Annotated in this window: 51 protein-coding genes (2 of these 51 only partly in view); 20 read left to right on the forward strand and 31 right to left on the reverse strand. The window is 37.0% G+C overall.

Translation table 11 applies throughout. From position 1 onward, the window contains the following. The 10 genes from JM84_RS14330 to rlmB form a co-directional block, all read left to right on the forward strand. Positions 1-744: the end of a SusC/RagA family TonB-linked outer membrane protein gene (locus JM84_RS14330; protein WP_013751316.1), read on the forward strand. It extends 2286 nt beyond the left edge of the window; only the last 744 of its 3030 coding nucleotides appear in the window; the start codon falls outside the window, past its left edge; the stop codon is at positions 742-744. 13 nt (positions 745-757) lie between these two features. Further along, a complete protein-coding gene (locus JM84_RS14335) occupies positions 758-2191 on the forward strand; it encodes a RagB/SusD family nutrient uptake outer membrane protein (RefSeq protein WP_013751315.1) in 1434 nt (477 codons plus the stop codon). 18 nt (positions 2192-2209) lie between these two features. Then, positions 2210-3064, forward strand: a complete 855-nt coding sequence (locus JM84_RS14340) for a hypothetical protein (protein ID WP_144784893.1) — start codon at positions 2210-2212, stop codon at positions 3062-3064. Positions 3065-3524: 460 nt separating this feature from the next. Then, positions 3525-6728 carry a SusC/RagA family TonB-linked outer membrane protein gene (locus JM84_RS14345; protein WP_144784895.1) on the forward strand — a complete coding sequence of 1068 codons (3204 nt, stop codon included), beginning with the start codon at positions 3525-3527 and terminating at the stop codon, positions 6726-6728. 4 nt (positions 6729-6732) lie between these two features. Continuing rightward, positions 6733-8331 (forward strand): SusD/RagB family nutrient-binding outer membrane lipoprotein, encoded by a 1599-nt coding sequence (locus JM84_RS14350; protein WP_144784897.1) that lies wholly within the window; start codon positions 6733-6735, stop codon positions 8329-8331. A 333-nt stretch (positions 8332-8664) separates the two neighbouring features. Further along, positions 8665-11844: a SusC/RagA family TonB-linked outer membrane protein gene (locus tag JM84_RS14355; protein WP_144784899.1), complete on the forward strand. Its 3180-nt coding sequence runs from the start codon at positions 8665-8667 to the stop codon at positions 11842-11844. Between the two features lie 10 nt (positions 11845-11854). After that, positions 11855-13612, forward strand: coding sequence for a SusD/RagB family nutrient-binding outer membrane lipoprotein (locus tag JM84_RS14360; RefSeq protein ID WP_144784902.1), 1758 nt, complete (start codon positions 11855-11857; stop codon positions 13610-13612). A gap of 17 nt (positions 13613-13629) precedes the next feature. Beyond that, complete coding sequence (locus JM84_RS14365) at positions 13630-14523, forward strand: hypothetical protein (protein WP_144784904.1); 894 nt, start codon at positions 13630-13632, stop codon at positions 14521-14523. 12 nt (positions 14524-14535) lie between these two features. Further along, positions 14536-15390, forward strand: coding sequence for a hypothetical protein (locus tag JM84_RS14370; RefSeq protein ID WP_144784906.1), 855 nt, complete (start codon positions 14536-14538; stop codon positions 15388-15390). Between the two features lie 115 nt (positions 15391-15505). After that, positions 15506-16240 (forward strand): 23S rRNA (guanosine(2251)-2'-O)-methyltransferase RlmB, encoded by a 735-nt coding sequence (gene rlmB / locus JM84_RS14375; protein WP_108876884.1) that lies wholly within the window; start codon positions 15506-15508, stop codon positions 16238-16240. Here rlmB and JM84_RS14380 read toward each other — a convergent pair. Beyond that, complete coding sequence (locus tag JM84_RS14380; RefSeq protein ID WP_144784908.1) at positions 16235-16990, reverse strand: rhomboid family intramembrane serine protease; 756 nt, start codon at positions 16988-16990, stop codon at positions 16235-16237. The genes rlmB and JM84_RS14380 overlap by 6 nt on opposite strands. A gap of 99 nt (positions 16991-17089) precedes the next feature. On the opposite strand from JM84_RS14380, the gene JM84_RS14385 reads away from it, so the two are divergent. Next, the gene (locus tag JM84_RS14385) at positions 17090-18367 is read left to right on the forward strand and encodes a replication-associated recombination protein A (protein ID WP_144784910.1); all 1278 of its coding nucleotides are present in this window, start codon (positions 17090-17092) and stop codon (positions 18365-18367) included. 7 nt (positions 18368-18374) lie between these two features. Here JM84_RS14385 and JM84_RS14390 read toward each other — a convergent pair whose 3' ends face one another. The 6 genes from JM84_RS14390 to radC form a co-directional block, all read right to left on the reverse strand. Continuing rightward, positions 18375-19205 (reverse strand): hypothetical protein, encoded by an 831-nt coding sequence (locus JM84_RS14390; protein WP_144784912.1) that lies wholly within the window; start codon positions 19203-19205, stop codon positions 18375-18377. Positions 19206-19212: 7 nt separating this feature from the next. Next, positions 19213-20619, reverse strand: coding sequence for a DUF5723 family protein (locus JM84_RS14395; RefSeq protein WP_144784914.1), 1407 nt, complete (start codon positions 20617-20619; stop codon positions 19213-19215). A gap of 1 nt (position 20620) precedes the next feature. Continuing rightward, on the reverse strand, positions 20621-21142 hold the full coding sequence (locus JM84_RS14400; RefSeq protein ID WP_144784916.1) for a hypothetical protein: 522 nt from the start codon (positions 21140-21142) through the stop codon (positions 20621-20623). A gap of 95 nt (positions 21143-21237) precedes the next feature. Next, entirely contained in the window at positions 21238-21921 is a 684-nt protein-coding gene (locus JM84_RS14405) for a YjjG family noncanonical pyrimidine nucleotidase (protein WP_144784918.1), read from the reverse strand. Continuing rightward, positions 21914-23197 carry a polysaccharide deacetylase family protein gene (locus JM84_RS14410; RefSeq protein WP_144784920.1) on the reverse strand — a complete coding sequence of 428 codons (1284 nt, stop codon included), beginning with the start codon at positions 23195-23197 and terminating at the stop codon, positions 21914-21916. Before JM84_RS14410 ends, JM84_RS14405 begins: the two co-directional genes overlap by 8 nt. 14 nt (positions 23198-23211) lie before the next feature. Next, a complete protein-coding gene (gene radC, locus JM84_RS14415; RefSeq protein WP_013751299.1) occupies positions 23212-23925 on the reverse strand; it encodes a RadC family protein in 714 nt (237 codons plus the stop codon). A gap of 196 nt (positions 23926-24121) precedes the next feature. Between radC and JM84_RS14420 the strand changes: the two genes are divergently transcribed. The 3 genes from JM84_RS14420 (at position 24122) to JM84_RS14430 (ending at position 27124) form a co-directional block, all read left to right on the forward strand. Continuing rightward, the gene (locus JM84_RS14420; protein ID WP_144784922.1) at positions 24122-24739 is read left to right on the forward strand and encodes a MarC family protein; all 618 of its coding nucleotides are present in this window, start codon (positions 24122-24124) and stop codon (positions 24737-24739) included. Positions 24740-24773: 34 nt separating this feature from the next. Next, the gene (locus JM84_RS14425) at positions 24774-25937 is read left to right on the forward strand and encodes an ATP-grasp domain-containing protein (protein ID WP_144784924.1); all 1164 of its coding nucleotides are present in this window, start codon (positions 24774-24776) and stop codon (positions 25935-25937) included. Between the two features lie 116 nt (positions 25938-26053). Continuing rightward, positions 26054-27124: an L-dopachrome tautomerase-related protein gene (locus JM84_RS14430; RefSeq protein ID WP_144784926.1), complete on the forward strand. Its 1071-nt coding sequence runs from the start codon at positions 26054-26056 to the stop codon at positions 27122-27124. A gap of 85 nt (positions 27125-27209) precedes the next feature. Here the strand turns inward: JM84_RS14430 and asnB are convergent, their stop codons facing one another. Then, positions 27210-28877 (reverse strand): asparagine synthase B, encoded by a 1668-nt coding sequence (asnB, locus tag JM84_RS14435; protein ID WP_144784928.1) that lies wholly within the window; start codon positions 28875-28877, stop codon positions 27210-27212. 257 nt (positions 28878-29134) lie between these two features. On the opposite strand from asnB, the gene JM84_RS14440 reads away from it, so the two are divergent. Next, positions 29135-29671 (forward strand): DUF2911 domain-containing protein, encoded by a 537-nt coding sequence (locus tag JM84_RS14440; protein ID WP_013751294.1) that lies wholly within the window; start codon positions 29135-29137, stop codon positions 29669-29671. A gap of 92 nt (positions 29672-29763) precedes the next feature. On the opposite strand, the gene JM84_RS14445 is transcribed toward JM84_RS14440, so the two are convergent. The 14 genes from JM84_RS14445 to JM84_RS14510 all read right to left on the reverse strand — a co-directional run bounded on the left by JM84_RS14445 (position 29764) and on the right by JM84_RS14510 (position 44235). Then, entirely contained in the window at positions 29764-30294 is a 531-nt protein-coding gene (locus tag JM84_RS14445; protein ID WP_144784930.1) for a hypothetical protein, read from the reverse strand. Positions 30295-30299: 5 nt separating this feature from the next. Continuing rightward, on the reverse strand, positions 30300-31559 hold the full coding sequence (locus JM84_RS14450) for an asparagine synthetase B (RefSeq protein ID WP_144784932.1): 1260 nt from the start codon (positions 31557-31559) through the stop codon (positions 30300-30302). A 93-nt stretch (positions 31560-31652) separates the two neighbouring features. Next, positions 31653-33395, reverse strand: a complete 1743-nt coding sequence (locus tag JM84_RS14455) for an alkaline phosphatase D family protein (protein WP_144784934.1) — start codon at positions 33393-33395, stop codon at positions 31653-31655. Between the two features lie 398 nt (positions 33396-33793). Beyond that, a complete protein-coding gene (gene dnaB, locus JM84_RS14460; protein WP_013751290.1) occupies positions 33794-35350 on the reverse strand; it encodes a replicative DNA helicase in 1557 nt (518 codons plus the stop codon). 167 nt (positions 35351-35517) lie between these two features. Continuing rightward, a complete protein-coding gene (locus JM84_RS14465) occupies positions 35518-36471 on the reverse strand; it encodes an acetyl-CoA carboxylase carboxyltransferase subunit alpha (RefSeq protein WP_013751289.1) in 954 nt (317 codons plus the stop codon). An 80-nt stretch (positions 36472-36551) separates the two neighbouring features. Continuing rightward, entirely contained in the window at positions 36552-37457 is a 906-nt protein-coding gene (locus JM84_RS14470; protein ID WP_144784936.1) for a DMT family transporter, read from the reverse strand. Then, the gene (locus JM84_RS14475) at positions 37444-38520 is read right to left on the reverse strand and encodes an LptF/LptG family permease (RefSeq protein ID WP_013751287.1); all 1077 of its coding nucleotides are present in this window, start codon (positions 38518-38520) and stop codon (positions 37444-37446) included. The genes JM84_RS14470 and JM84_RS14475 overlap by 14 nt, the downstream gene beginning before the upstream one ends. Then, positions 38521-39651 (reverse strand): tRNA guanosine(34) transglycosylase Tgt, encoded by a 1131-nt coding sequence (tgt, locus tag JM84_RS14480; RefSeq protein WP_144784938.1) that lies wholly within the window; start codon positions 39649-39651, stop codon positions 38521-38523. A 78-nt stretch (positions 39652-39729) separates the two neighbouring features. Then, on the reverse strand, positions 39730-40965 hold the full coding sequence (locus tag JM84_RS14485) for an Nramp family divalent metal transporter (RefSeq protein WP_144784940.1): 1236 nt from the start codon (positions 40963-40965) through the stop codon (positions 39730-39732). Then, the gene (locus JM84_RS14490; protein WP_144784942.1) at positions 40962-41531 is read right to left on the reverse strand and encodes an RNA polymerase sigma factor; all 570 of its coding nucleotides are present in this window, start codon (positions 41529-41531) and stop codon (positions 40962-40964) included. The genes JM84_RS14485 and JM84_RS14490 overlap by 4 nt, the downstream gene beginning before the upstream one ends. Further along, on the reverse strand, positions 41522-42637 hold the full coding sequence (locus JM84_RS14495; protein WP_144784944.1) for a glycosyltransferase: 1116 nt from the start codon (positions 42635-42637) through the stop codon (positions 41522-41524). The genes JM84_RS14490 and JM84_RS14495 overlap by 10 nt, the downstream gene beginning before the upstream one ends. 12 nt (positions 42638-42649) lie before the next feature. After that, complete coding sequence (locus JM84_RS14500) at positions 42650-42847, reverse strand: hypothetical protein (protein ID WP_013751282.1); 198 nt, start codon at positions 42845-42847, stop codon at positions 42650-42652. Between the two features lie 69 nt (positions 42848-42916). Continuing rightward, positions 42917-43684, reverse strand: coding sequence for an anti-sigma factor domain-containing protein (locus JM84_RS14505; protein WP_013751281.1), 768 nt, complete (start codon positions 43682-43684; stop codon positions 42917-42919). Beyond that, positions 43681-44235: an RNA polymerase sigma factor gene (locus JM84_RS14510; protein WP_013751280.1), complete on the reverse strand. Its 555-nt coding sequence runs from the start codon at positions 44233-44235 to the stop codon at positions 43681-43683. Before JM84_RS14510 ends, JM84_RS14505 begins: the two co-directional genes overlap by 4 nt. A 123-nt stretch (positions 44236-44358) precedes the next feature. On the opposite strand from JM84_RS14510, the gene JM84_RS14515 reads away from it, so the two are divergent. Then, a complete protein-coding gene (locus JM84_RS14515; protein ID WP_144784946.1) occupies positions 44359-44871 on the forward strand; it encodes a fasciclin domain-containing protein in 513 nt (170 codons plus the stop codon). A 168-nt stretch (positions 44872-45039) separates the two neighbouring features. Here the strand turns inward: JM84_RS14515 and murB are convergent, their stop codons facing one another. The 3 genes from murB to JM84_RS14530 form a co-directional block, all read right to left on the reverse strand. Beyond that, positions 45040-46059: a UDP-N-acetylmuramate dehydrogenase gene (murB, locus tag JM84_RS14520; RefSeq protein WP_144784948.1), complete on the reverse strand. Its 1020-nt coding sequence runs from the start codon at positions 46057-46059 to the stop codon at positions 45040-45042. Then, a complete protein-coding gene (locus JM84_RS14525; RefSeq protein ID WP_041295873.1) occupies positions 46059-47249 on the reverse strand; it encodes a pyridoxal phosphate-dependent aminotransferase in 1191 nt (396 codons plus the stop codon). The genes murB and JM84_RS14525 overlap by 1 nt, the downstream gene beginning before the upstream one ends. A gap of 136 nt (positions 47250-47385) precedes the next feature. Next, positions 47386-47772, reverse strand: a complete 387-nt coding sequence (locus JM84_RS14530; RefSeq protein WP_041295666.1) for a DUF1573 domain-containing protein — start codon at positions 47770-47772, stop codon at positions 47386-47388. A gap of 179 nt (positions 47773-47951) precedes the next feature. On the opposite strand from JM84_RS14530, the gene JM84_RS14535 reads away from it, so the two are divergent. After that, the gene (locus tag JM84_RS14535) at positions 47952-50585 is read left to right on the forward strand and encodes a valine--tRNA ligase (protein WP_144784950.1); all 2634 of its coding nucleotides are present in this window, start codon (positions 47952-47954) and stop codon (positions 50583-50585) included. An 80-nt stretch (positions 50586-50665) separates the two neighbouring features. Here JM84_RS14535 and JM84_RS14540 read toward each other — a convergent pair whose 3' ends face one another. The 6 genes from JM84_RS14540 to rsfS all read right to left on the reverse strand — a co-directional run bounded on the left by JM84_RS14540 (position 50666) and on the right by rsfS (position 55458). Continuing rightward, positions 50666-50926, reverse strand: coding sequence for an acyl-CoA-binding protein (locus JM84_RS14540; RefSeq protein WP_013751274.1), 261 nt, complete (start codon positions 50924-50926; stop codon positions 50666-50668). Continuing rightward, positions 50926-51576 (reverse strand): phosphatidylserine decarboxylase family protein, encoded by a 651-nt coding sequence (locus tag JM84_RS14545; RefSeq protein WP_013751273.1) that lies wholly within the window; start codon positions 51574-51576, stop codon positions 50926-50928. Before JM84_RS14545 ends, JM84_RS14540 begins: the two co-directional genes overlap by 1 nt. After that, positions 51566-52369 (reverse strand): phosphatidate cytidylyltransferase, encoded by an 804-nt coding sequence (locus JM84_RS14550; protein WP_013751272.1) that lies wholly within the window; start codon positions 52367-52369, stop codon positions 51566-51568. Before JM84_RS14550 ends, JM84_RS14545 begins: the two co-directional genes overlap by 11 nt. Position 52370: 1 nt before the next feature. Further along, positions 52371-52985, reverse strand: a complete 615-nt coding sequence (locus JM84_RS14555) for an LUD domain-containing protein (protein WP_144784952.1) — start codon at positions 52983-52985, stop codon at positions 52371-52373. A gap of 112 nt (positions 52986-53097) precedes the next feature. After that, complete coding sequence (gene ftsH / locus JM84_RS14560) at positions 53098-55074, reverse strand: ATP-dependent zinc metalloprotease FtsH (protein ID WP_013751270.1); 1977 nt, start codon at positions 55072-55074, stop codon at positions 53098-53100. 12 nt (positions 55075-55086) lie between these two features. Then, positions 55087-55458, reverse strand: a complete 372-nt coding sequence (rsfS, locus tag JM84_RS14565) for a ribosome silencing factor (protein WP_013751269.1) — start codon at positions 55456-55458, stop codon at positions 55087-55089. A gap of 83 nt (positions 55459-55541) precedes the next feature. Between rsfS and JM84_RS14570 the strand changes: the two genes are divergently transcribed. The 3 genes from JM84_RS14570 to gap form a co-directional block, all read left to right on the forward strand. After that, positions 55542-56273: a biotin--[acetyl-CoA-carboxylase] ligase gene (locus JM84_RS14570; RefSeq protein ID WP_013751268.1), complete on the forward strand. Its 732-nt coding sequence runs from the start codon at positions 55542-55544 to the stop codon at positions 56271-56273. 73 nt (positions 56274-56346) lie between these two features. Next, entirely contained in the window at positions 56347-57222 is an 876-nt protein-coding gene (gene lipA, locus JM84_RS14575) for a lipoyl synthase (protein ID WP_013751267.1), read from the forward strand. A gap of 4 nt (positions 57223-57226) precedes the next feature. Further along, positions 57227-57671, forward strand: partial view of a type I glyceraldehyde-3-phosphate dehydrogenase gene (gene gap, locus JM84_RS14580; protein ID WP_013751266.1) — the start only. The gene runs 557 nt beyond the window's last position; 445 of the gene's 1002 nt are visible here — the first part of the coding sequence; the start codon lies at positions 57227-57229; its stop codon lies off the right edge, out of view.

A 57671-nucleotide genomic window follows, 5' to 3' on the forward strand; every position in this document is an offset into this window, starting at 1 on the left:
GTTGCTTTCCTTGATAACGAAGTTAAAGAACTTGTAGATGGAGAAGACATCAACAATGGGAATACAATATTACGTGTAGGCGAGGAAATCAACACTTTCTTTTTAGTTGAGTATGCTGGAGTTAATCCTGCAAATGGTGAGCCGCTTTATCTTACTGCTGATGGAGATGTAACAAATCAATACAGTGCAGATTTTGCTAAGACATTAGAAGGTAAGTCACCACTTGCAAACATTGAAGGTGGATTTTATGGAAATATTCGTTACAAAGGTTTTGGTTTACGTGGTGATTTCGTATTCAAAGCTGGAAACTACATACAAAACTTCCAAAGATCTGCAGGTGTAAGCATCGCTAATATTGACGCTAACCAAAGAGTAGAGGCATTTAATTACTGGCAACAACCAGGAGATCAAAATGTTCTTCCAAACCCTCTATATCAAGCAACAGCTGATCAGACTTCTACAAGATTTTTAGAAAAAGGTGATTATGTGAGACTAAGAACGTTAACTCTTTCTTATGATATCCCTAGCCAACTTCTTGACAAAACAGGACTTTCTTCTGTAAGAATTTATGGAACTGGACAAAACTTACTAACGTTCACTGACTATGAAGGAGATCCAGAAATCGGTATTGGTTCTGCTGAAAATAGCGCACCTGGTAACGCTGGATTCGTTGCTGGACAGTTTTCTCTTTTTAGCTACCCACAAACTAAGTCACTTACATTTGGTGTTGACATCGGATTTTAAAATAAAATAAAATATGAAAACAATAAAAACGATACTTACAATTTTCATCATGACTCTAGGACTTACGTCTTGTGATGATGAATTAGATATCGCACCCTTTACTCAAGGAGATGCAGATACTTTTTACAATAGTGTAAATAATTTTGAGATTGCTCTTAATGGAATGTATAGTTCATTCTTTGGGTACTATTCAAATGGATCTGGAGTTCAAGGACTTCCAGACATTCTTTCGGATAACGCAATTATAGCTAGAACTGGAAGAGGATCAAATCAAGTTTATTCTGACTTCACTTACGGAGCAAATAATGGTGGTTACATCACAAACGTTTTCAACGGTGCATATACTACTATTCGTAGAGCAAACTTGATGATTACTCAAATTGAGAATATTGATGGAGAGGCTGAAAGAGATAATATTCTTGGACAAGCCCTAGCTGGTAGAGCTTTTGCTCACCTAGACCTTGTGCGTACTTATGGTAAAATACCTACTCAAAGTGCAGATGCAAATGCATCACTTGGTATTACTTACATAAAAGAACCTGTAGATGCTTTAAGTCAATTAGCCAGAGAAACAGTAGGAAGTAACTATGAAAATATAATTACAGACCTTACTGATGCACTAGCTCTTATTGATGACGAAAACCAAACTGGAGCATTCACTAAAAACTCTGTTCGCGGAATGTTAAGTCGTGTTTATTTATACACTGGGGCTTATCAAAATGTTATTGACATTGTTGATGACATCACAGCACCTTTGGCTACTAGAGCTGAACTTCCAGGTGTTTATTTAGATGAAAATGATGCAGGTCTTCTTGTAGAATTTGCTGTGAACACAGGTTCTGAAAGTGGTTTTAATAACGTAGGTGTTATCTATAGCCAAACTATATCTGGATCTACAGTATCTGAATACGTTGTTGATTTTGGTCTTTTTAACGACCTTGACATAACAGATGTGCGTAGAAATATTATTACATTCACTGCCTCAAATGAAGGAAATACATACAACGGTATAAATAAATTTATTGGAGAAACTGGTCAAGTAAACGGTCGCGTTGATATTAAAGCATTGAGAGTAGCAGAAGCTATTTTAAACAAAGCTGAGGCTCAATTTGAATTAGGTTTTGAAGGTGATGCTCTTGAAACATTGGATGAACTAAGAGCTCAACGATTCTCGCCTTTCACAATTGGAACAGAGACTGGACAAGATCTTGAAGATGCTATCCAATTAAATAGAAGAATTGAACTTGCTTTTGAAGGTCACCGTTTTTACGATCTTAAGAGACGTGGTGAAGCTATTGAAAGAGGTACTTTTGGAGATTTATCTGATGGATCTGGTACTCCTCACACAACTCAAACTATCGAAGCTGGAAACTTTAGATTCCAGTTACCAATTCCTCAAGATGAGATCAATGTAAATCCAAATTACACTCAAAACGAGGGTTACTAATCTTAAAACATATTTATAATGAATAAATTAAAATATATCGCAGCTAGTTTACTAGTAGGATTTATGACTCTTACTTCATGTGAGGACGCAGAAATTCCTCAAGTGGACACAGAAAACGGTAGAGCAATAGCTGGCTTTAACGGAGCTATTTCTAATCCTAAAATAGTTTTTGACCCTTCTCAAAATTTTGAGAACACTATCACAGTTGGAGTTTCAACAGTATCAAATGTAGATAGAGCTGTAGTGCTTAGCCTTAATGAAGACGACACTACCCTTCCTTCATCTTTTTATGAGATAAGCACACTCAATCCTGTAATTGCTGCTGGTTCATTTACAACAGACATTACAATTACTACTATCGGTACTTCTGATTTACCAAGTACATCTGACATTATCGCTTTAGATCTTGTATCTGTAGAGGCGTCAGAGATACTTACTGAGAGCGAGGATCGTCTTAATATATCTCTTACTATTCAGTGTCCTTCGGTAGAAACTGATAATATCCCTGGTACTTATACTATAATCGAGGATGGTTTTGGAACTACTGTTGGCGATAATACATTTGAACTTATCGCTGGACCTGGTGCAAATGAATACACTATGGTTAACCCATTTGATCACCCAAATCCAAACGATGGAGGTGCTCAAAGTTATAATGTGATTATAGAGATAGATCCAAGTTCAGGAGTTTCAAGAATTGCACGTCAAGACGCATGGCACTGTGATAACTTTGGCTGCGGATTTGGTCAAGGTAGAGTCGATGGAACAGGTATTGCACTTACTTGTATTAACCAAATTCAATTCCCAGGTCTTCGACATACTGTTGATGCAGGAAGTTTTGGATCATTTGCTTTTATCATTGAAAAACAATAATTTGATTTAATAAAATCCAATTATCTTAAAAAGGCTATCTAAATATTTAGATAGCCTTTTTTTATTTTTTGGAAATCGCTTTCGCGAAAGCGAAACATTAATTAATTAGTTCTAAGAACAACATATAATTTTCTACATACTTCCTTCTAACATCCTATATAAAGGTATTAAACATTTGAAATTCTAAATTCTCAAACGACTTTCAACTAGTCGAAATTGAGCTATCAAAGCATAAGAAAGTTTCAAATCGACTTGTTAAACAAATCTTATAATTAAATATTGACTTGTTAAATTTTAAGAAACATAAGTCTTCATTAAGAACTACTTAACACTTCAATATGTTAAACAAGATTTATAATTATTGCGTTTTTGTTAAGGCATTCCCAATTTCGTTAAAAGCGTATTAATTAGGTTTCTTTATGACTTTATTTGGAACGGCTAATTCAAATAATTTATAAAAATGAAAACAAAGTTTAGTGGAATTTTAACGCTATTACTAGCGTTTGTAGTGCAAGTTTCGTTTGCACAATTAACAGTGACTGGAACGGTGAAAGACGACACCGGCGTACCACTTCCAGGAGCAAATGTTCTTTTGAAAGGAACTAACACAGGTACACAAACAGATTTTGACGGTAATTACTCAATTGAAGCAGAACAAGGACAATCTCTTGTCTTTACTTATGTAGGTTTTACTGACCAAACTATATTGGTAGGCACTTCTTCTACTATTAATGTGACACTAGCTGCAGGAGATGCTCTTGATGAGGTTGTGATTACTGCCTTAGGTATTTCTAGAGAAAAGAAATCCTTAGGGTATTCTACTCAAGAAGTGTCTGGTGAGGAAATTGCTGAAACTAGAAATCCAAATGCACTTAACTCAATCTCGGGTAAAGTAGCGGGTGTACAAATTTCTAATGCTACGGGTAACCTTGGAGGCTCAACACGAGTAGTAATTCGTGGAGCATCATCTATTACAGGTGAAAACAGACCACTTATTGTAGTGGATGGTATCCCATTAGATAATAGTAATTATAACTCTTCAACTACCCAATCTGGTGGAGGTGGTAGAGATTATGGTGACGCTGGATTTGATATTAATCCGGATGATATTGCTACAATGAATGTACTAAAAGGTGGACCAGCTGCCGCTCTCTATGGATCTCGTGCTCTTAACGGTGTGATTCTCATAACAACTAAATCAGGAAAAAAAGGAAGAGCAGAGGTAACAGTAAACTCTGGAATTACTTTTGAAACGGTAAACATCCTTCCTAAAATCCAAAAATTATACGGTGGTGGCGCTGGAGATGCTAGTACTATAGGTCAAGCCGGATTCAATCAAGCGACTATTAATGGTACTACTTATGACGTAGTAGATTATGGAACTGATGAATCTTGGGGACCTCGATTTGAAGGGCAACAAGTATTACACTGGGATGCGTTTGACCCTGAATTTGAAGATGATTTTCTTCAAACTCGTGCATGGTCTGCACCTAAAAACAATGTAGATTCATTCTGGAACACTGGAGTATCTTATAACAATGGAGTTTCATTCTCACAAGGAACAGATAAATCAACAATGCGTTTGAGTGCTAACAATACTAGAACTGATGGTATTGTTCCAAATTCTAACTTGAGAAAAAACTCTATTAATTTTAATGCCACTAGTCAGATATCTGATAAATTAAAAGTTGAAGCTATTGTGAACCTAACCGTTACAGAAGGATTCAACAGACCCGCTTCTGGTTATACTGGTGCGGGTGTTGTACAGCAGTTATATCAATTTGGACAGACTTCTCTTGACTACGGTCGCCTAAGAGACTACAAACTAGCTGACGGTTCTCAAAGACCTTGGAATAGAATTTCTGCTACAAACGGAAATCCAAGATATTCAGACAATCCATACTGGACATTATTTGAAAACACTGCAAATGACAAACGTACCCGCTGGTACGGAAATGTAGGAGCAACTTATAATATCACTGATGACTTATATGTTGTAGGGAAAGTATATGCAGACACCTATGATTTTAGAATTAATGAACGTGTGGCTGTTGGATCTCAAGGTATTGCGAGTTATTCAGAATCTGATCGTGACTTTGAAGAAATTAATTATGAAACCAGAGTTCACTTCGACAAGAAATTTCTAGACAACAAAATAAGTCTAAACTCTTTTGCTGGTGTAAATAGAAGAGATGCAGAATTTCACAGACTTTCTGCTGCAACCTCTGGAGGTCTTGTTGTACCAGGACTTTACAACATAAGCAACTCTACAGATCCAGCACAAGTAACAGAATTTGATTCTAGGAAACGTGTGAATAGTGTCTTTGGATCTGTTTCTTTAGGGTATGATGATTTTGCATATTTAACGTTTACAGGTAGAAATGATTGGTCATCATCATTAGCAGAAGATAACCTATCATTCTTTTATCCAAGTATCAACGGTAGTTTTGTGTTTTCTAAATTTATAGAAGCAGATTGGCTTTCTTTTGGTAAGATTCGTGGAGGTTATGCTGAGGTTGGTAGTGATTCAGATCCTTACACATTAATAACAGCATTTGGTGCATCAATCCCTTTCTTAGGAGATGTCCCTTTTAGCACTTCCAATACTAGCCAAAACCCAAATCTTGAACCAGAATTCAAAAACAGTTATGAGGTTGGTTTAGAAATGGCATTTCTACAAAATAGAATAAGTATAGATTTAACTTACTATAATGAAGAAACAACAAATCTAATTACTCCAGTTTCAACAACCGCCGCAACGGGGTATACTGCTACTCTAACAAATGGAGGTACATTACGAAATAGAGGTATAGAAGCATTATTAAATGCAACTATTATTGAAAAAGAAGATTTTTCTTGGGACACCACTTTTAACTTTTCTAAAAACAACAATGAACTGATAGAGCTATTGGATGGAATTGAATCTCTTCAAATTGCACGTTTCCCTTTTAACTCTGTTACATTAAACGCAGTTGTAGGCGAATCATATGGTATTATAAAAGGAACAAATTTCGTGTTTGATGCTCAGGGCAACAAAGTAGTAAACTCAAACGGTAGCTTTGCTGAAACTAGAGATCAAGAAAACTTAGGATCTATTTTGCCAGACTTTAATTTAGGTATTAGAAATACTTTCCGTTACAAAAATCTCAGCTTAGGATTTCTAATTGATATCCAAGAGGGAGGAAAGTACAGATCCCTTACAAATATTTGGGGTAACTACTCTGGAATTCTAGAACAAACAGCTACAGATAATAAACGTGAAGTAGGAACTATTTTAGAAGGAGTAACAGGAACAGTAACCTATGATGAAAACGGGAATTATAGTGTTACAGGCACCGCTGAAAATACACAAGTCATCTCTGCTCAACAGGAGGGTACTGATTACTTCTTTGGACCAGATGCAGCAAACGTTTTTGATGCAGATTATATTAAATTAAGAGAAGTATCTCTAAGCTATAGAGTACCTACTGATTGGATTAAAAATCTTGGAGTATCTGACGTCATGGTTTCAGCATTTGGTAGAAATTTAGGTGTTTGGGGATTAGACAATGATAATTTTGATCCAGAAGTGGCTACATCAGGTAGTGGTAACATTCAAGGTTCTGAAGGAGGATCTCTTCCATCAACAAAGAGCTACGGTTTTAACGTACAATTAAAATTTTAAAAAAATGAAAACTAAATTTTTTATAATTATGATGCTAGTCATCGCTGGTGCATTTACATCATGCTCCGATGACCTAGTTGAGCTAAATATCAATCCTAATCAAGCAGAGGTGGTTCCTACTGCAAATATTTTTGCAAGTGCAACCAAATCTTTTACTGATTTCTCAAGAAGTGGATTTAATGAAGGGCGCCTTACGTTGCCTTGGATGCAATACTGGGGCCAAACAGCCTATGCTGATGAAGATAGATTTCTATACCGTGAAACAACTGCAGAATCAATTTACAACAATACGTATTTGACGATGACAGACTTCAAGGCTATTTTAGATTTAAATACTAATGAAGAAACAAGGGGTACTGCAGCAGCGTCTGGAAATAATGATAATCAAATTGCCGCTTCGCGTATCATGCTAGCTTACATGTTCTATGAATTAACAAATTTCTTTGGAGATGTGCCTTACTATTCATACGGTTCTGACAATGAAACGTTTCAAGCAGCACAATTAGAAGCTGGAAACTTCACCCCTGTTTTTGCAGCTCAAGAGGATATTTACACAGATATACTTAAAGAGCTTAGAGAATCTGCAGACATGATTAATGAAGGTGAAGTTGTATTTACCAATGGCGATAACATTTTCAATGGAGATGCAACAAAGTGGAAAAAATTTGCTAATTCACTTATTTTAAGAGTTGCTACAACTATCAAAGGTGTTGATGCGGGTGCATATCAGACTGCTTTTGATGCAGCAGTTGCTAGCGGAGTTATGACATCAAATGATGATAATGCTTCACAAGCCTATGATACTGCAGATGCAAACTCGTCTCCATTATGGGGAGCATTTCTTACAAGAACTGACTTTGCTGTAGCTGCTCCTTTTGTAGAACTACTTAAAGGTGAAAGAGGAAACTTTGATCAAGATCCAAGATTATTCCAAATGGCAGTGCCAATTTCTGTTGACATTGAAGATGTAAAGTCTGGAACTGCTGCAGTAACTATGGACTATGATGATTATTTAGGAGTACCGTATGCATTCAGAAATACTAACTTCTTAGATAGAACAACATATTCGTATCCAAGTAGTAATGTGATTAAGCCAGATTATCGCGAGATACTAATGGAATATGCCGAAGTTCAGTTCTTAATCTCTGAAAGAAACGGTTTCGCGCAAGCGAACTATGAGAACGGTGTAACAGCAAGTATGGAAAAGTGGGGAGTTCCTGCTGCAGATATAGCAACATTTGTGGGTAACCTACCTCCGGCAAATCAAGCAAATGTTTTAAATCAAAAATATATTGCATTATACATGCAAGCGCATCAAGCTTATACAGAATATAGAAGAACTGGTTTCCCTAACATTCTTGTTCAAGTAAACGAAACTGTTGACCTACCACAAGAACAGATTGATGGTTTAGCCCCTGAAAACAGAGTTGAAAGCTATGTTTTTGAAGCTGGTCCAGTTGACCCTTCTGTATCTGACTTACCATTTAGATTGAGATATCCTCAAATATTACAAACTCTAAACGGTGCAAATAGAGATGCAGCTGCAGCAAACCTCTCAAATGGTGACTTAATAATAAGTAAACTATTTTGGGACGTTAACTAAACTTTTCTAATTAATATTTATAAAGGCCACTCACATCATGAGTGGCCTTTTTTTATTTGAGATCATTAAAATGTGAACATTATCTTAAAAAGCGGATGACTTCTTAAAATTGTTAAATAAACAAGAATGACATATTAAATTTACAATTTCATTAACTATTTATGATTTACTCACAATCAATTGATTTTCAATTTATTAAATATCATTTATCTTATTATGTGTCTTAAAAACAACGCTCTAATATTAATTAAAACCTACATTCCGTTAAAGAAATATTAATTTTTATATATAAAATGTTATTTTAGCGATGGCTAATTCAAATAATTTATAAAAATGAAAACAAAGTTTAGTGGAATTTTAACGCTATTGCTAGCGTTTGTAGTGCAAGTTTCCCTTGCACAGACAACAGTTTCCGGAACTGTTACCGAAGAAAATGGTCCTTTGCCTGGTGCAAATGTCATCGTAAAGGGAACAGCTACTGGAACTCAAACCGATTTTGACGGTAATTACTCAATTCAAGCAAGTCCTACTGATGTTCTTATTTTCAGCTTCGTAGGATACACTACAAAAGAAGTTACTGTTGGTAATCAAACTACTATCAATGTAGGGCTCGCTTCAGATAATGCACTGGAGGAAGTTATTGTTACTGCCCAAGGTATTAAAAGAGAAAAGAAAGCTGTAGGTTATGCAGTAACTACGATTCAATCTGAAGCAATTGGATCTAGACCTTCAACAGATGTTGCTCGTGTACTTCAAGGAAAAGCTCCTGGGGTAAACATTCAACAGACGTCTGGACTAGCAGGATCTGGTACAAACATTATTATTCGTGGATACTCTTCTATTAATGGAAGTAACCAACCACTTTTTGTAGTTGATGGTATCCCTTTTAACACAGACACAAATTCTGATCAAGGGTTTAACTCTGGTGGTAACTCTGCCTCATCTCGTTTCTTGGATATTGATCCTAATAACATTGCTGAAATCTCAGTTCTTAAAGGATTAAGTGCAACGACGCTATACGGTCAGGCTGGACGTAATGGTGTTGTACTTATTACAACTAAATCTGGATCTACTGCAGGGTCTCTACAAAAGAAATTTGAAGTTTCTGTTGATCAATCATATTTTGTGACTGAGATTGCAAACCTTCCAGATTATCAAAACACTTATGGTAATGGATTTTATCAAACTTACTCTCAGGCCTTTAGTAACTGGGGTCCTAACTTTGACTCTAGAGGTACTAATGGAGTAGATGAAAACGGTAATGTACCTCACCCATATGACAGAGCTGCTTTAGCAGATGTTTTTCCTGAATTTCAAGGAGCTGACTATGCTTATCGTCCATATGATAGTGTTGAACAATTCTTTACTACTGGTGGTGTAACTACTACTTCTATAGGTGTAAACTCTTCTTCAGACAAGGGATCTTACAATGTAAGTTTTGGACGTACTGACGAGGAAGGTTTTGTTAAAACGAGTACATACCAACGTATCAACTTCAGTGCTGGTGGTTCTACCAAGCTAGCAAATGGCTTAAATATTTCAAGTTCGTTCAACTTTACTAGAACTGATAGAACAACACCTCCTACAGCTGTTGCGACAGGAAGTAACCCTGCTGCAGGAACTGCATCACTTTTTGCAAACGTACTTTACACACCAAGAAGTGTTGATTTAATAGGACTTCCTTTCCAGAATCCGGTAGATAATTCAAGTGTTTACTATAGAGGAGGAAATGATATTGACAATCCATTTTGGACGTTGAACAACATTCAAAATGATGAACGTGTAAATCGTTTCTTTACTAACATAACTGCCTCATACGATATCAGTGATTGGTTCAATGTAAGCTACCGTGTAGCATATGATACCTACTCACAAGAACAACAATATGGTGCTAATAAAGGAGGAGTGCAAATCCAAGGTGGTGTATTAACAACTTCAAGTAGAATAAATGAAACTTGGGACCATACATTAAGTTTGAACTTTGACAAAGCAATTTCAGATAAATTGAATATTGATGGTAACATAGGTCTTAACCCTAGAAGAGAAGTGACAAGTCTTCAAGGAGTATCTAGTAATCAACAGTTTGTTTATGGCTTATTGACTCACGACAACTTTGAAGAATCAAATGGATTTACACGTTTTGGAGAACAAAATATAATTGGACTTTATGGAAACGTAACCCTTGGATATGACAATTATGCATATTTAAACTTACAAGGAAGAAATGATTGGTTCTCTTCTCTACCAAAGGAAAACAGAGCTATTTTCTATCCATCTGCTAGTTTCTCTTTCATTCCAACAACTGCATTTGAGTCACTTAAAGGTAATGATGTAGTAAACTATATTAAATTAAGAGTAGGTTATGGATCCTCTGCAGGTTTCCCAGATCCTTATGCTACATCAATTGGCTTAGGAAGTGGAACAAATGTTTTCCAAAATCAAGATGGAGGAGCTGTAAACGTTCTTACAGTGTCTAACACATTAGGAAATCCAGATTTGAAGCCTGAACTTATTCAAGAGGTTGAAGCAGGAATTGAGGCACGCTTATTTAAAAACAGATTATCGCTAGATTTATCAGTTTATGATAAAGTATCAAATGACTTGATTATCCAGAATAGACTTTTAGATCCTGCTACAGGATATACTGTTACTTCAGATAACATTGGAGAAATCACTAACAAAGGTATTGAAGTAGGTTTCGGTATTAAAGCGATACGCGGAGAAGAAGAAGGAGATTTCAATTGGGACATTAATGGACAATGGTCTGTAAATGAAAATATTGTTGAAGATAACGGAGGTGAAGATGGAAGTATCACAGTATTTGCTGGATTTAGTAATTTAGGTAATGCTGCTATTTCAGGTCAAGCTTTTGGTGTAATTGTAGGTAGCTCAATCACGAGAGATGCAAACAACAATCTAGTTGTAGGAAGTGATGGTAACTATCTTGTAGATAATAACCTTTCAGTTATTGGAGATCCTAATGCAGATTGGAGATCTACAGTAATTAACGAGTTCTCTTACAAAGGCTTCTCATTACAAGCGCAACTTGAATATCAACATGGTGGAGATATGTATTCTACAACAGCTGCAGCCCTATTAGCACGTGGATTAACAGAAGACACAAATTTTGATAGAACTCAAACGTACATCTTACCAGGTGTAACACAAGATGGAGCTCCTAATAATATACAAATAGCAGCTACAGATGTAGGTTTTAGAAATTCTGGATTCTTCATTGATGAACAAGCAGTTTATGATGCAACTTCTATACGTTTAAGAGAAGTATCACTTGGATACTCTTTCCCAGAAAAACTTTTAGAGCGCACACCATTAGGTAGCCTTAGAGTTAACTTCATCGGTCAAAACTTATGGTTTAAAGCTATAAACTTTCCTGATGGTCTTAATTTTGATCCAGATGTATCAAGTACAGGTGTAGGAAATGGTCAAGGGTTTGATTATCTAACAGGACCTACTTCTAAGAGATTTGGTTTTAGTCTAAACGCAACATTCTAACAAAAAGAAAATGAAAAAAATAATATATTCTATATTAGCATTATCAATGATATTTGCTACTAGCTCCTGTGAAACAACGGAGTTAGACTTACTAGAGAGTCCTACTCAAGTAGGACAAGACCAACTTGACCCACAATTCCTATTTAATAATATTCAACTAAATTTCCGAGGTTTTGCCTCTGCTACTGGAGGATATGGATCATTTGCATCTTCTGTAACTAGACAATTCTCAATGACTGGATCTAGTGTGTATGCAGGAGCGTATTCGCCAGGTACATTTAATGGGATCTGGTCTAATGCTTATGCAGGAATTCTTCAAGATGTGCAAACACTTGAAAACTTTCCAGATGCAGAAACTAATTTCTCATACCAATTAGGTGTTTCTAAAATTTTAAAAGCACAAGTACTTTTTACTTTAGTTGACTTTTTTGGGGACGTTCCATTAGAAGAAGCTCTACTTGGAGCTGAAAATCAAAGTCCAAGCTTTACAGATCAAGTGTCAGTTTATTTAGCTGCTTTTGAAGACCTAAATCAAGGTAGAGCTCTACTAGCAAGTGGCTCAGGAATTGAGCCATTAGAAGATTTCTATTATGGACTTGCCAATTCTTCTACATCTAGAGCGAAATGGATTACCGCAGCAAACTCCTTAGAACTTCGTGCGCTTAACAATGCTAAAGCAGGCGCAAGTGATTTAGGAATTGATGTTACAGCAAGAATTACTGCACTTCTAAATGCTAATAATTTAATTGATGATGCTTCTGAAGATCTTCAATTTAACTATGGAGCAAATAGGTTAAACCCGAATACTCGTCATCCTGGTTATAATGGTAACTATGAAAACGATGCCTCTGGATATTTAGCTAATTACTTAATGTGGGAAATGACGCAAGAAAAAGGTTTTGATGATCCAAGATTATTTTATTACTTCTATCGTCAAGATACTAATGCCCAAAATGAAGATATATTCACCTTAGGATGTTCTGTGCAAGCAGCTCCAGGGCACTATTCTACTGTAACTTCTATTTATGAAGATGTAGATGTATCAGTACCATTTTGTACTGCTGTACCTGCGAGAGGTTATTGGGGACGTGATCATGGAGATGCAAGTGGTATTCCACCTGACGGTGCAAAAAGAACTGTTTGGGGAATTTACCCTGCCGGTGGAGCTTTTGACGTAGGCGACGCTGCTGGAATTCAAAATGAAGGTACAGACGGATTATTAGGAGCAGGAATTGAACCAATTCTTTTGAGCACTCACGTTGCATTTATAAAAGCTGAAATTGCTTTAGAATTAGGTATAGGAGATGCTCAAGCAAGCCTAGAGGACGCGATCAGATTTTCAATGGATAAAGTAACCTCTTTTGGATCTTTAAATCCTACTACAGTTGTAATTGCTGATGATTCGGATACTGCTGCAAACGAGGAAGTTCTTTTAGAAGAATTCTTAGCTACACAAGCGCAAATTGATAATTATGTGAACTTTGTAAATGATGCATATAATGCTGCACCTGGGAATGATGATAAATTAAATGTGATAATGAAAGAACAACACATTGCATCATTTGGAAATGGTCTTGAAGTTTATAATGCTTACCGCCGTACTGGATTCCCTAATAACATGCAACCATCTTTAAATCCAAATCCAGGAGATTTTTATAGAAGTGCATTTTATCCAGATACGAGTATAAACAATAATCCTAATGCGCAACAGGCTGATATTTCACGTCAAGTATTTTGGGACAAAAATCCAGCTGGATTTATTAACTAATTTCAAAACTATAAAAAATGAAAAATATTATTAAATCATTTCTCATTGCCTTTGTTGCAGTTGGTATTTTCAGCTGTGAGGATAATGAAAAATACCCATTACCCGCTACGGTTGATGGATCCTTCGTAACGATAGAATTTGACAATCTTATTCTAGATGTTACTGACCTAGATAACACTGCAATTACTGGTGTACTAAAAGCACCTGTTCCTAATGTAGCATCTTATGAATTACAAGTTGCTCGTTCTACAGGAGGAGTATTGTCAGATTATGTGACAGTATACACTACTGATACGTTCCCAGCTAACTTTTCAATTGATTTAGAAGATTTATCTGGAGCTTTAGGGCTTGAAGTTGCAGATTTTGGAGCTGGTGATCGTTTTGATTTTCAAGCGACTAGTACTTCTACAGATGGAAGCGTAACAGATTTCTCTTTAATTAACCCTGATTTACAAGCAGAACCAGGACAATTACAGTCATATCAATTTACGTCATTCATCTCTTGTCCTTTCAACACAGAAGAGGCCTTGGGAACATACACTTTTACAAATTGTGGATTTGGCGCATGTGCTGGAAATCAATTTGAGGTGGTAGCTGGTACTGATCCTAACACTGTGGTTTTAATCAATCCTTACAATTCTTCTCCGCTTAATGCTGGCGATGATCCATTTGAGATTACAATAGTTGTAAACCCTGCTACTGGAATTGGAAGTATTGCTCAACAACGTGCGTTTTCTACATTAGAATACTGTTGTGGAGGTTTTGAGGATACTGAAATTCAAGCAGATTCTGGATTTTACTTCTCTTGTACTGGTACTATTCTATTTACTGCTCGTACTATCGTTCCTCAAACAGGAACTGGTGCACTTTTCACATTTGGAAACCGTGCGTTTGAAGCTCAGAAAAACTAAAAAATAAAAATAATGAAACTTAATTATATTAAACATTTCGGAAAATTTGCTTTTGCTGCAGTGCTTGCACTTGGAGTAGTAAGCTGTGAAGATGATGAAGCCGTTTCTGCTGGAGAAGGTGATCCTCTTACAAAAAATATTGTTTCAGTAGATGCTATGGTAACTGCGCTTCAACCAAATGTTGGAGAAGGTAACCTAACACCTTTTGCTGTTACAATTGGAAATTCATTTAGCTCTGATGCCACTGTTACGGTAAAAGTAACTTTTGATAATGGCGATGTAAGTACTGGTACAGCACTTGTTTCTGCTGGTACTACTACAGGAACAGGGTCTCTAACTATGCCGTCTGACGATGGTTTTATACCTGAAGGATTGGTAGCTGAAAATGCGGGGACGCTATCAGCAACTGCAATCCTTTTAGATGAGTTGGTTGAGGGTACAACATATGTTGTGTCTCCAAACTCCACTGATATTGGAATTTTTTCAGATACTTTAGGAATTGCAGGAGGATTAAATAGTATACTAGATTTTAGTAATCCTCAAGTAAATGACTTAGATTTTTACGTCTTGGATGAGAATTTTCAAACGTTCGAGAGCTCTACATCTTTCGACCGCTTTGAGAGAGACTTGTTTGAAACTGTTGGTAGACCGGATGGTGTTTATACATTTTACGTTGTTAGTTTTGGAGCAAGCGAAGCAATAGATTATCAAGTACTATCAACTTTACCTGATGGTTCACTTAATGTATTTACTGGTACTCTACCAGTAGATACTCCACAAGCTACATTTATTCCTGTAGGCTCGTTTGAAAAAATAACAGACGAAGTAAGTGGAACAATTTCATACACAAACTTTACGGCTCTATAATTTAAAGTCGTAGTTTATGCAATTAAGGGAGACCCATTACGGTCTCCCTTTTTTATTATCATTAGCACACATTTAATTATTCCATAATAGCTCACCTTTTAACTATCTTTGCACCATGCAAAAAGACCTACAAATCTTTGGTACTCGTGCCATCATAGAAGCTATACAAGCTGGTAAAGAAATAGATAAAGTTTTCCTTCAAAAAGGACTTCACAATCCTTTGTTGAGTGAACTTAATACACTCATCAAAAAGAATGGTGTACAGACTTCTCATGTACCTATTGAGAAACTTAATAAGCTGACTCAACAAAATCACCAAGGAGCCATTGCCGTAGTAAGTGCGATTTCATTTTATGATTTTGAAGAACTTGTAAATGCTGTTGTAGAAACTGAAGCTGCTCCCCTATTTATATTATTGGATCAATTATCTGATGTAAGAAATTTTGGTGCCATCATACGTACTGCAGAGTGCACTGGTGTACATGGTATTATTATTCCTAAAAAAGGTGGCGCACCGGTAAATGGTGTTGCTATAAAAACTTCGGCAGGTGCTGCTTTTAATATTCCTATTGCAAAGGTTGATCACATCAAAGATGCTATTTATTACCTACAAGGATCTGGTGTACAAGTAGTGGCTGCGACTGAAAAGACTGAGACTACTTTATTTGAAACAGACTTCACTTCACCTACCGCTATAGTAATGGGTCGTGAAGACAGTGGGGTATCTCCTGGCGTTCTCAAAATTGTAGACAAACAAGCAAAACTTCCTCTTAAAGGCTCTATTGCTTCATTAAATGTTTCGGTAGCCTGTGGTGCTTTTCTTTATGAAATAGTTAGACAACGCTCATAAATCACCTTTTTCAGGTGTTTTATGTTCTTTATACTCATAACTTATCACAATCGTTGCCGTTTCCTCATCTTGATCAATTTCTGGAGGTAGCTCAAAAAAGTTTCCGTTTTCATCAAACTGCTGCATGAATGGATCTTCATCTGACACATAATCGGGTTTTTCCCAGTTGTATGTGAGTGGTTTTGGCACGCTTTCGCGAAAGCATAACGCAACCAATCCTCCGGCTATAAATCCAGATAAATGTCCTTCCCAAGATATAGTCTCACTAGTGGGAAGTGTTCCCCATATCAGACTACCATAAAGAAAGACAACTATTAATGATAGTGCAATAAGTCGAAAGTGCTTTGCTAGGATCCCTTTAAAGAAGAGAAAAGAAACTAGCGCATATATCACTCCGCTCATTCCGATATGGTAAGAATCCCGACCTATTAACCAAGTACCCGTGCCGCTTATTATGACAAGGAGCAAAAGAACACGCCAAGATATTTTCCTATAAAAATAAAACAAGGCAGCACTTAGCACCAATAGTGGAACAGTGTTGTGCCATAAATGTTTAATTCCAGAATGAATAAATGGTGAGAAAATCACACCTCTTATTCCCGATACTGTACGGGGTTTTACACCCCACCTTGTGAAGTCAAACCCAAACTTTATTTCTACCCAAAATATGATCCACATCACGAGCACAAATAACAATGGGTACACTACGACCCCGTTATAAAACTTAAAATAATCTGCTTCTTTGTTCATAATAATGCGATTATCTCTTTAACTGCAATTTAACGCCCACATGTGAAGTAGATGTAATATTGTCACGAAAGACCTCATCAAAATAGCTATTTTTGTACCATGAATACTCCTCTTGCAGAAAGGTTACGCCCTAAAAAATTAGAAGATTACCTCAGCCAGCAACACCTTGTAGGTCCTAACGGATCATTACAGCAGGCGTTAAAAGCAGGTATTATTCCGTCACTTATTTTATGGGGACCTCCAGGTATAGGAAAAACTACCCTCGCTACTATTATCTCTGAAGAGTCTAACAGACCCTTCTACACATTGAGCGCAATAAACAGTGGCGTTAAAGATATACGCGATGTTATTGATAAGGCAAAACAAAGTGGAGGGCTTTTTACTCAGAAGAATCCTATTCTTTTTATAGACGAAATTCATAGATTTTCAAAATCTCAGCAAGATTCACTACTAGGAGCAGTAGAGCGTGGCTGGGTTACCTTAATAGGTGCCACTACAGAAAACCCTAGTTTTGAAGTTATTCCTGCATTGCTATCCCGTTGTCAGGTATATATACTGAAACCTTTTGACAAGAAAGATTTAGAATTATTACTTAATAGAGCAATTAAAGAAGATAGTATTCTCAAGAAGAAAGATATCACACTTAAAGAAACGGAAGCACTACTGTTCTTAAGTGGAGGAGATGCTCGTAAACTGCTCAATATATTTGAACTAATAGTGACTACAGAGCCTCAAAAGGAGGTAATTGTTACCAATGATATGGTCCAATCTAAAGTGCAACAAAACATTGTGCGTTATGATAAAACCGGAGAGCAGCATTACGATATAATTTCTGCTTTTATAAAATCAATACGAGGAAGTGATCCTAATGCGGCAGTATATTGGCTTGCCCGTATGATAGAAGGTGGAGAAGATGTAAAATTTATTGCTCGCCGTCTTATTATAGCAGCTTCTGAAGATATTGGGAATGCAAATCCTACGGCACTGGTAATTGCTAATAATTGTTTTCAAGCAGTAACTACAATCGGGTATCCAGAAGCACGTATTATACTCAGTCAGTGTGTGACTTACCTTGCCACTTCACCAAAAAGTAATGCCTCATACCTTGCAATTGCAAAAGCGCAGCAGCTAGTAAAACAAACAGGAGATCTCTCTGTACCACTCCCGTTACGTAATGCTCCAACGAAGTTAATGAAAGAAATAGGGTATGGTGATGATTATAAGTATTCACACGACTTCCCAGGTAGTTTTGTAAAGCAAGAATTTATGCCACCTGAAATAAGTGGCACTAGATTTTACGAACCTACTAATAATGCCCGAGAAAAAGCTTTACGCGAAAGCTTAAAAGAGAAATGGGGTTCTAAGTACGGATATTAAAATTGTCCTACTTTTTTATAAAAATCATCTCGATAGGATCTGCAATACCTTTTATTACACGTTCCACAATAAGTCGTCCTTCCTTTAAATATCCTTTACCACTAAATTGCGTTGTATTCACTTTAAAAGGAGCGCCTACATTTACATTGATCACCTCTCCTATTTTTTGAGAATTTTCAAAAAACTGAATAGAAGAACCAGCCGTAAGTGCCTCATAAGCGCCATCTGTACTTACATAAGATTGTACCGCTAACACAGCTTTTTCGACAAGTGACTTATTACCTTCTTGCTCTTGACTAGAAGTAGTAGACTTAACTATGTTATGTACCTTAGGAGTTTTATTTACTGTAGGTCTCTCAACTTTTTCTGTCACAGTAGGTTTTTCGTCAACTACCACAGTGATATTTTCTTGATACGCATAATTAAGCTCTTCAATAGATTCAAAAGCTCTTCTCAATGCTTCATGATAACTTTTCTTATACTCTTTAAGCTTGCTAGAACCTTCTTCTGAAATAAAGACTACGACATCATTACAATCTAATAATTTCACTTGCAATTTGGTTCTAAGCATTCCTGAAGATTCAGTAACATCAGCATAGAGTACATTACAACCATTACGCGTATAATCTAAAGGAAGGTCATCACTTTTTGCGACATAAGCCTCAAAACCGTACTTATTGAAAAGAAATGTAGTTAAGCTATTCATTTGATATTGATCTTTTTCATTTAAAAAATCAAATTTCTCAGGCACAATAACGTACTTGTAATCATTAACAGATTGAGATATTAATGAAGACCCTATAAATACACTGAATAATAAGCTAAGTAATAATTTCATTTTGGGATTATTTGTTGTTGAAGACTAGCTGCATTCCAAGCTGCAAACTCGCGCCTCTAGCTTTTGCTAGATTCGTATATTCTAATAAATTATCTGCAGCAAGATAGAGATTAAATTTATCAATTTTTGCACTCATTAAAAGTCCTATGTTTTTACTAGAACGTTTGTCATAAGTATATGTAACTCGCGATAGCAACTTATTGCCCCACTGTTTTTCATAGTAGGCCGTTAATGCTGTTTGAAAACCTCTAGGCCTTTTTACACTATATAAATGAGCACCTACTCGATTTTTATAAATTCTTTTTAATTGTGATGTACAATTACAGGGCTCTCCCCTATCCTCTCCAAAGGAATATTGTACAGAGCCATTTATTTTTAAGGGACGCCAACTTGTATAAGGATTAGACAAGCTATCTTCAAGGGTAACTGCATCCTCAAACTCATCCTCTAGCTCCTGCCAGTATGGAGTAGTCTCGACACCTTGTAAAGAACCAGGAAATTCAAGCTCAATACCACTCGTGTCGTAATCTCCTGTCGCACTAAAATTTCTTATATCTTCTTTATGTTTCACAAAACCAATATCTATAAAACTTCCTGTAACTGTCCATTGATCATTGAGAAAATGTGTAAACCCTATATCTAATCCCATTCCAATGTTATCACTTAGGAAAGCATTACTAGCAATTTCACCAACATCAGTAGACTCCTCATCATCAAATAATGATACAATTCCAGACGTGTTAACTCCTAGTCTTGCATTACGAAGTTGATGACTATAAAAATTAGGACCTTCCGGCGTACTTCTAGTGACAAAGGTTCCAGTGTTATCTATACTATTTACATTTGCTACGCTCATATAGACTTTGGCTCTTATTCCTAATTGCCAAGAGTCATTTACTTGTTTCTGTAATCCAAAGTGATATACAGAGAGTGACTCTGCTGTAAATGAAAGATCAGAAAAGTCAAATGCCTTATCAATGTAGTCTGCATTACCTCTATAGGCTAGCACTGCGATGTCTTTAGGGAAATAGATGAGTGCGTCTATCTCATGATACAAACCTCCAGAGTAATAAATCTCAGACTTTCTTGATCTCCAACCAAAAGATAAAATCTCTAGCTGCTGATTTAAGCTAAAATAATCCTTATTATCAAGCTCGGCGATTGCAATATCGATAGAGGTATTAATATCACGATCTGACCTAAAGAGGTCATAAGCGCTTACTCCAGAAGATCCTACCTCAACAGAAAAGCCTGATAAAAGTGGTATACCTATATGTTTATCAAAATTAATGACGCTTGCAGGATTACTTAGTAGTGATTGAGGCAACTCTTGAACATTATACAAAAGTTGTCTGTTTTGTGCAGACAACGTATTAAATGATACTAGAAAGATTATAATTGCTAGTATGCGCATACTAAAGATCTGAAAGTTCTAATGAATAAGTTGCTTTACTCTGCAAGGTTAAAATTCCCTCATTTACGACTCCATTAGTAAATAATGTCACTTCATTTACTAGCTGTATGGAATTTCTAATAGCTTCTATATCGTTTTCAGAAAGAATCACTTGATACCTTGTAGTAGCTACCTCCCCATTTTGTGATGCGGTTATAGGAAAGCTCACTTCATATTGAATGGCTCCAGTATTGTCTAAAAATAAAGATCTATTTATAAGAGCACTATCAAATGTATTATCAGAACGATATGTGAGCTCTATTTCTTTTAAATTTTCTTGAACCACATTATCATCAAGAAACTCGAGTCTAGTTGTATCTCTCACAACTAACTGAGCAGTATTTGTATTTGCAGTTTCAAAATCTGAAGCGTTGAGGGTAAAGAAAACAAGGTCTGCATCTATTTTTGGAGTAAGAACAACCTCATCAATACGATCTAGGTCTATATCACTTACACAAGAAGTAATTACTAATAGCTGAAGCACTACTACAATAACAAAATTTAACCGTCTATAATAACCCATATATGATACGTATTATGCCGTGAATGATTAAAACGATAGTTACGCATTTATTATTGCTATAAATGATCTCTAAGCTGAATGATACTATTGACTTCTTTTATTCCTTGCGGTAACACTAGTTTGTGGTAATTAAAACAAATTGCATCCATACCTACATTAATAGCACCTACAACATCTGCTTCATAAGTATCGCCTATCATAATGCTACTACCAGCTGTTACGCCCGCCTTTTCCATAGCTACATGAAAAATTTTAGGATTTGGCTTTTTCACATTGGCAGACTCACTAGTGGTCATGGTTTTAAAATAAGGTGCTAGTCCAGACTTTACCATTTTGGTAGTTTGCACCTCTTGAAAACCATTTGTAATAATGTGCATCTTATAGTTAGGCGCTAGATAATCTAGTAGTTCTATGGTGCCATCAAATAGAAAGTTATTCTCTGGTAAGTGGTTGATGTAATCGTCAGAAAGTCTATCAATAATATCATCTGTTACAGAAATACCCATTTTATCAAAGGTCTTTTTAAACCTTCCGTAGCGCAGTTGTGCTTTTGTAATGCGCTCTTCTCGATACCATTTCCATTGCTGGAAATTTATAGGGCTATAAACTTCTAAGAACTCGTCGTAATTAATAGACAGATTGTTGAGTTCAAAAATTTTGGCGAAAGCCAAACCACTATTACGGTCAAAGTCCCATAATGTATGATCTAGGTCAAAAAATATATCTGTAATGTTAGCCATTTGCTAGTAAGTGTCTAAAGAGTTTTTTACTGTAAATATCATCAAAGGAAGCGTTAGAAAATGAAATTCTAAACACGCCTCCTATGCTTTTAAGGCGATCTTGTAACTCCTTGAGAAGTACAAAATCAATAGTATGGTTTTTATAATTTATAATTGCATCAGACTGCATACACACGGGATTTATCACTAGTGGCGTCTGGATTTCATAATCGAGATCATAGTATAAAAATGATTGCGATGTACCTGCTCTAAAGCCTATAATCCCATCATATCCCATGGTAAAATCTTGTTGAATCTCTTGATCTAACGCATCTCGATATACGTGTGGCAAATTCAATTTAAAATTTGAGATATGTATACTGCGCAACGGTCTGTGCTCTATTTCTTCAAGACGCTTACGTTCTAAACCTAAAGAAACCTTATCACGTGCTGCTTGCGGTGAAACCAGCAAACCTACTTTACAATAATCTCCCACCATTTTTATGGTGCTTTGAAAACTACGTTTTGAATGCTTTATATTCTTCCCGTCCTTACCATAATCTCCTACTTGAAAAAATACCTGAAAGAGACACTTCTCATTTTTCTGCACATTTGTAAGCCACCCAAAGGTGTCATAAGGATCTTTACGAGCACCTACGAGAACTTGCGTACGTTTTAAAATTTCGCGCAAGCGTAATTTACTTATATCTCGCATATAACCTCCCAGCATGCGCAACACACCTAGCTTTCTATATTTAAAAGCTTGCGGCACGGTAATCATCATATGGGTGCTATATGCATTGTTTTTTATCTCGATTAATGGAAATTTATTAACAAGTACTGCAGCAAAGCGATGTATCCAAACATCAATAACTGGTTGCTGCAAAAACCCATGTATACCACCGAGACTCTCTGATGCAGGAAAGCGTCCCAACTCATCTTTTACGTGTGGTAAATACTCTTCATACCTACTTAACAAGTAAAATGTTGCGGCAAAAATATCATAAGGAATCTCTGTCGTTGCTTCTCTTATTTGGAAAAAGCACGGAACACCATCCCAGTCTTGCACACTTATATCCATAGAGAGCACTCCTTGATCAAAGAGCAAGTCTGTACTTCTTATGTGAAGTTCGTTACCTAATTTTTTGTTGGTATATGAAAGTTTAGGTCCCTCGTGAGCAATAAAAGCTTCTAGCTTACTAGTGAACTCCACCGGCACCCCAAGAATACGCGTACATATATGCTTGAATGTATATGAAACACGAGGTGTAATTTTATGCGTATAAACGAGTAACATGAGGCAGGCAGTGATTATAGAATGCCGTCATCGGCAAAGCTAAAATACTGCTTTTCGGTCACAATAATATGGTCTAAGACTTGGATATCTAGACTCTGCGCAGCCGTTTTTAGTTTGGCCGTAAGTAACTTATCTGCCTGTGATGGTTTAAGCGTTCCAGAAGGGTGATTATGTCCTAAAATCATACCGACAGCACTGAGTTCTATAGCTGTTTTCATGACTAACCGCACATCTACTAGCGTTCCCGTAAGTCCGCCTTTACTCACTTGTTCCTTGCGTAGTACCTTATTTGAATTATTTAAAAATAGCACCCAGAATTCCTCATGACCTAGCTCTCCTATTATAGGTTGTAATATTTGATAAGCATCTTTTGAGGAAGAAATACGCTTTCGCGAAAGCGTCTCTCCACCACTTCTCCTTCTCCCTAGTTCTAGCGCAGCAGCAATAGTAACTGCCTTTGCCTCTCCTATTCCTTTAAATTTCATTAAATCTTTTACCGAAAATTTACCCAGCTCTGAAAGATTATTCTCAGCTTGTGAGAGAATGCGCTTACTTAGTGCAACTGCGCTTTCTTCTCTAGAACCAGAACTTATTAAAATAGCGATTAACTCAGCATCAGATAATACAGATCTTCCTTTAATCATCAATTTCTCTCGTGGCCTATCATCTTCAGACCAATTTTTTATAGAAATATAGGAAGCAGCGTCTGTAGATGTTTTTATAGCCATAAGCCATAAATATAATGCTTTAGTCTGAATATCTGCATCTTAGCAATAAATCAACATCAGTTTATATTAGGATTACAAGTTCTAAGAGCAGTCCACTTAATAATACATACACCTTATATTATTCAAAGGGTCTTACAATTTGAGAATATGAAGAATGAGAAAATAGTACATTTACATTTCATTAATAAAGCGACAAATGTCTGAAATCATCACTTCCATTTTCTTCATTTTTGCAGTAATCGATCCTATAGGATCTATCCCTGTATATCTAGAAGCTACAAAAGAATTTGATTTACTTCACAAAAAGAAAATTGCTATTAGAGCTTCTGTGATAGCATTTTTAATACTCTTATTTTTTATTGTGATAGGGCAGCTCATTCTTGAGGGTATGTCTGTTTCATTAAATGCCTTCCAGATCTCTGGAGGAGTAATACTATTTCTATTTGCGCTGACTATGATTTTTGGCGATGGCAAACCAGAAGAAGAAAAGAGTAAAATAACAGATTATAAACACGTTACCATATTCCCTATTGCTATACCATCCATTGCTTCACCTGGAGCAATTATGGCAGTGGTTTTGATGACAGACAATCACATTTACTCCATACAAGAGCAGTTTATAGCTACAGCGCTCGTACTATTTGTTATAGGACTTACTTGCTTGATTTTACTTGGAGCAAATAAACTTCAAGAACGCATAGGCAACTATGGGATTACAGTTATTAGTAAAATAATGGGACTCATCTTAGCCGCATATGCTGTACAAAGTATTTTAAGCGGGATAAGCTCTTATTTTGGAACCGCTACGGCTTAAAGTTTAATTAGAGTACCTCACAATAACCATCATTATGTTTTTAATAGATAAGCCATTTGCTTCAGATTTTCTTATTGCAACTATAAAGGAAAATAACTACCCCATTATTGCAACTCCAGTTGCGATGTCTATCATACAAGATGACACACTTAACTGGATAGAAGAGCAGGATGCTATAACTATCTATAACGATAATCCAGAGACAACGCTATACTCAAATTCAGAAAATGCGCTGGTATGGATAGAACAGCACCTAGGAGATAGCCAGCTTGCTCGACAAATAAATATTTTAAAGGACAAAGTCCAGTTTAGAGAGCTTACTAAAAGCTTGTTTCCAGACTTTTATTTCCAAAAGCTTTCTCTAACTGATGTGCATCTTCTAGATGCCGAAACATTGAAATTTCCTTTTGTTATAAAACCTAGCGTTGGCTTTTTCAGTATAGGTGTTCATATCATTCAAGATCGAAACGATTGGGAAAAGGCAAAGAAAGAGCTACACCCAGAGAAGCTCAAAAGCATCTTTCCAAAAAACGTACTGGACACCACATATTTCATTATTGAAGAATTTATTCAAGGAGAAGAATTTGCAATAGATTACTATCACAATGCAAACGGTGAGGTTGTTATTTTAAACATTTTACACCATCTATTTTCTTCTGGAAAGGACACTAGCGATCGGGTTTATAGCACCTCAAAAGAGATTATCACCACGCATAGTGCTGCCATACATGAATTCTTAAGTGCATTAGGACAAGAGTTGCAACTCAAGAATTTTCCTGCGCATGCAGAGATACGCATAGATGCTTCTGGAAAAATCACTCCTATTGAGGTTAATCCGTTGCGTTTTGGAGGATTTTGCACTACGGGTGACTCACTTGGCGTTACTGTAGATTTTAATTCTTATGTATGCTTTCGCGAAAGCAAAAAACCTAACTGGGACCACATATTTAAAGGCAAGGAAGATAAAGTCTTTAGCATTATTATACTAGATAATAGCACAGGCATCCCTGCCGAAGATATCAAAAGTTTTGACTACAAAAAGATAGCTACAATGTTTGAAAAATCAGTATTAGTAAGGCCACTAGATATACATAGCTATCCCGTATTTGGATTTATTTTTACAGAGACAAGCCCTGGTAATGAGCGTGAACTCACAGATATCTTAATTTCTGATTTAAAAGAATACGTTACTACATAACCTCAACAACATTTTTGAATTTTATAATAAGCCTAACACTTTCTATTCGCTAGGAGTGTATAGCCGTACTATCTTTGCAAGGTTAAAGAAGTACCATACATTATAAAACTCACGTCATGAATAAAACGATATTATCGCTGCTTGTTATATTTTTTATTATAAGCTGCAAGAACGCTACAGAAACAAAAGAAGTAGAAGACACCCAAGAAAGCCCTGTAATTACTGAAGTAGCTTCTTTTACAGGACAACAGGTTACAGGTGTAACGGTGAGTAATGAGGGAAGAATATTTGCTAATTTCCCAAGATGGAGAAAAAGTGTAGAAAACTCTGTAGTTGAAGTATTAGAAAATAATGAATCGGCTGCATTCCCTAATGAACAGTGGAATACATGGGAAGATGGAAAAGAAGTCAATGATTCGCTTTTTGTAGCGGTACAATCTGTAGTCGCTTTCAATAATGACTTATATGTAGTTGATACTCGTAATCCACTATTTGGCGGAGTGATTGATAACCCTAAAATCTTTGTATTTGACTTAACGACAAACTCATTAAAACGCATCTACACTATTACAGAAAGCAGCATCCATAAAGACTCATACATAAACGATGTGCGTATAGATGCAAAAAACAATAAAGCTTACTTTACAGACTCTGGACATGCAGGACTTGTAGTTTTAGATCTTGAGTCTGGCGAATCCAAAAGAGTCTTAAATGAGCACACCTCAACACTAGCTGAAGTAAGCCAGCTTACATTTCCTGATGGCAGTACTTGGGAGAACAAAGTACATTCTGATGGTATTGCATTAGATGTAAATAGTGACATTTTATATTACCACGCACTGAGCGGTTATAGCTTATATGCTATCCCAACAGCAACACTTATTAATGGCACACAAGAAGAAATTGAAAATAGCGTGTCTCTAGTTAAAAAAACGAGCGCACCAGATGGGATGATACTTGATGATGCTGGTAACCTATACTTCGCCGACTTAGAGAATAATAAGGTGATGAAAATGGATACTAACACTAAAGAAATTTCTACACTTGTTGAAGGTGACCAAGTGCGCTGGGCAGATACCTTTAGTATTTACAAAGGCGATTTATATTACACCAACTCTAGAATAAATGAAATTACAGGTCCTCTAGGAGAAATGAAATTTACTATTAATAAAGTGAGTATTGATTAAATAAAAGCCTTTCAATTTCACGCATTAAAAAACCGCTTTATCCTTTAAGATAAAGCGGTTTTTCTATGTAACAATTTACATATTCTTAATAAGCATCATCATGTACAAAAGCTACCGCTCTACCTGATGGATCATTCATATTTTTAAAAGCTTCATCCCATTCTAGTGCTGTAGGCGTACTACAAGCTACACTTGGCACAGAAGGCACACAGCGTGCTGCAGCATCACTCGGGAAGTGCTCTTCAAAAATGGTACGGTAGTAAAACTCTTCTTTATTTTGAGGCGTATGGATAGGGAATCTATGATGGGCATTTTCCATTTGAGTTGCACTCACGGCTTCATCTACTACGTCCTTAAGACTATCAATCCATGAGTAGCCTACACCGTCTGAGAACTGCTCTTTCTGTCTCCAAGCTACACTTTCTGGTAAATACTTTTCAAAAGCCTTACGCAAGATCCATTTTTCCATCTTACGCTCCTTAGTAATCATTTTATCTTGAGGATTAAGACGCATAGCGACATCCATAAATTCTTTATCTAAGAAAGGCACACGCCCTTCTATTCCCCAGGCTGCAAGTGATTTATTTGCACGTAGACAGTCATACATGTGTAACTTATCTAGTTTACGCACAGTCTCCTCATGAAACTCTTTTGCATTTGGTGCTTTATGGAAGTATAAATATCCTCCAAAAATCTCATCTGCTCCTTCTCCTGAGAGCACCATTTTTACTCCCATAGATTTAATCACACGTGCCATTAAGTACATAGGCGTACTCGCTCTTATCGTAGTGATATCATATGTTTCTAGGTGATAGATTACATCACGTATAGCATCTAGTCCTTCTTGTATCGTAAACTCAATAGGGTGATGTACTGTCCCTATATGATCTGCTACCACCTGAGCAGCTGCTAGATCTGGAGAACCCTTGAGTCCTATACTAAAAGAGTGCAGCTGTGGCCACCATGCAGCTTGCTCATCACCAGATTCTATACGCTTTTCTGCATATAGCTTTGCAACTGCACTGGTGATTGAAGAATCTAAACCTCCAGAAAGTAATACCCCATAAGGCACATCACTCATAAGTTGGCGTTTTATAGATGCCGCAAGTGCATCGTGTAACTCTTCTATACTTGACTCGTTATCTTTTACGTTATCATATTCCATCCAATCACGAGAGTACCAGCGTGTGAGCTCTCCTGTTACACTAGAGTAATAATGTCCTGGAGGAAATAATTCTATCTTAGAACAAACACCTTCTAGTGCCTTTAACTCAGAAGCTACATAAAAAGTCCCGTGCTGATCCCATCCCATGTATAGCGGAATAATTCCCATGTGATCACGGGCTACAAAATATTCATCTTTGGCTACGTCATATAGTGCAAAGCCAAAAATCCCGTTGAGCTTGTCACAAAAGTCATGACCGTGTTCTTTATATAACGCGAGAATTACCTCACAATCTGATGCCGTTTGAAACTCGTAATCACTCGTTAGGGTTTCACGAAGTTCTTTATGGTTATATATCTCTCCATTTGCTGCGAGCACAAGACTCTTATCTTTTGAAAATAACGGTTGTTTCCCAGAAGCTGGATCTACTATAGACAGACGTTCGTGTGTCATGATGGCATTCTCATTATTAAAAACCCCATTCCAATCCGGCCCTCTGTGGCGGATTTTTTTTGACATTTCTAATAATTGAGGACGTAAATCTTCGGCTTTCTCCTTAAGATCAAAGGCGCATACAATTCCACACATGATTTTATATATTTATTGTTATTGATAAGGCAAATATGCAATTACACTTCCATTAATAAAACGAATAATACAAATACAGTAACATATTATAACTTTATTACACATAAACGTATTAATTTGAAGGTATACGCTTTCGCGAAAGCGTACTTCTAAAACATTTTGAAAGTTTTAGCACTTTTGTGAGACTTACAACATAACTTTGAAGGAGCCTTGAGAGCTATTTCAAGACTAATTAACTCTAAAACAATATTACTATTATGAAAAAGTTTTTTATGACTGCGGTGGTGGCACTAGCATTTGTTGCTGCACCATCTGTGAATGCACAAGATTTTAATGTAGATAAAAGCCCTATGGATCAAGCGGCTTTTCCATCTAATTACAAGGAATCAAATAAGCTAGTAAAAGTAACATATAGCCGTCCACAACTTAAGGAGCGTGAGCTTTCAAAACTTGCTCCAGACGGAAAAGTATGGAGACTAGGTGCAAATGAAGCAGCAGAGATTACTCTTTACAAGGACATGAAATTAGGTACGACACCAGTAAAAGCAGGTACATATACAATGTATGCAATGCCTAATGGCGCTGAGTGGACCATTATTTTAAGCTCTGACCTTAATGTATGGGGTTCTTACTTCTACAAAGAAGCAAATGATGTAGCTCGTATCACAGTACCGGTAACACAAGCAGATGATGCGATCGAGTATTTTGGTATGGAATTTATGCCAGTAGATCAAGGAGCTCACCTTCATATGGCATGGGGTAATGCTCGTGTAGAAGTACCTTTCTACAACTAGTCTTTAGATTTTATACAACATACAAAACCCGAATTTCTGTAATAGAAATTCGGGTTTTTCTTTTAGGTACAGTAGATGCAATATTGAGATTTCTAATCTTGAAAATCACCTTTTAGCCATTTTGCGACTTTAAGCTCCCACTGTACTTCTTTCATATGATCGATAGAGTGGTTAGTCTCTTTATCAAATAATTGCTGAGTAGCGATGCGCTCTTCCTCTACTTCTTTATAGAGCATTTTAATTTCTTCAAGACTATTTGAAGTAAACGTAAACGCGGCTACTTTATCTTCAAGCTTACGTGCATACACTTCTGTAATATCAAAATGTGTTTGCTCATGAGCCAGAAGATGCTTGCTCTTTTCTTGATGTCGCACCCATGAATACTCAGGATAAAAATGAGCAGTAACAGTTAAGCTCGCTTTATCTATATACCCCTCACCATTAGAAGCATATCCTTGACTGATACCTGTACTAGAACTCGCTGCCCAGCGTTCTAAAGAATCTGGTGTTCCTTTAAAATCTGACCATTGCAGTATACGCTGGCTATGCCAAGGAAGTCGTTCTGGAGCATCAGAGACAGATACAAAGGCTATTGCAAATAATATGATAAATACTCTATTCAATGTTATTAGGTTTTTTGTTTCTTCTTGCGTGCTGCAGGAAACAGTACGTTATTTAAAATCAAACGATAACCAGGGGAGTTAGGATGCAGTTCTAACTCTGTCTTAGGATCACCTACTCTGTGCTGGTAATCTTCTGGATCGTGACCTCCATAAAAAGTAAAGAATCCTTTCCCTTTAATCCCATGAATATATCTCGCTTCACCATTAGTAAGGTTTTCACCCATTACTAACACATTAGACTTGATAGTCTCTGGATCATAACTGGTAGTCTGTCCCATAAAGCCTTTTACAAGTGCAGTATGATTTTGACAAAGCATCGTAGGAATAGGATCCCATTTTGCACTATAATCTTTTAAGGTAAAATAATCTGTTTGAAAAGGAATCTTACGCTTGCGCGTCATATCAATAGACGAAAACTCGTAGGTAGTAGGAGAACGCTCTAGGGTATAGTTTTTAAAAGCAAATGTTTTCTGGAAGTCTATTTTTGAAGTATATCCTGGTTCGCTAGGATCTCCGTCAAACATAGGTTCACAAATATCTACTCCCTCGGCAGAGAGGGCAATATCGAAGCTATCTGTTGCACTACACATGGCAAACATAAAGCCTCCACCCACAACATAGTCACGTATTTTAAGAGCTACATCGCCTTTCTCCTTAGATACTTTATCGTAACCTAATTTGGCAGCAAGTGCTTCGGCTGCTTTTTTCTCTTCTATATACCAAGGCGCGGCGCGGTAGGATCCATAAAATTTCCCAAACTGTCCTGTAAAATCTTCATGGTGTAGGTGCAACCAGTCGTATAAAATAAGCTGGTCACTCAACACTTCTGTATCGTAAATAGTAGTGTAAGGAATCTCTGCATAAGTAAGCACCATGGTCACGGCATCATCCCAAGGCACTTTACTGTCTGGTGTGTACACGGCAATTTTTGGCGCTTTTTCTAGCACTACAGCTTCCATATTTTGAGAAGGACTCGCTATCTCCGTAAGAATTTGTTCCGTTTGTGAGTCTGATAATACTTCATAAGAGACACCACGTATTGTACATTCGCGGCGTACCTCTTCGGTATCTGGCAGCAAGAAAGAGCCGCCTCTATAGTTAAGTAACCACTTTACTTTTTGGTTTTTATCAAGTGACCAGTAGGTAATTCCATATGCTTTAAGATGTTCCCTTTGAGTCTCTATATCCATAGGAATGAGGATATATGACGCTTTCGCGAAAGCGAAATTCAATATCAAAAAGGATAAAATAAGTAGTTTCTTCATTGTCAATTTTATAACGTTGAAATTACAAAAATCGTGCACAAAAAAAACCCTTATAATAATAAGGGTTCTAATCATTGATTTACTCTGGTTTAACTAAAAACTCTCAGAAAAACCTGTGTGTGCTATATAATTTGAAGAAGCAATCGTATCAATAAAAATCCAATCTGACTGCACTCCAGAACCACTTAAAGTTACTTTAAGATAGCCACGCTCAGTTGCATTAAAGTAATTAAGTCCATCTATAAGAATGGTCATTGCTTGTTGAAATCCTGTAATTGTCGCTGCATCACCTCCTAAAATACCTTCAAAACCAGGCGAACTAACAGAAGCTGTTGCAAGCTCCTTACCAACAGCAGTTCCATCTTGCAGGGTAAGATCATTATACCACGCATTATGTGTATCTCCCGCAAGAACAACCACATCTTTCCCCACAAAGCTATTCATTAACTCTTCTCGTTCTACTAAGTATCCATCCCAAGCATCAAGGTTATAAGGAATGGTATTAGACACACGTCCTATTTCTTGGGCAGTAAGCGCTGGATCATTTGCTTGTACACGTAGTTTAAGCGTTACCAGCTCGGTAAGCTGCGCTTGAAAAAAAGCCGTAGTTCCGGCAGACACCGATCCTGTTGCTCCTATTTCTCCTAGAATGGTTCCTATTGTAATGATAAGCTCTGCCGGTATAAACATTTTTCCCATAAGCACCTGCTGCCCTATTACTTGATACTTTGAAGAACTATTTGCTAGGGTACTCTGGAACCAGCTCTTTTGTTGTGCGCCTAACATACTACGGTTAGGATCTACTAGATCTTCGCCAAATGCAGTAAAATCAAAACTACCAGTACTCCCAAAATAGTTATTAAAATCTAGTTGCTTATCACGACCTATTAATCGAGTATCAAGCATAATTAAATCTGCAAGATCTCCTATCTTAAAACTTCTATATATGATATTTACATCATTTGTCATTGCTGGTAAATACTCGCTATATGCTTGGAGTGCTGCCTGCTTGCGAGTTTCAAAATCACCTTCGTTATCTTGATGATTTTGGGCTCCATCTTGATAAGTGTCATTTGTAATCTCGTGATCATCCCACACGGCAATAAACGGTTTTTTTTGATGTGCTAATTGTAGTCCAGCATCACTGCGATATTGACGATATCTCTGGCGATAATCATCAAGACTTACGATTTCATGATTAGGCTCGGGAACTCTGCCTAATGCAACTGTACTCTCATTTGTTCCATATTGATTCTCTCCATACTCGTAAATATAATCTCCCAAGTGGACTATGATATCTACGTCAGAATTTCCAAGTGCGTCATATACATTAAAAAGTCCGGCAGCATAGTTTGCACAAGACACCACTCCCATAGATACTGCATCAAGGCCACTCGATGGTAAAGTAATAGTCTCTCCTATTACAGAAATAGTGTTATCTTCTAGGTTTGCAAAGCGATAATATAATTTTTGACCTGCCTCCAGATCTTGTACCTCAACACTAACTGTAAAGTCACGGCTACTGTCTGTAATCACCTCACCACTTCTTACGATAGTATTAAAATTTATATCTGTACTTAATTCATAAGTAATCGTTGCTTGACTTGCTTCTGTAGTATAATGTGTCCAGATAATAACCTGATTACTAGTAGGGTCAAAACTTGCTACGCCAAGTTCAAAATTAGATGTCGTTAGGTTATCTGGTATGATCGCATTATTCAACGTTAGATCATCATCATTAGAACAGCTTATAAAGTTAGGAATCAATATTATACCGCCAGTAGCTAGCAATGTATTTCTTAGAAAAAGTCTCCTTTTATTAGATGGATTACTCATAAAAATATGTGTTTGATTTTGTGACACATAATTAAAGTTCATCCTTAAAGTCTGAGTTATTCTAAAGTTAAAGTAGTTTTATGAAACCAAGTGGTATGTTATTTTAACATTAGTATACTACTTCAAACGGTGTGGCTAGGTTAAGAATATAGACACACCTCATGTGCAATTCAACAGACTTGAAATAAGGGAGGAATCAAAAAATGTACATATTTTGTGCGGAGAAATAAATAGCACGATCATTTAGAAACCTGGAATTTGAGATACTTCCCTTGCGTTTATCTGCAACTCTAGTGTGATGATTTATAACGCTTTCGCGAAAGCGAAATTTAACGCAAGAAAACACGAAAGCCCCAATAGCAATACTTTTGAGGCTTTTTCTATAATTATATCATTTTCTAAAAAGGAACATCATCATCCTCATTCTCACTTGGGAGTCCTGGTGGTGGTCCACCAAAGGCATCATCTGCACTAGGTAGTGCATTAGGATTAAAAGTATCATCATTTGCGGCAGCATTCATACTACTTGCAAACTCGTATGGCGTAGAAAAGTCATCAAGGTTATCAAACTTACCTAAGTGACCAACGAACTTAAGACGTATGTTATCAAGACCACCGTTACGGTGCTTTGCTACAATAAACTCTCCTTGTCCTTCTGTTGGGCTGCGTTCATCATCATCCCATTCTTCAATTTTATAGTATTCTGGACGGTAGATAAAAGATACAATATCTGCATCCTGCTCGATCGCTCCAGATTCACGAAGGTCTGAAAGTAAAGGTCTTTTACTACCTCCACGCGTCTCCACCGCACGTGATAGCTGTGACAGCGCAATTACTGGTATAGAAAGTTCCTTTGCAAGTGCTTTGAGGTTACGAGAAATCATCGAGATTTCTTGCTCTCGGTTACCTCCACCCTTTTGAGAAGAACCACCCGTCATTAACTGCAGGTAATCAATCATTATTATTTTAATCCCAAACTGTGATGCGAGACGTCTTGCCTTTGCACGTAAGTCAAAAATAGAAAGCGATGGTGTATCATCAATAAATAAAGGAGCCTTCTCTAAGCTTTTTACTTTCACATTGAGCTGCTCCCATTCATGCTTCTCTAACTTTCCTGTTCTTAGTTTTTCTGAAGATAATCCCGTTTCTGACGAAATCAAACGAGTAATCAACTGTACAGAAGACATCTCCAGTGAGAAGAATGCTACTGGTATATTTTGATCTACCGCCATGTTACGAGCCATCGTAAGTGTCATCGCTGTTTTACCCATACCTGGACGAGCTGCAACGATAATTAAATCTGATGGTTGCCATCCAGAGGTAAGCTCATCTACTTTATGAAAACCAGTAGGAATACCTGATAATCCCTCTTGATTTGCTATCTCTTCAATTCGCTTTTTTGCTTGTATTACAAGGTTCTGAGCACTCTCAGAACTACGTTTTACGTTTCCTTGAGTTACTTCATACAATTTTGTTTCTGCAGTGTCTAAGAGGTCAAATACATCTGTAGTTTCATCATACGCCTCTTCAATAATTTCATTAGAAATTTTAATGAGTGAACGCTGTATAAACTTCTGTAAGATGATACGAGCGTGATACTCTATGTGGGCAGAAGAGGCTACTTTTTGAGTGAGTTGGATCAGGTAATAATCACCTCCAGCTACATCCAGCTTACCCATCTTCTTAAGTTGCTCAGAAACAGTTAATAAGTCGACTGGTTGCCCTTCTTCAAAGAGCACTCTTATCGCCTCAAAAATATGTCTATGCTGATCTTTATAAAAAACCTCTGGTGATAGGATGTCAATTACTTCATCTACACCTTTCTTGTCAATCATAAGCGCACCAAGCACAACAACCTCAAGATCAAGTGCTTGTGGTGGTATTTTTCCTTTTTCAAGGCTAATTACTTGACCTTTAGAAGTGTTATATGCTGGCTTCGGCTTAGTTTGTTCCATAGCTACGAAAGTAAATAAATAGTTATGCGAGATACGCTTTCGCGAAAGCGTAGTACTCACAGGTCATTAACAATTGAACTGTTAATAACTAGAAAATATTGTTAATAAGGGTAAAAAAATCCGCACTGGAAAAGCGCGGATTATGGCATCAAGTGAAAAAGGTCTTGTTAGCCTTTGAAGACTCCCATTTCTGAATATTTATTCATCCTTTGTTCCACGAGTTCTGTTGGTGATAAGTTCTTAAATTCGTCAAAAGCTTTTAATATTGATTCTTTTACAGTAAGAAAAGCCTCTGGACGGTTTGCATGCGCTCCGCCTAATGGTTCTTTTACAATCTCGTCTATAAGCTTCTGTTTTTTCATATCTGTAGCTGTAAGCTTTAAAGCCTCTGCTGCCTGTTCTTTGTACTCCCAGCTTCTCCATAAAATTGAAGAACATGACTCTGGTGAGATTACAGAATACCAAGTATTTTCAAGCATAAGAACTTTGTTACCTACACCTATTCCTAAGGCTCCACCACTTGCTCCTTCACCTATAATTATCACGATAATAGGCACTTTTAGACGTGTCATCTCAAGAATATTACGAGCAATAGCTTCTCCTTGTCCACGCTCTTCTGCTTCAAGACCTGGGTATGCTCCTGGTGTATCCACTATAGAAACTACAGGTACTCCAAATTTCTCGGCGCTTTTCATAAGACGTAACGCCTTACGGTAACCTTCTGGATTTGCCATACCGAAGTTACGGTACTGCCTTGTTTTTGTGTTATAACCCTTCTGCTGACCAATGAACATAAATGACTGATCACCTATCTTTCCTAGGCCACCTATCATTGCTTTGTCATCTTTTACATTACGATCTCCGTGAAGCTCTAAAAAAGTATCACCACAGATAGCGTTTATGTAATCTAAAGTATAAGGACGATTAGGGTGTCTTGATAATTGAACACGCTGCCATGCCGTTAGATTTTTATAAATATCCTTTTTAGTAGCAGCTAGTTTTTTTTCTATTTGCTTACAAGTCTGGGTAACGTCTACATCGCTCTCTTGGCCTATTAAGGCACATTTTTCCAGTTGCTCTTCAAGCTCTTTGATTGGTAATTCGAAATCTAAATATTCCATTCTCAAGGTTTTAAGACGCACAATGGCGCTTTACTTTCGGTTAGGTATAGTCAACAAATATAATGGTTTTCTTAAGAGACTCAAGCCTCTTTAACAGCCTTGAATTTTTTACTATTCTTAAGCACTCCATTTGCAATAACTACGGCGAGAATTACAAGCGCGCCATAGTAAAATTCTTTACTCATTTGCTCTGCATCTCCTAGCACTATAAATGCTAGTAAAATTCCATATACAGGTTCAAGATTGATGGTAAGCATGATCGTATAAGGACTTAAATGTTTCATAACTGCTACAGCTGCTATAAAAGCATAAGCCGTACACACAGAGGCTAATATACCAATGTATACCCAATCCATAGTAGGTAAGACAAAAAACTGTGCAGAAAAGAATGTGTCTGGCCTTGCAATTACGAGATAGGCTGTCACACACAGACTCCCGATGAGTAACTCGTAAAAGGATATTTTTGTAGGATGATGGTTTTCTATAAACTTCCAATTAATTAAGGTAAATACTGCCGACAAAAATGCAGAAAAGAGCGCTAGTAATATTCCCGTTTGATAGGCAGTTTCTACTTCAAAAATAACATATAGTGCGCCTACAACGATAGCTCCAAAAAGTAACTCATACCAGATTACTTTACGCTTATAAAATATAGGTTCGAGTAGGGCTGTAAAAAATGCGCCTGTACTCATCATTGCAAGTGTAATAGAGACATTAGATTCCTTAATTGCCCCAAAAAAGGTAAGCCAGTGCACAGCAATGACTAAACCTGCAATAGCAAAACCTACTAATGTTTTACGCGAAACTGCAAGAGAGACCCCTCGAATCTTTATGTACACAAATATGAAAATACTTGCTAGTCCCATTCTGAACCAAACTAAGGGCACAGCATCTATAGTTATAAGCGCTCCAAGTACTGCTGTAAATCCCCAAATAAATACTATGAGGTGAAAATGAAGGTATGCCTTAAGCTTATCGTTTTGCATTGCGAAGAAGATATACTGCGAGTATAGCAAAAAGTATATTAGGTGTCCAAACTGCAACTAAAGGCGGGAAATCTGATTGCTCTGCAAGCGTTCCAAAAACTTTATCAAAGAATATAAAAACAAAAGCAAGCACAATACCAAAAGCAAGATTAATCCCCATCCCTCCACGACGCTTCATGGCGCTTACAGCTACTGCAATAATTGTGAGAATATATGCAGCAACAGGTAAACTATAGCGTTTTTGCAAAGTCACTTCATAGCGACTTATATAAGAAGACCCTCTTGATTTTTCTTTTGCAATAAACTTTCTTAACTCTGGTGTACTTAAGGTCTCTGCTATGTACTCTACAGGGGTAAGGTCATCCATGTCAAAATTAAATACTGTATCTAATTTTGCCTTACTTTCTAAGATGTCACCATTTTCTGTAATCGTTCGCTTCTTAAAGCTGTTCAAGGTATATGTCGTATCCTCTTCGTTATATCGTATACGAATAGCGCTCATTTTGTAAGTCATTTTATTGCCTTCAAAATGTTCCCATGTAAAATTACGTCCTGTCTTCGTACGAGGTGTAAAACTGCTTACATAGATATAGTCTCCAGTGTCAATCTGCCTGTAGACATTCTGCGTTTCTCGATCTTTCTTATTCTTTTTTAAGTACTCAAAAATGAACTCGTTGTAGCCTTTGTTTGCCCGTGGAGCAAGATAAGTACCTAAAAAGAAAGCGCCCACACAGACTATGGTTGCCCCTATTAAATAAGGTCTTAAAAATCTATAAAATGACACTCCACTACTCAAGAAGGCAATGACCTCCGTATTGTTCGCCAGTTTTGAGGTAAACCATATTACCGATAAAAATAGAAATAAGGGGAAAAGTAGGTTTGCAAAGTATATTGTAAAATTAAGGTAATACAAAGCTACCTCTCCAAAAGGGGCTTCATTGGCTAAGATTTTATCAATCTTCTCTGCAAGATTTACAATAATACCTATGGGTATAAACAGCACAAGCATCGTGACAAAAGTCCCGATGTATCGCTTTACTATATACCAGTCTAGAATTTTCAATTATAAACGATTATCCATTTGTTTTACCATCATCTCTTTCCAAGTAACAAAGTCTCCTGCAATAATATGCTTGCGCGCTTCACGTACTAACCACATATAGAAACCTAAATTGTGGATGGTAGCAATTTGCATTCCTAACAACTCATGACATTTAAACAAGTGACGAAGATAGGCTTTACTATATTCTGTATCTACCCAAGTAAGGCCCATTTCGTCTATAGGAGAAAAGTCCTCTTCCCATTTAAGGTTTTTAATATTTATACTACCATAGGCAGTAAATAACATTCCGTTACGAGCATTTCTTGTAGGCATCACACAGTCAAACATATCTACACCTAACGCAATATTCTCTAAAATATTTATAGGAGTACCTACTCCCATTAAATATCTAGGTTTATCCTTGGGCAATATAGCAGTTACAACTTCTGTCATTCCATACATTTCTTCGGCTGGCTCTCCTACAGAAAGTCCGCCTATGGCGTTTCCAAAAGCACCCGCATTTGCAATATATTCGGCAGATTGTGCTCTTAGATCTTTATACGTACTTCCCTGTACAATAGGGAATAATGCTTGCTCATGACCATATAATGCAGGAATTTTATTAAAATGATTTATACAACGATCTAGCCATCTATGAGTCATGTGCATAGATCTCTTTGCATAACGATAATCACATGGATATGGTGTGCACTCATCAAATGCCATCATAATATCTGCACCTATCTGGCGCTGGATTTCCATCACATTTTCTGGTGTAAATAAGTGCATAGACCCATCAACGTGAGACTTAAAACGCACTCCTTCTTCCTTAATCTTACGTCTATTAGAAAGAGAGTATACTTGATACCCACCACTATCTGTAAGAATAGGTCGGTCCCAGTTCATGAACTTATGTAGTCCACCTGCCTTTTGCATGATATCCATTTTGGGACGCAAATACAGGTGATAAGTATTACCTAATATAATATCTGGATTAATATCTTCTCTAAGCTCGCGCTGGTGAACACCCTTTACAGATGCTACCGTTCCTACGGGCATAAAAATGGGAGTCTCAATGACACCGTGATCTGTAGTAAGTTTACCTGCTCTCGCTTGTGATGCAGGATCTGTTGTAAGTAAGTCAAATTGCATAAGAGGCAAAGATATAACTTAGATACAATTTAAAATGAAAGTTACAGTGTCATTTTAAAGGTTAAAAGTGTCTGCATATTAAATCAATGTAACAACATACCAAATACTGAAGCCTAACAAAGCAATTATGCTCACTATACTAAGAAAATTCATCCCTTTAGAGAGCCTCGCATCTGCAGGAATGCTTTCATCTCTCAATGATAAGTAGTTGCAAATGGCATAAAATGGAGCTGTTAGAAAAGATAAAATTGTCGCAAGTTTTACGAGAGCTCCCATCTCGCTTATTAAGAAAAATAATATCCCACAGGTTCCAAGAATTAAGATTATTAAATAAAATAAGTATCCTCGTTTTTTAAAACCAAAACCTAATAATGTAGTCGTAGCATCTAGCGCTCTAGGAGATGCATCTAATGTAGTAAGCGTGGTGCTAAACATTGTTGTAAATGCAGCAACACCAATAAGCAAGGTTGCCCAATCACCCAGACTTGCTGTATACATATTGATAAGCTGGCTAGCAAACACAACTCCCTTTTGAGAAAAAGTCTCTCCAGTACCAAACATAACTAATGCTCCTAAGGTCATGAAGCAGATACCTAATACAATTGCACCAGCATACCCAATATTAAAATCAAAAATTGAATTACGCATTGCGTCTTTACCTTTATCTCTTTTTTCTAGTGTCCATAATGAATGCCATATAGAAATATCAAGCGGCGCTGGCATCCACCCCATAAAGGCAATTAGAAATGCAACAGCCGCTCCTTCTGTTGGTATAATTTGGAGCAAATTTGCCGGAGTTCCCATTCCTTGGTTAGTTACGCTTTCGCGAAAAGCCAAAAAGACAGCCACCAGCGTACTCACAGTAAGTGCAATAATGATCATCTTCATTAGTTTATCTAGAATCCTATACTTACCTATGGCTAGTATTGCAGCACACAGTATTGTAATAGCGACACTCCATATGGCTACATCATTAGTAATTCCAAAAAGCTGAACAGCTATTCCTGCAGTTACAATAGTTACTGCTGTCTGAATAGTAAACATAGTAGCTAGTGTCAAAAAGAAATAAACCCACAAAACAGGCTTACCTAATTTCATATACCCAACTAGCAAACTGTTTCCAGTTGCTGAGGCATACCTAGGCCCAAACTGGAAGAATGGATATTTTATAATATTTACGAGAATCAAAGCCCACAGGAGACCAAAGCCAAAATCGGCGCCTGCTCTAGTGCTTTGCACAAGATGAGAAACCCCAATAGCCGCGCCAGCAAATAGTAATCCTGGTCCTAACTTTTTAAAGGGTATAGCTTTCAATTATCTTCTGTTTTAATTACGTCTGCGAGTAATCTGCGAGCACGTAGAAGCTTCACTTTTACATTACTCATAGGTTCTTCAAGCTGCTCTGCCATCTCTTTATAGCTCATTTCTTGAAAGTAACGCAAATTAATGATTTCTTGATAGTGAGGCTTTAAAGTCTTAATGTAAGCTAGTAATTCAGATAAATTCTGCTCTTTGATGAGTACATCTTCTGGAGAAGGGTTTAAGTCGGCAACTTTCTTTACTCGCTCGTCATCACGATCGGAAATATGAGATCTTATAGAAGACTCTTTTTTCCTAATAATATCAATGTGTATATTTTTTGATATCGTAATTAACCATGTGGCAAATCTATACTCTTCTTTATAACTGTCTATTTTTGAAAATGCTTTTGAAAACGTCTGGATGGTAATATCCTCTGCGTCATAAGCGTTTTTAGTTCGCTTGAGTTGGAAACCATATACCTCACTCCAAAAGGAATTAAGCAAGAAATTGAAAGCACTTTGCTTTCCTTCTTTTGCTCGGGATATTTCTAGAATAATTTTTTCGGGGGTTACTTCCACCGTGTAGGTTTTGTGAAAAGGTTACAGATAAAGATACTCATTTGTACACATACCAACGTAATCTCATAAATAGGATATAAATAAGTCAAATCTTTTTCTTGTAAACGCGCAGCGCTACAACCTACCGTAATCCATGCACATAAATAACGTACACCAATAATGAGCGCTACCCACTGCCAGTTAAACTGAGTTACAAGAAGGGCAATTGCTCCTACTAAGAACAAACACTGACTTATATAAAATAGCGCTAGCAATGATTTCTCTAAAAACTTATAGTGTACCGCAGTACTTATATGCCTGCGCTTTTGAGTTATCCAACTTGCAAAAGTTTTCTTAGGAGTAGAAATTGTAAATGATTCTGGAGAAAACTGTATCGCTGTATTCTTACGCGTGCTTGCCTCGTTTACAAACAGGTCGTCATCACCACTTTGAATTTTAATATGGTTGATAAATCCTTTTTGCTCATAAAAAACATCTGAAGTATACGCTAGGTTACGACCTACGCCCATATAAGGTCTACCCGCTTTTGCCCAACTAAAATATTGCAAAGCAGTTATCAAAGTTTCAAATCTTATAAGCTTATTAATCCAAGATCCTTTGATTTTCTCATAAGCTCCATAACCTAACACAATCTCCTTTTCTTCACTAAAGGAGGAAGCCATGTGCTGTAACCAGTGATTTGATGCGGGAACACAATCTGCATCTGTAAATAACATGTGCTTATGCTGTGCTCGTTTTATCCCAAGCGTAAGTGCGTATTTTTTATTACCCCAAAAAGTTTCATTATTTACCACATTTACTTGCTGCACATTCGTATTGGCTAGTTTAAATGCTTCCATTATATCTTCTGTATCATCAGAAGATGCATCATTAATTAAAATAACTTCAAATTCTGGATAGTCTTGAGATAGTATTTTTGGGATATTTTTTTGAAGATTTGCCGACTCGTTTTTGGCACAAATAATTACAGAAACTGAAGGAAGCGAACTTCTATTGGTGTTAGAAATTTTCGCGAAAGCAAATATCCAATAGAAAATGTAAAAAGTCACGTTAATAAACGTGACTCCTATAAATATATAAAATAGTAGTGTAAAAATGTGTTCCAATAGATAGAGGTCTTATTTCTCTACAGAACAATCACCCATTTCTTCGGGCATTTTACCGCACATACCACAAGCCTCACCGCTCTTATTAAGAAAAGGGCTTTGACTGGCACAGGTACCAGCAAACTTACCGTCTTTTTTTGCCCAGATTTTAATTGCAATACCTGCTACTGATAGTGCAAGAAGGGCTAATGTTATTAATAGTAACTCCATGACAAATATTTTGCACAAAGATACAGAAAGGCATTAGGAAGTAAAAGTTTTTTAAAAAAAGGAAAGTCCTTAGTTATTGTCAAAATTTATGATAGCAACTTCATTTGCTTGTGTTGCTTCTTTGCTACCGCCCTTAGGCTCAATTGTAATATTAATACTCGCCATACGCTCCTCATAAGGAATTTCTACAAGGTTGTCTTTTGTAACCTTAAGAATATCTAGAGGAACTAATGTCCCATCTACAGATGCCCACATCTGGTACACTTGCTCGTCTGGAAGCTCAGGCAACGTATTTACGTGTATGTATGAACGCTGCTCCAGCTCGTTAACATAAGCAACAGCCTCTAACCGCTGTGCACGCACATTACCTTGTAAAATATACTTCTGGGTTGATGTATTATTGAGAATCATAAATTGCTCCTCTACAGATTGTAACATCTCTCTGTTTGAAACAATATCATCATTTAAGTTTTCAAGTAGGTTTGATGTAAACCTCCTATCGTCTAGTAACTCTTGATTTTGGTTATAAATCATAATGGCAACTAGCCCAAAAAATGCTGCTATCATACATGCGGTAATTGCAAGAATAGGTAAAGCACGTTTAGGTTTAGTTCTTGCTACATTTACGATAGTAGAACGTAATTCCTCAGGAACTTTTACGGCATATGATACCGCGTAGTTCTCAAGGTTTTCTTGTAATTCTATATAAGTTTGCTTCACCTCAGGATACTTATCTATATAGTGCTCAGCTTCCTGAGACTCTATAGGCGATGTAGCTCCCATAAGGTAACGCTCTAATAAATCGCTCTCTAAAAATTGTGAAACTCTATCACTCATAACGTACTGATCATAAAAAATAATACTCCAAATAGTTTACGCATTTCTCGCAGGCCTATTTTTAACCTAGACTTTACGGTACCTAACGGTATGTTCAACTCTTCGCTTGCCTCTTGCTGGGTCATTCCTTGAAAAAACAAAGCATCAATTACAACTCTGTACTTATCTTCAAGTCCATTTGCGTGTTCTTGAATATCCATATGCTCTATTGCCAGCGAGGTAGACTGTAAATGATATACGTTTGAATCGTCCGTTTGGACTTCTTTATTCATTTTTCTTTTACGACTACGCACCTTGTCTATAGCCGTGTTTTGAACTACTCTAAAAAGCCAGGTAAACAGACGCGCTTTATCAGCATCATATTTATGTGCGTTTTTCCAAATTTTGACAAATGATTCTTGCAATACGTCTTGAGCAAGCTCCTCATCGTGGGTCACTTTAATCGCAACACCATACAGAGCATCTGCATAGTTGTCATATAATAACCCTATAGCACGCTCATCTCCAGCTTTAAGGAGTTCTACAATATGTTTTTCGACAAATGTCTTCAAAAAGTATGTTTTTCTTGAATTAACAAAATCTTAAGAATACAATTCCATCCTACACTTCAAGTTAGTGCGTATTATTAAGAAAGGAAAAGATTTTACTATAAACTCTGTAAACAACGTATTATTATGAAACCCAAAAATATAATTTTAATTGCAGTAATCTCATTCTTTTCTCTGAGCAGTTATGCACAATCGGACATCGCAGATATTATCTTACATTCTGAAAATCACACAACCTTTACTGCAGCAATAAAAGCAGCAAATCTTGTTTCTACCCTCAAAGAAAAAGGTCCATATACCATATTTGCCCCTACCAATGAAGCATTTGACAAACTTGAGCAAGGAAAACTACAATTCCTCCTACAGTCAGAAAATAAAGCTACACTATCTACTACGCTTACCTATCATATAATACCAGCCTATCTCACCGCAACTAATATTGTTAACCAAATAACAATAGGAGACGGAACCTTTAAAATGACAACTGTTGCTGGCAATATTCTCACAGCCTCTATTAAAGGTGGTGATGTACTACTCACAGACAGTTTAGGGAATACTGCAAAAATCATTGCTACAGATTTGAAAGGTTCTAACGGCATCACCCACGTGATTGACGGAGTATTGATGCCTAGAAATTAGAATTGCCTCAAGTCTAGTTTAGTTGAGAAAGCCCCATGCGAGTGGGGCTTTTTTTTTACGCTTTCGCGAAAAAGGGATAGACTACAAAACGTAGAAATAGAAAAAGAGCAGCCATTGAGCTGCTCTTTCTTTATTCGAGAACTACCTCTTATCTAATTTTTTTTGAGCTTAAATCACATTCACCTCTGGAACAATCTTTATCCCAAACATTTCATTAACGGCTGCTTGAATTTTGATAGCAACTCCCCAGACTTCTGCTCCAGTTGCACTCCCATGATTAACTAATACAAGCGCTTGCTTATCATGCACACCCGCATCTCCAAATCTTTTCCCTTTAAAACCAGCTTGCTCAATAAGCCATCCAGCAGGAACTTTAATTTGCTCATTACCTATCGGATAAAAAGGTATTTCGGTATGCTCTTTTCTGAGTTCGGTAAACTGAGCTTGAGAGATTACTGGGTTTTTAAAAAATGACCCGCTATTTCCTATCTTTTTAGGATCTGGCAACTTAGACTGGCGTATAGCAATCACAGCGTTTGAGATATCTACCAAGGTTGGGTTTGTTATTTCTTTCGCTTTAAGCGTGTCATAAATAGCACCGTACTCTGTATTTATTTTATGATTCCTTTTTGTGAGTTTAAAAGTGACCGAGGTTATTACATATTGATCCTTGAGCTCATTTTTAAAAATAGAATCTCTATATCCAAAAGCACAATCTTCAAGTGTAAAAACACGCTCTTGTTGTGTAGCTCTATGCACTGCCTCACATGAGTAAAAAGTATCTTTTAATTCTACTCCGTAAGCACCTATATTCTGGATAGGTGATGTTCCCACATTACCCGGAATAAGGGATAGATTTTCAACGCCTCCTAGGTTATTGTTTACACAGTACAATACAAACTCATGCCAGTTTTCTCCTCCAGCTACCTTAAGCAAGATTTCATCTTCAGTAAATGACTCATTTACCACTGCAATACTCTTAAGGTCACAATGAATCACTAGCCTATCGACATCTTGAGTGAGAAGCATATTACTCCCTCCACCTATTACAAAAGGATTGGGATATGCTTCATTTGCAAGCAATTCTTTTAAGCTATCAATAGAAGAAACGCTCGCAAAATAGCGAGCGTTTACATCTATACCAAAGGTATTATACTTCTTAAGCGATACGTTTTCTTGTACCTGCATTAATCTTGATATTGCTCTAATGCTACTTTAAGAATCTCTACAGCATCTTTTAAGTGGTTTTCTTCTAGAACATAAGCGATACGCACTTGGTTAAGACCTACGTTTTCACTACTGTAAAATCCAGCTGCTGGAGCTACCATTATTGTTCTTCCATCTAAGTCAAAAGACTCTAGTAACCACTGTGCAAAAGCATCTGCATTTTTTATTGGAAGCTCTGCAATACAGTAAAATGCTCCTTTAGGCTTTGCTACTTTTACTCCCGGTATAGCTTCTAGTCCCGCTACAAGAATATCTCTACGAGACACATACTCTTCAATCACATCGTCAAAATAACTTTGCGGAGTATCTAATGCTGCCTCAGATGCAATTTGTGCAAATGTAGGCGGACTTAAACGTGCTTGTGCAAACTTCATAGCAGTACTCATAAGTTCTTTATTACGACTTACAATACACCCTATACGAGCTCCACACATAGAAAAACGCTTTGATACAGAATCTATCATAATAGCATGATTATCTATATCTCGTTCTTTCATTACTGAGTGATGCTGGTGACCATCGTAGGCAAACTCACGATACACCTCGTCTGCTATAAGAAATAGATCGTGCTTTTTAACTAACTCTGCTAATTGACGTATTTCTTCTTGAGAATATAAATATCCCGTTGGGTTGCCAGGATTACAAATAACGATTGCCTTTGTCTTGTCAGATATCAATTTTTCAAAATCTGAAATAGGAGGTAATGCAAATCCCTCCTCTAGTGTAGATATAACAGGAACTACTGTCACACCACTCGCAGTTGCAAATCCATTATAGTTTGCATAAAAGGGTTCTGGAATAATAATTTCATCACCTGGGTCTGTTACACTTCCCATTGCAAATAGTAATGCTTCAGATCCTCCTGTAGAGATAATTATATCTTCAGAGGTAACATCAATACCATGATTACTGTAATAAGAAGCAAGTTTATCTCTGTAAGATTGAAATCCTGCACTATGGCTATAAGCCAGCACTTCTAGGTCATTATTTTTTACCGCATCAAGTGCTACTTTTGGTGTCTTAATATCTGGTTGACCAATGTTAAGTTGGTGAATTTTTATTCCTCGTGCTTTGGCCGCATCGGCAAATGGTACGAGTTTACGTATAGGTGATTGAGGCATTGCGAGCCCCTTCTTTGATATTGCTGGCATAATGTATTTTTCTTTATACAAAAATGCGGAATTTATTGGTGTTTTTAAAGCGTGTGCAAGGGTATTTTGCTTTCGCGAAAGCGCATAAAAAAAGACCGCCATTACGACAGTCTCTTTTGAATGTTATGCAAACAACCTATTGACCAGCTTCTGGTTTTACCGTCCCCTTAATTTTGAGACTTTGTGGCACTTCTGATGCATTAGAATAAACGGTTATTGTTCTTCTAATAGGACCTTCTCGATTAGTATCATATTTTACTTCTATCTCACCTTTCTCTCCTGGCTGGATAGGACTTTCTGGTTTCTTAGGTATTGTACATCCACAAGTAGAGTATACGCGAGCAACAATAAGCACGTCATTTCCAGTGTTTGTAAATGTAAATTTACGCACACCATCTGCTCCATATGCTATCTCGCCATAATCTATAACTTCTGAATCAAAGGTGATTTCAGCTTTTTTCTCTTGTGCTTGAACGCTCACTACTAAAAGCATAGCGACAAATAAAAATAGAACCTTTTTCATAATATTTAATGTTTGAGGGATTTCAAATGTAACTACAAATTGAACACCTGCCAAGAATGATATTAACATTAACATGGTATGTTACCATATACACGTGCCAAAAATAGCACTTAGTCTACACAATAATCCTACTGTTATCCCTACTTTTGCCTTCTTTAAGTCAATAATTAGACCAAACTATGAGTATAGCATCAAAATATGATTCTACCCAAGTAGAAGATAAGTGGTACAGCTACTGGATGGAACACAACTACTTCCATTCTACACCAGACAATAGAGAACCGTATACAATCGTGATACCTCCTCCTAACGTAACTGGCGTCTTACACATGGGACATATGCTCAACAACACGATTCAAGACGTTTTAGTGCGTCGCGCTCGACTGTTAGGAAAAAATGCTTGCTGGGTGCCTGGAACAGATCACGCTTCTATTGCTACAGAAGCAAAGGTAGTTGCACGTCTTAAAGAACAAGGAATAAAAAAATCCGATCTTACTCGTGAGGAGTTTCTTGCGCATGCATGGGAGTGGAAAGAAGAATATGGTGGCGTAATCCTCGATCAGCTTAAAAAGCTCGGAGCTTCCTGTGACTGGGAGCGTACTGCCTTTACAATGGATCCAGCAATGTCTGAGTCTGTTATAAAGACCTTTGTAGATCTTTATGACAAAGGACTTATATACCGTGGCTACCGCATGGTAAACTGGGATCCAGAAGCAAAAACTACACTTTCTGACGAGGAAGTAATACATGAAGAGCGCCAAGGACTTCTATATTACCTTAACTACAAACTAGAAGGCTCTGATGAAACATTAACGATTGCCACTACACGTCCAGAAACTATTTTTGGCGATACTGCTATATGCATTAACCCTACAGACGAACGCTTTGCGCACCTTAAGGGTAAGAAAGCAATTGTACCTATAAGTGGTCGTGTGATTCCTATTATAGAAGATGAATATGTAGATCTTGATTTTGGAACAGGATGCCTCAAGGTGACTCCTGCACACGACGAGAATGACAAAATGCTGGGCGATAAACATAAGCTAGAAGTAATAGACATCTTTAATAATGACGCTTCACTTAACAGCTTTGGACTTCACTACGAAGGTCAAGATCGTTTTGAATGTCGTAAGAATATCAAAAAAGAACTTGAAGAAATAGGTGCTCTAGTAAAAACAGAGAACCACATTAATAAAGTAGGAACGTCAGAGCGCACAAAAGCCGTAATAGAGCCTAGACTATCTGACCAGTGGTTCCTTAAAATGGAAGAGCTCGTAAAACCAGCTATAAAAGCTGTGCTTGAAACTGGCGAGGTAAAATTATTTCCTAAGAAGTTTGAAAACACCTACCGTCACTGGATGGAGAATATACGTGACTGGAATATCTCTCGACAACTTTGGTGGGGACAGCAAATTCCTGCTTACTTCTATGGAGAGGGAAAAGAGGATTTTGTAGTTGCCGAATCTGTTGAGGATGCTGTTACGCTTTCGCGAAAGCGTACCGGAAACGATTCCCTCACTGTCGAAGATTTACGTCAAGACGAAGATGCTATGGACACTTGGTTCAGCTCTTGGTTATGGCCTATGAGCGTTTTTGACGGAGTGCGCAATCCAGACAACGAGGAGTTTAACTACTACTACCCTACTAATGATCTTGTGACAGGACCAGATATTTTATTCTTCTGGGTAGCGCGTATGATTATCGCTGGATATGAGTACACAGATAAAAGACCTTTCCAAAATGTTTACCTAACCGGTTTAGTACGTGACAAGCAGCGTCGCAAGATGTCTAAGTCACTAGGTAACTCACCAGACGCGCTAGAGCTCATAAAAGAGTACGGAGCAGATGGCGTGCGTGTAGGATTACTATTAAGTAGTGCTGCCGGTAATGACCTTATGTTTGATGAAGATCTTCTTAAACAAGGAAAAGGGTTTATCAAAAAAAATTTAAGCGCCTTTAGTCTCATACAAGGATGGGAGATAGACGAGACTATACCACAACCTGCACATAGCGCCCAAGGTATTGAGTGGTATACAAACCGCTTTAACCAAACACTTCTCGAGATAGAAGATCACTTCTCAAAGTACCGCATCTCAGACGCCCTAATGGCGAGTTATAAAGTTGTATGGAATGACTTCTGTGGGTGGTTATTAGAGATTGTAAAACCAGCATACCAACAACCTATAGATCGTAAGACGTATGATGCAGTAATTGCAGCATTTGAAAACAACCTACGTATTCTTCATCCTTTTATTCCTTTTGCATCTGAAGAGATCTGGCAGACTATCGCTACTCGTTCTCCAGAAGAAGCGCTAATTATTAATAAATGGCCAGAAGGAGGCGAAGTAAACGAGCAAATCATTGCAGATTTTGACTACGCAACACAAGTTGTTTCAGGAATAAGAACGATAAGAAAAAGCAAAAACATTGCTTTTAAAGATCAGATAGAATTACATATTTTAAGCAACGAGAAAGCATCATCAGACTATGATGGCATCATCTCAAAGCTAGGTAATGTGAGTGAGATTGCTTTCGCGAAAGCACCACTAGACGGAGCACTTTCCTTTAGGGTAAAATCTAACGAGTACTTCATACCTCTCGCAGGAGCTATAGACGTAGAGGCAGAAGTTGCAAAAATTGAAGAAGAACTTCAATACACAAAAGGATTCTTGATGTCAGTTTCAAAAAAGCTATCTAATGAGCGCTTTGTAAGCAACGCACCAGAGAAGGTGGTCGCTATCGAAAAACAAAAAATGGCAGATGCCGAAGCAAAAATAGAAGCGCTAGAAAAGCGTCTTGCTAGTTTGACATAGACTTTCAAATACCTATTATAACAACAAAGGCGCAGATATTATCTGCGCCTTTGTTATTTTATGTAATCCCATAGAAGGTTTTACAAATATTTATTTGCAGCTTCGATATAGGCTTCCTTTGCTTCTCGCGTAGTCATAGACTTAACTTGCAGCAATGCATTAATCTTAAAGGCACTCACAAGCTCGTGCTCGCCTTCATTGTTACTAAATGTATTCTTTTGCGTAGCTTGCTTATACAATGCATAAAATTGCAAAAGTACATCAGGTGGAAATTCTTGCTTAGAGTTACTTACCCTACGGAAGGCTTCTTCAAATTTTTCATGAAGCACCTTCTTATCCATTATATTGATGCTATTATCGATTGCGCTCCTTTTACTACGTCGTTAAGTTTTACATCTAATTTTGTTCCTAAAGGAAGATATAAATCTACACGAGAACCAAAACGTATAAAACCACTATCGTCTCCCTGCACTACCATCTGCCCTTCTTCTGCATAATTGATAATGCGCTTAGCAAGAGCTCCAGCAATCTGACGATAAAGAACGTCACCAAACTTTTCTGTGCTTACCACTACGGTTGTACGTTCATTCTCTGTACTTGATTTAGGATGCCAAGCTACTAGGTATTTACCTGGATGATACTTGCTGTAAGCAATACGTCCTCCACCTGGATAACGAGTTACATGCACATTAAGTGGAGACATAAAAACAGAAACCTGAAGACGTTTATCTTTAAAATACTCTGCCTCATACACCTCTTCAATAACAACTACTTTACCATCTACAGGAGAGGTAAGCACATTTGCATCATTAGGCGCAGTGCGCTCAGGATTTCTAAAAAACTGAAGTACTAAATATAATAGCACACCTAATACGATGGCTATTAAATAAAACAACCAGTTTTTATCTAAAAACCTATTAGCAACTAATATAAGTCCCGTAAAAATAACGAGTGATATTACTATAATTTTATATCCTTCTTTATGGAACATAGTCAAGTACAATTAAAAATAAGTATAAAAATGGTGCAGCAAATACAATACTATCGAGCCTATCATAAAGACCACCGTGACCTGGCATAATACGACCACTGTCTTTCACCCCAGCTTGACGCTTAAGTTGTGACTGAATTAAATCTCCTAGCGTACCAAATATTGATGTTACTACAGCTATGGTTAACCAGAGCTTTAAACTAAGGAGATCTGTAAAAAAGTAAAATAATAGACTAGCTAAACAGCAAAACACTAGTCCCCCAACAAACCCTTCTACGGTTTTGTTAGGAGAAATACGCTCTAGCAATTTATGCTTTCCTATACTCTTACCCACTATAAATGCAAAGGTATCATTTATCCATATAAGAGCAAATACACTAGCCACCAGCAAAGACGTATATTCCCCCTTATATGACGGAAGTAGTATTGTAAATACGACTCCCCCTATTATATAAAATATGGTGTAGGCATACTTTTGAGTAACTGTAATATATCGCTCTGAAGGCCTAATAAGATTTTTAATGAGATAGAGGTTTACTGTAATCGTAAGCGCTAGAAAAACCAATGTTGCACTTCTATCTAACTTCAAGTAACACAAAACAACTACACAAGCTAGTAGCAAAACATAAGAAAGCAATGACTTTATTTCAATCAGTTTAAGAAACTCATATAATACCACCACTCCTAATCCTAGGAATACAATTAAATATGTAGTCTCTAATGAGAATATAGCAAGCAACAACAATGTCACATAGAGCAATCCTGAAAGCCCTCTAATAATTATTTCTCGCATATTAAAAATCTTCTAGCAATAATAAGTAGAGATTCTTTGTACTACTTCCATAGGTCATAAAATCTTTATCATCTTCTTTTGACTCAAAATTCTTAATTGTAGTAATATTAGTAGGAATACTTCCAGAATTTCTATTTTTTATGAGTCTTAATCCCTCTCCTATTGTGTTTACTATTTGACTAGTGGTACCGAAGACGATAATATTTTTAGGTAAGTCGTGTAACTTAATTTCCTTTAATTGTTTCGAACAAACTAATAGGGAGCCATCATTTGCCACAAGACTCTCGCAGGTAGTAAGGAAAAATGAAGCTTCTTTATTTGTTCCAAAATTCAGATTATACCCTTTGAAGTTATCTATAAGATTATCATCAGTACAGTAAACATTTTCCTCGTACCAATCATTTTCTAACAAAATATTGTCAAAATTATCATTAATCTCATCTTGATTAAGAGCATACAAAAAGCGCCCTCCATTTATGATAAAGTTTTTCGTGAAACGCTCGTCTGCTGGAGTATTAATATCCGGCATATATTTACTGCGCACTTCACCTTCTTTATTGCTATGGGGGCTATCTGATTTAGATGTATTTCCAAAGATTTTTCTAAATAGACTCATCAATAGATTTGCTCAACGCTTGGTGTATTATTCAAATATAAAAAATCTTGACTGAACCGTAGGTACAATCAAGATTTTTTGAGAGTTTCTCCCTTAATGGCTTAGTCTGTGACTAAACTAGTGGTTTAATTTCAGAATCTTCAGAAGCTTCTTCAATTTCTTCTGGTCCGAAAGCTCTTTTTCCAAAAATCTCTTCTAGATTATCTTTAAAAATCACTTCTTTATCAAGAAGATACTCCGCTAATTGCGTAAGCTTATCTTTTTCTTTAGTAAGTAAATCAACAGCTCTCTGATATTGACCCTCAATTATATTAGAGATCTCCTTATCAATTATTTCCGCTGTCTGCTCACTATAGGGCTTAGTAAAACCATTATCTGATTGTCCTGACGAATCATAATAGGTAAGATTACCTACTTTATCATTTAATCCATAAACAGTAACCATCATTCTAGCCTGCTTAGTTACTTTCTCAAGATCACTTAAAGCTCCAGTGGATATCTTGTTAAAGATTACCTTTTCTGCTGCTCTACCTCCCAAGGCAGCACACATTTCGTCTAGCATTTGTTCTGGACGAACGATAAGACGCTCTTCAGGCAAATACCAAGCCGCTCCTAATGATTGCCCACGAGGAACAATAGTCACTTTTACAAGTGGTGCAGCATGCTCTAGCATCCAACTCACTGTAGCGTGTCCTGCTTCATGAAAAGCAATTGCGCGCTTCTCGTCTGGTGTGATAATTTTATTTTTCTTTTCAAGTCCTCCCACAATACGATCTACCGCATCTAAGAAATCTTGTTTACCTACTGCTTTGCTTCCTTTACGAGCAGCAATAAGTGCAGCTTCGTTACACATGTTTGCTATATCTGCTCCAGAAAAACCTGGAGTTTGCTTTGCAAGAAAATCAACATCAAGCTCATCATCTACCTTTTTTAGTGGACGAAGGTGAACTTCAAAAATCTCTTTACGCTCACGCACATCTGGAAGATCTACATAAATTTGACGATCAAATCGACCTGCACGCATTAAAGCTTTATCAAGAACGTCTGCTCTGTTTGTAGCAGCGAGCACTATCACATTTGTATTAGTACCAAAACCATCCATCTCAGTTAGAAGTTGGTTAAGTGTATTCTCACGCTCATCATTACCTCCAGAAAAATTATTTTTTCCACGAGCACGACCTATTGCATCGATCTCATCTATAAATATTATAGCTGGAGATTTTTCTTTTGCTTGTTTGAATAAATCACGCACACGTGAAGCTCCGACACCTACAAACATCTCAACAAAGTCTGATCCTGACAGTGAAAAGAAAGGCACTTTTGCTTCTCCTGCAACTGCCTTTGCAAGTAATGTTTTACCCGTCCCTGGTTGCCCTACTAATAGTGCGCCCTTAGGAATCTTACCTCCTAAACTTGTATATTTTTCAGGATTCTTCAAGAAATCTACAATCTCTTGTATTTCTTCTTTTGCTCCTTCAAGTCCTGCAACGTCTTTAAATGTAGTTTTAACATCTGTTTTCTCGTCAAATAATTTAGCTTTTGACTTACCTATGTTAAAAATCTGACCTCCAGGACCGCCTCCTCCACCAGAAGACATGCGTCTCATGATGAAAATCCAAAGTCCTATAATAAGTATAAAAGGAAGAAAACTAGCAACGAGTCCCCACATATCACCTTCTGTCTCATAAGAAACTCTAGTGTCTAGATTGTTTTCATCAATCGTAGTGTTGATATCATTTTCAAAATTCTGTAAATCTCCTATCTCAAAACGATAATCCGGAGCACCTGCAGAGGGCTTTAAAAAACCAGTGGCACGCCCTTTATTATGGATCTCTTTTGTTTCTGCTTCTTTAGTAAGATAAACCTTTACAGAGTTTTTATTTACAATTTCTACACGTGCAACATCACCAGCTTCAAGGTATTCTTCAAATTGATAAAGAGAAGTCTTTTGTGCTTCACCTAATCCAGAACTACCAGTAAGCATACTGATTGCAATAAATATTATAACTATTAAACCGTATATCCAGTAAGAACTAAACTTAGGTTTATTAGGCGGAGTACCGCCTGAATTTTTTTCTTCTTTAGCCATTTAATCTTTTTTTTAATAATCTGATGGGATTGTAATAATCTTTGCGTCACCCCAAAGACTTTCTATATCATAGAATTCACGTATGTGCTTTTGAAAAACATGAACAACTACATTAACGTAGTCCATGAGCACCCATTCTTGATTTTCCATACCCTCTATATGCCATGCTTTTTCTTGCAAAGCCTTACTAGCAGTTTTTTGTATGGAACTTACGATAGCTCCCACTTGCGTGTTTGATGTTCCATCACATATGATAAAATAATCACAAACCGTATTTTCTATATCTCTAAGGTCCAGTATATCAATATTCTGTCCCTTCACATCTTCAATTCCCTCGACAATCTTAGCAATTAATTGATCTGTATTCTTTTCCTTATTTACCATTAAATTCTTTAATTTACACAAAGTTATTACAAATTTACGTTACTCTGCGGTCTTAACACAAGTTTAGACTGGGTGTTTTACATATGCGCATAGACAAACTTCATACCATTGACTCGACTAATGATTACCTCAAACGTATTTCCAAAGAAGAAAACGCAGAGGAAGACATCGTAGTCTGGGCATTAGAACAAACCGCTGGACGAGGACAAATGGGCACTCAATGGCAAACAGAGAGTGGTAAAAACCTAACTTTCAGCGTCTTTAGAAAAGTAAAGCGAATTACCATTGATGAACAATTTTATGCCCTTATGGCAGCTTCCCTTGCTGTTAAAGATGTGTTATCTCAACTTCTAATAAAAAATGTTCGTGTCAAATGGCCAAACGACATATTGACAGATAACGACAAAATATGCGGCATACTTATAGAGAGTGTCATAAAAGGCGGGCAACTTGACGCAATGATCTTAGGTGTAGGACTTAATGTTAATCAGACACAGTGGGAGAATGTACCTCGCGCCACCTCTATAAAATCAAGAACTGGAATTCATTTTGAGTTAGAAGAAATTTTATCGCTACTACTCAAGAGATTTCATCACTATGTTGACCTACTTCTCAAAGGAGAGTTCAACACCATCAAAAATGATTATGAAGCTCACTTATTTAAAAAAGACAAGCCTGCTACTTTTCTTTCGGTAGATGAACGTCAGTTTGTTGGGATAATCAAAGGTGTTTCAGAGTCTGGAAAACTTCTGCTTCAAGAAGAAAACGATGTAGTAAATGAATACGATCTTAAGGAAATTCAATTGTTATATTAAGAGTACGCTTTCGCGAAAGCGTAACAACCCACAATTCATTATTTAGTATCTTTGTAACGCTATAAAAAATGCTATGCAAGAAGAACTCACTATTACTAAGCCAGAGCGCGTCGCAAAGCCAAAATGGCTTCGCGTAAAACTACCTACTGGTAAGAAATATAAAGACCTACGTAGTCTAGTAGACAAATACAGTCTTAATACGATATGTACCTCTGGAAGTTGCCCAAATATGGGTGAATGCTGGAGTGAAGGTACCGCAACATTTATGATTCTCGGGAACACATGTACTCGTTCTTGTGGATTTTGTGGTGTAAAAACGGGTCGTCCAGAGCAAGTAGATTGGGAAGAACCAGAAAAAGTTGCTCGATCTATTAAATTAATGGACATTAAGCACGCAGTGATCACTTCTGTAGATCGCGATGACCTCAAGGATATGGGAACTATAATTTGGGCAGAAACTGTACAAGCTATACGACGCATGAATCCAAATACAACTCTAGAAACTCTTATTCCTGATTTTCAAGGTAGAGAAGATTTACTGGATCGTATTGTGACTGTAGCACCAGAAGTGGTGTCTCACAACATGGAAACTGTAAAACGTCTTACTCGTGAAGTGCGTATACAAGCAAAATATGAACGTAGTCTTGGAATTTTAAAATATTTAAAAGACAGCGGCATTAAGCGTACAAAGTCTGGTATTATGCTAGGTTTAGGTGAAACTGAAGAAGAAGTAATTCAAACTTTGAAGGACTTACGATCTGTTAATTTAGATATCGTAACAATAGGTCAGTACTTACAACCTTCAAAAAAACACCTTCCTGTAAAACAATTTATCACTCCAGATCAGTTTCAGAAATATGAGAAGATTGGTTTAGAAATGGGATTCCGTCATGTGGAGAGTGGTGCACTCGTGCGCTCTTCTTACAAAGCACAGAAACACCTTACATAAAAGCATGACTACACTTAAGATTGCTATCAACGGTTTTGGCCGCATAGGGCGTACTGTGTTTAGACTTATTGAAGAGCATCCTGCAATGGAAGTAGTCGCAATTAATGATCTAGCAGACGCCCGCACTTTATCTCATCTACTCAAATACGATAGTATTCAAGGTGTTCTTAAAAAAGAGGTGTCACATAGTGAGGATACTATCATTATAGACGGTAAAATTATCCCGCTATATAATGAGCGCGAGATAAACAATATCCCTTGGAATGTTACATCTCCAGATATAGTTATAGAAAGTACGGGTAAATTTAAAACTAGAATTGATCTTGAAAAACATATAAGTGCTGGCGCAGCTAAAGTAATTTTAAGTGTGCCGCCACTTGACGAAGACATACCCATGATCGTTATGGGAGTAAATGATCATGAAATAAAAGACAGCGACACTATTATTT

It is taken from the genome of Dokdonia sp. Hel_I_63 (assembly GCF_007827285.1).
Lineage (GTDB): Bacteria > Bacteroidota > Bacteroidia > Flavobacteriales > Flavobacteriaceae > Dokdonia.

What these genes read in the sequence shown, in the direction of transcription:
- JM84_RS14515 (WP_144784946.1), top strand. Translation starts at nt 44,359, where the DNA reads ATGAAACCCAAAAATATAATTTTAATTGCAGTAATCTCATTCTTTTCT.
- JM84_RS14380 (WP_144784908.1), bottom strand. Translation starts at nt 16,990, where the DNA reads ATGAACAAAGAAGCAGATTATTTTAAGTTTTATAACGGGGTCGTAGTG.
- JM84_RS14345 (WP_144784895.1), top strand. Translation starts at nt 3,525, where the DNA reads ATGAAAACAAAGTTTAGTGGAATTTTAACGCTATTACTAGCGTTTGTA.
- JM84_RS14530 (WP_041295666.1), bottom strand. Translation starts at nt 47,772, where the DNA reads ATGAAAAAGGTTCTATTTTTATTTGTCGCTATGCTTTTAGTAGTGAGC.
- JM84_RS14430 (WP_144784926.1), top strand. Translation starts at nt 26,054, where the DNA reads ATGAATAAAACGATATTATCGCTGCTTGTTATATTTTTTATTATAAGC.
- JM84_RS14555 (WP_144784952.1), bottom strand. Translation starts at nt 52,985, where the DNA reads ATGAGTCTATTTAGAAAAATCTTTGGAAATACATCTAAATCAGATAGC.
- rsfS (WP_013751269.1), bottom strand. Translation starts at nt 55,458, where the DNA reads ATGGTAAATAAGGAAAAGAATACAGATCAATTAATTGCTAAGATTGTC.
- JM84_RS14465 (WP_013751289.1), bottom strand. Translation starts at nt 36,471, where the DNA reads ATGGAATATTTAGATTTCGAATTACCAATCAAAGAGCTTGAAGAGCAA.
- JM84_RS14335 (WP_013751315.1), top strand. Translation starts at nt 758, where the DNA reads ATGAAAACAATAAAAACGATACTTACAATTTTCATCATGACTCTAGGA.
- JM84_RS14420 (WP_144784922.1), top strand. Translation starts at nt 24,122, where the DNA reads ATGTCTGAAATCATCACTTCCATTTTCTTCATTTTTGCAGTAATCGAT.
- JM84_RS14405 (WP_144784918.1), bottom strand. Translation starts at nt 21,921, where the DNA reads ATGGCTAACATTACAGATATATTTTTTGACCTAGATCATACATTATGG.
- JM84_RS14540 (WP_013751274.1), bottom strand. Translation starts at nt 50,926, where the DNA reads ATGGATAAGAAGGTGCTTCATGAAAAATTTGAAGAAGCCTTCCGTAGG.
- lipA (WP_013751267.1), top strand. Translation starts at nt 56,347, where the DNA reads ATGCAAGAAGAACTCACTATTACTAAGCCAGAGCGCGTCGCAAAGCCA.
- tgt (WP_144784938.1), bottom strand. Translation starts at nt 39,651, where the DNA reads ATGCAATTTGACTTACTTACAACAGATCCTGCATCACAAGCGAGAGCA.
- JM84_RS14505 (WP_013751281.1), bottom strand. Translation starts at nt 43,684, where the DNA reads ATGAGTGATAGAGTTTCACAATTTTTAGAGAGCGATTTATTAGAGCGT.
- JM84_RS14570 (WP_013751268.1), top strand. Translation starts at nt 55,542, where the DNA reads ATGCGCATAGACAAACTTCATACCATTGACTCGACTAATGATTACCTC.
- JM84_RS14500 (WP_013751282.1), bottom strand. Translation starts at nt 42,847, where the DNA reads ATGGAGTTACTATTAATAACATTAGCCCTTCTTGCACTATCAGTAGCA.
- JM84_RS14545 (WP_013751273.1), bottom strand. Translation starts at nt 51,576, where the DNA reads ATGTTCCATAAAGAAGGATATAAAATTATAGTAATATCACTCGTTATT.
- rlmB (WP_108876884.1), top strand. Translation starts at nt 15,506, where the DNA reads ATGCAAAAAGACCTACAAATCTTTGGTACTCGTGCCATCATAGAAGCT.
- radC (WP_013751299.1), bottom strand. Translation starts at nt 23,925, where the DNA reads ATGGCTATAAAAACATCTACAGACGCTGCTTCCTATATTTCTATAAAA.
- murB (WP_144784948.1), bottom strand. Translation starts at nt 46,059, where the DNA reads ATGCAGGTACAAGAAAACGTATCGCTTAAGAAGTATAATACCTTTGGT.
- JM84_RS14450 (WP_144784932.1), bottom strand. Translation starts at nt 31,559, where the DNA reads ATGAAGAAACTACTTATTTTATCCTTTTTGATATTGAATTTCGCTTTC.
- JM84_RS14355 (WP_144784899.1), top strand. Translation starts at nt 8,665, where the DNA reads ATGAAAACAAAGTTTAGTGGAATTTTAACGCTATTGCTAGCGTTTGTA.
- JM84_RS14440 (WP_013751294.1), top strand. Translation starts at nt 29,135, where the DNA reads ATGAAAAAGTTTTTTATGACTGCGGTGGTGGCACTAGCATTTGTTGCT.
- JM84_RS14455 (WP_144784934.1), bottom strand. Translation starts at nt 33,395, where the DNA reads ATGAGTAATCCATCTAATAAAAGGAGACTTTTTCTAAGAAATACATTG.
- JM84_RS14390 (WP_144784912.1), bottom strand. Translation starts at nt 19,205, where the DNA reads ATGAAATTATTACTTAGCTTATTATTCAGTGTATTTATAGGGTCTTCA.
- JM84_RS14365 (WP_144784904.1), top strand. Translation starts at nt 13,630, where the DNA reads ATGAAAAATATTATTAAATCATTTCTCATTGCCTTTGTTGCAGTTGGT.
- JM84_RS14370 (WP_144784906.1), top strand. Translation starts at nt 14,536, where the DNA reads ATGAAACTTAATTATATTAAACATTTCGGAAAATTTGCTTTTGCTGCA.
- ftsH (WP_013751270.1), bottom strand. Translation starts at nt 55,074, where the DNA reads ATGGCTAAAGAAGAAAAAAATTCAGGCGGTACTCCGCCTAATAAACCT.
- JM84_RS14550 (WP_013751272.1), bottom strand. Translation starts at nt 52,369, where the DNA reads ATGCGAGAAATAATTATTAGAGGGCTTTCAGGATTGCTCTATGTGACA.
- JM84_RS14525 (WP_041295873.1), bottom strand. Translation starts at nt 47,249, where the DNA reads ATGCCAGCAATATCAAAGAAGGGGCTCGCAATGCCTCAATCACCTATA.
- JM84_RS14340 (WP_144784893.1), top strand. Translation starts at nt 2,210, where the DNA reads ATGAATAAATTAAAATATATCGCAGCTAGTTTACTAGTAGGATTTATG.
- JM84_RS14425 (WP_144784924.1), top strand. Translation starts at nt 24,774, where the DNA reads ATGTTTTTAATAGATAAGCCATTTGCTTCAGATTTTCTTATTGCAACT.
- JM84_RS14410 (WP_144784920.1), bottom strand. Translation starts at nt 23,197, where the DNA reads ATGTTACTCGTTTATACGCATAAAATTACACCTCGTGTTTCATATACA.
- dnaB (WP_013751290.1), bottom strand. Translation starts at nt 35,350, where the DNA reads ATGGAACAAACTAAGCCGAAGCCAGCATATAACACTTCTAAAGGTCAA.
- JM84_RS14385 (WP_144784910.1), top strand. Translation starts at nt 17,090, where the DNA reads ATGAATACTCCTCTTGCAGAAAGGTTACGCCCTAAAAAATTAGAAGAT.
- JM84_RS14470 (WP_144784936.1), bottom strand. Translation starts at nt 37,457, where the DNA reads ATGCAAAACGATAAGCTTAAGGCATACCTTCATTTTCACCTCATAGTA.
- JM84_RS14350 (WP_144784897.1), top strand. Translation starts at nt 6,733, where the DNA reads ATGAAAACTAAATTTTTTATAATTATGATGCTAGTCATCGCTGGTGCA.
- JM84_RS14360 (WP_144784902.1), top strand. Translation starts at nt 11,855, where the DNA reads ATGAAAAAAATAATATATTCTATATTAGCATTATCAATGATATTTGCT.
- asnB (WP_144784928.1), bottom strand. Translation starts at nt 28,877, where the DNA reads ATGTGTGGAATTGTATGCGCCTTTGATCTTAAGGAGAAAGCCGAAGAT.
- JM84_RS14535 (WP_144784950.1), top strand. Translation starts at nt 47,952, where the DNA reads ATGAGTATAGCATCAAAATATGATTCTACCCAAGTAGAAGATAAGTGG.
- JM84_RS14395 (WP_144784914.1), bottom strand. Translation starts at nt 20,619, where the DNA reads ATGCGCATACTAGCAATTATAATCTTTCTAGTATCATTTAATACGTTG.